Source organism: Breznakia blatticola, from assembly GCF_004365815.1.
Taxonomy (GTDB): Bacteria; Bacillota_I; Bacilli_A; order Erysipelotrichales; family Erysipelotrichaceae; genus Breznakia; species Breznakia blatticola.
Genome location: NZ_SODD01000018.1, coordinates 1 through 41588 on the forward strand (window position 1 = coordinate 1; position 41588 = coordinate 41588).

The 41588-nt window shown below is 34.6% G+C and carries 34 protein-coding genes, 1 pseudogene and 1 other annotated feature; of the genes and pseudogenes, 8 read left to right on the forward strand and 27 right to left on the reverse strand.

Annotation, left to right across the window (positions count from 1 at the left end; genetic code table 11):
• Positions 1-506: 506 nt before the first annotated feature.
• The 11 genes from EDD63_RS06140 to EDD63_RS06190 all read right to left on the reverse strand — a co-directional run bounded on the left by EDD63_RS06140 (position 507) and on the right by EDD63_RS06190 (position 15296).
• Complete coding sequence (locus tag EDD63_RS06140; RefSeq protein ID WP_134169536.1) at positions 507-1193, reverse strand: HAD family hydrolase; 687 nt, start codon at positions 1191-1193, stop codon at positions 507-509.
• A 32-nt stretch (positions 1194-1225) separates the two neighbouring features.
• Positions 1226-3082: an ABC-F family ATP-binding cassette domain-containing protein gene (locus EDD63_RS06145; protein WP_134169538.1), complete on the reverse strand. Its 1857-nt coding sequence runs from the start codon at positions 3080-3082 to the stop codon at positions 1226-1228.
• A gap of 2 nt (positions 3083-3084) precedes the next feature.
• Complete coding sequence (locus EDD63_RS06150; RefSeq protein ID WP_134169540.1) at positions 3085-4392, reverse strand: N-acetylmuramoyl-L-alanine amidase; 1308 nt, start codon at positions 4390-4392, stop codon at positions 3085-3087.
• Positions 4389-5234, reverse strand: a complete 846-nt coding sequence (locus tag EDD63_RS06155; RefSeq protein ID WP_134169542.1) for a LicD family protein — start codon at positions 5232-5234, stop codon at positions 4389-4391. Before EDD63_RS06155 ends, EDD63_RS06150 begins: the two co-directional genes overlap by 4 nt.
• A gap of 146 nt (positions 5235-5380) precedes the next feature.
• The gene (locus EDD63_RS06160; protein WP_134169544.1) at positions 5381-5809 is read right to left on the reverse strand and encodes a hypothetical protein; all 429 of its coding nucleotides are present in this window, start codon (positions 5807-5809) and stop codon (positions 5381-5383) included.
• A gap of 1 nt (position 5810) precedes the next feature.
• Positions 5811-6176, reverse strand: coding sequence for a hypothetical protein (locus tag EDD63_RS06165; RefSeq protein WP_134169545.1), 366 nt, complete (start codon positions 6174-6176; stop codon positions 5811-5813).
• Positions 6177-6269: 93 nt separating this feature from the next.
• Positions 6270-6746, reverse strand: a complete 477-nt coding sequence (locus EDD63_RS06170) for a flavodoxin (RefSeq protein WP_134169547.1) — start codon at positions 6744-6746, stop codon at positions 6270-6272.
• A 99-nt stretch (positions 6747-6845) separates the two neighbouring features.
• Positions 6846-8183, reverse strand: a complete 1338-nt coding sequence (locus EDD63_RS06175; protein WP_134169549.1) for an NCS2 family permease — start codon at positions 8181-8183, stop codon at positions 6846-6848.
• Between the two features lie 128 nt (positions 8184-8311).
• Complete coding sequence (locus EDD63_RS06180; RefSeq protein ID WP_134169551.1) at positions 8312-13411, reverse strand: fibro-slime domain-containing protein; 5100 nt, start codon at positions 13409-13411, stop codon at positions 8312-8314.
• Between the two features lie 139 nt (positions 13412-13550).
• Positions 13551-14027 carry a RidA family protein gene (locus tag EDD63_RS06185; protein WP_134169553.1) on the reverse strand — a complete coding sequence of 159 codons (477 nt, stop codon included), beginning with the start codon at positions 14025-14027 and terminating at the stop codon, positions 13551-13553.
• A 3-nt stretch (positions 14028-14030) separates the two neighbouring features.
• Positions 14031-15296, reverse strand: coding sequence for a hemolysin family protein (locus EDD63_RS06190; RefSeq protein WP_208318304.1), 1266 nt, complete (start codon positions 15294-15296; stop codon positions 14031-14033).
• Between the two features lie 206 nt (positions 15297-15502).
• Here EDD63_RS06190 and EDD63_RS06195 point away from each other — a divergent pair, with 206 nt between their 5' ends.
• On the forward strand, positions 15503-15877 hold the full coding sequence (locus EDD63_RS06195; protein ID WP_134169555.1) for a hypothetical protein: 375 nt from the start codon (positions 15503-15505) through the stop codon (positions 15875-15877).
• A 60-nt stretch (positions 15878-15937) separates the two neighbouring features.
• Here EDD63_RS06195 and EDD63_RS06200 read toward each other — a convergent pair whose 3' ends face one another.
• Complete coding sequence (locus EDD63_RS06200; RefSeq protein ID WP_134169557.1) at positions 15938-17458, reverse strand: MucBP domain-containing protein; 1521 nt, start codon at positions 17456-17458, stop codon at positions 15938-15940.
• Between the two features lie 507 nt (positions 17459-17965).
• Positions 17966-18203: a binding site (T-box leader), on the forward strand.
• A 35-nt stretch (positions 18204-18238) separates the two neighbouring features.
• Between EDD63_RS06200 and asnB the strand changes: the two genes are divergently transcribed.
• Together asnB and gdhA are read left to right on the forward strand one after the other, a co-directional pair.
• Positions 18239-19816, forward strand: coding sequence for an asparagine synthase B (asnB, locus tag EDD63_RS06205; protein ID WP_134169559.1), 1578 nt, complete (start codon positions 18239-18241; stop codon positions 19814-19816).
• A 48-nt stretch (positions 19817-19864) separates the two neighbouring features.
• Positions 19865-21202 carry an NADP-specific glutamate dehydrogenase gene (gene gdhA / locus EDD63_RS06210; protein ID WP_134169561.1) on the forward strand — a complete coding sequence of 446 codons (1338 nt, stop codon included), beginning with the start codon at positions 19865-19867 and terminating at the stop codon, positions 21200-21202.
• Positions 21203-21253: 51 nt separating this feature from the next.
• On the opposite strand, the gene EDD63_RS06215 is transcribed toward gdhA, so the two are convergent.
• Positions 21254-22639 carry a 6-phospho-beta-glucosidase gene (locus tag EDD63_RS06215; protein WP_134169563.1) on the reverse strand — a complete coding sequence of 462 codons (1386 nt, stop codon included), beginning with the start codon at positions 22637-22639 and terminating at the stop codon, positions 21254-21256.
• A 65-nt stretch (positions 22640-22704) separates the two neighbouring features.
• The gene (locus EDD63_RS06220) at positions 22705-24588 is read right to left on the reverse strand and encodes a beta-glucoside-specific PTS transporter subunit IIABC (RefSeq protein ID WP_134169565.1); all 1884 of its coding nucleotides are present in this window, start codon (positions 24586-24588) and stop codon (positions 22705-22707) included.
• 201 nt (positions 24589-24789) lie between these two features.
• Between EDD63_RS06220 and EDD63_RS06225 the strand changes: the two genes are divergently transcribed.
• Positions 24790-25704, forward strand: coding sequence for a LysR family transcriptional regulator (locus tag EDD63_RS06225; RefSeq protein WP_166667564.1), 915 nt, complete (start codon positions 24790-24792; stop codon positions 25702-25704).
• 32 nt (positions 25705-25736) lie between these two features.
• Here EDD63_RS06225 and EDD63_RS06230 read toward each other — a convergent pair whose 3' ends face one another.
• The 8 genes and pseudogenes from EDD63_RS06230 to infC form a co-directional block, all read right to left on the reverse strand.
• Positions 25737-27179: an SLC13 family permease gene (locus EDD63_RS06230; RefSeq protein WP_134169569.1), complete on the reverse strand. Its 1443-nt coding sequence runs from the start codon at positions 27177-27179 to the stop codon at positions 25737-25739.
• A 601-nt stretch (positions 27180-27780) separates the two neighbouring features.
• Complete coding sequence (locus EDD63_RS06235; RefSeq protein WP_134169571.1) at positions 27781-29172, reverse strand: murein hydrolase activator EnvC family protein; 1392 nt, start codon at positions 29170-29172, stop codon at positions 27781-27783.
• Between the two features lie 70 nt (positions 29173-29242).
• Positions 29243-29749 (reverse strand): tRNA (cytidine(34)-2'-O)-methyltransferase, encoded by a 507-nt coding sequence (locus EDD63_RS06240; RefSeq protein WP_134169573.1) that lies wholly within the window; start codon positions 29747-29749, stop codon positions 29243-29245.
• Positions 29746-30324 carry an RdgB/HAM1 family non-canonical purine NTP pyrophosphatase gene (rdgB, locus tag EDD63_RS06245; RefSeq protein WP_134169575.1) on the reverse strand — a complete coding sequence of 193 codons (579 nt, stop codon included), beginning with the start codon at positions 30322-30324 and terminating at the stop codon, positions 29746-29748. Before rdgB ends, EDD63_RS06240 begins: the two co-directional genes overlap by 4 nt.
• Before the next feature lie 215 nt (positions 30325-30539).
• Positions 30540-30839, reverse strand: a complete 300-nt coding sequence (locus EDD63_RS11660) for a MarR family winged helix-turn-helix transcriptional regulator (protein ID WP_279586079.1) — start codon at positions 30837-30839, stop codon at positions 30540-30542.
• A 507-nt stretch (positions 30840-31346) separates the two neighbouring features.
• A pseudogene (gene rplT / locus EDD63_RS11665) lies at positions 31347-31703 on the reverse strand (50S ribosomal protein L20); the annotation flags it as partial.
• Positions 31704-31718: 15 nt separating this feature from the next.
• Entirely contained in the window at positions 31719-31913 is a 195-nt protein-coding gene (gene rpmI, locus EDD63_RS06260; protein WP_067423999.1) for a 50S ribosomal protein L35, read from the reverse strand.
• A 16-nt stretch (positions 31914-31929) separates the two neighbouring features.
• A complete protein-coding gene (gene infC, locus EDD63_RS06265) occupies positions 31930-32478 on the reverse strand; it encodes a translation initiation factor IF-3 (RefSeq protein WP_243833744.1) in 549 nt (182 codons plus the stop codon).
• A gap of 343 nt (positions 32479-32821) precedes the next feature.
• Here infC and EDD63_RS06270 point away from each other — a divergent pair, with 343 nt between their 5' ends.
• Entirely contained in the window at positions 32822-33640 is an 819-nt protein-coding gene (locus tag EDD63_RS06270; RefSeq protein WP_134169582.1) for a phosphotransferase, read from the forward strand.
• A gap of 12 nt (positions 33641-33652) precedes the next feature.
• Here EDD63_RS06270 and EDD63_RS06275 read toward each other — a convergent pair whose 3' ends face one another.
• The 5 genes from EDD63_RS06275 to EDD63_RS06295 all read right to left on the reverse strand — a co-directional run bounded on the left by EDD63_RS06275 (position 33653) and on the right by EDD63_RS06295 (position 39858).
• Positions 33653-34582: a glycerophosphodiester phosphodiesterase family protein gene (locus EDD63_RS06275; protein ID WP_134169584.1), complete on the reverse strand. Its 930-nt coding sequence runs from the start codon at positions 34580-34582 to the stop codon at positions 33653-33655.
• A gap of 70 nt (positions 34583-34652) precedes the next feature.
• The gene (locus EDD63_RS06280) at positions 34653-37727 is read right to left on the reverse strand and encodes a hypothetical protein (RefSeq protein ID WP_134169586.1); all 3075 of its coding nucleotides are present in this window, start codon (positions 37725-37727) and stop codon (positions 34653-34655) included.
• A 239-nt stretch (positions 37728-37966) separates the two neighbouring features.
• The gene (locus tag EDD63_RS06285) at positions 37967-38335 is read right to left on the reverse strand and encodes a GntR family transcriptional regulator (RefSeq protein ID WP_134169589.1); all 369 of its coding nucleotides are present in this window, start codon (positions 38333-38335) and stop codon (positions 37967-37969) included.
• A 9-nt stretch (positions 38336-38344) separates the two neighbouring features.
• Positions 38345-39163, reverse strand: coding sequence for a hypothetical protein (locus tag EDD63_RS06290; protein ID WP_134169591.1), 819 nt, complete (start codon positions 39161-39163; stop codon positions 38345-38347).
• On the reverse strand, positions 39160-39858 hold the full coding sequence (locus EDD63_RS06295; protein WP_134169593.1) for an ABC transporter ATP-binding protein: 699 nt from the start codon (positions 39856-39858) through the stop codon (positions 39160-39162). The genes EDD63_RS06290 and EDD63_RS06295 overlap by 4 nt, the downstream gene beginning before the upstream one ends.
• 67 nt (positions 39859-39925) lie before the next feature.
• Between EDD63_RS06295 and EDD63_RS06300 the strand changes: the two genes are divergently transcribed.
• The 3 genes from EDD63_RS06300 to EDD63_RS06310 are packed head-to-tail and all read left to right on the forward strand — an operon-like array spanning position 39926 to position 41526.
• Positions 39926-40693, forward strand: a complete 768-nt coding sequence (locus EDD63_RS06300) for a biotin--[acetyl-CoA-carboxylase] ligase (RefSeq protein WP_134169595.1) — start codon at positions 39926-39928, stop codon at positions 40691-40693.
• Between the two features lie 10 nt (positions 40694-40703).
• Entirely contained in the window at positions 40704-40952 is a 249-nt protein-coding gene (locus EDD63_RS06305) for a (4Fe-4S)-binding protein (RefSeq protein ID WP_134169597.1), read from the forward strand.
• 1 nt (position 40953) lies between these two features.
• Positions 40954-41526: a VanZ family protein gene (locus EDD63_RS06310; RefSeq protein WP_166667565.1), complete on the forward strand. Its 573-nt coding sequence runs from the start codon at positions 40954-40956 to the stop codon at positions 41524-41526.
• Positions 41527-41588 lie beyond the last annotated feature (62 nt).

Consider the following 41588-nt stretch of genomic DNA (forward strand, 5'->3'; position numbering starts at 1 on the left):
TTACCATCACAAGAAATGCTTTAAAGACACATAAATTATTCAGTACTTATCAGTGATTTATCGAGACTTGGTATGCACTGGTTGAATTAAGCCAATTAGTAAAAGAAAATAAAAAGTAATCTGCTTATCTAAGCAATATAAATACATAATTCTCTCCCTTATATTCATACAGATGAATTAAAAGCAACCAAATTCTCTCGGGTTGCTTTTTTTAATGTTTTCCTATTGTTCAAATTAGTTCATTTACTTTTCACAAACTTTACCTAAGAAAATCATAGATGCCAAGTATGATAAAGATACTTCAAGGAGGTGAACATGACAGAGCAAGAATTACTAGTTACCTACATATTGAAACTAGTAATGACCAACAAAAAATAATATTCTCCCTAAAATATTATAATAAACACAAAGAATAATAAAAAATATTCTCCCTTTTTATATAAAATTAAACACAAATGAATACTAAAAAGCAACTTGATCCCCTCAGGTTGCTTTTTTTGATGATATTACTTTATTTGAAATAATTCTTTAATTTTCATGCACATTTGCTGTTCATCATAAACAAGATAATCTGCTTGAATCGGTGTTTGCTCAACATCTTTCTTCTTTAACCAAATACATGTCCAATCCACTTGTTTTGAACCAACAACATCATTAGGATATGAATCCCCTACATATACATACGTTGGTCCACTTCCTGCTAATTCAAAGATTTTTGCATGTGGTTTCATGATACCAACCTCACCTGAAATAAAAATACGTGTATTATCAAACCATTTCAACAAGTCCAATTGTTGGATTTTCATACGTTGATGTTTTGCATCACCATTGGTAATAATACCGATTTCAATATGGTTTTCAACTAAGCTATCTAATAAATCTTTCATTTGATCGGATAACTCAATTTTTGTTTGATTGCATTGATACGCTTGTTGAAAAGCCAATGCTTTATTTATATCAATTTCTATTCCATAATGTGCTGCCATATGTGTTGCTCGATAAATATGAAGGTCTTGTAAGGATATTACACCTTCTTGCATTTTATCGAAAACCGATTCACTAAAATGTTGAAACGTGTCATACACTTCTTGTACTGGATGTACAAGTAACTGCGGAAATTCTTGTTTTATTGCTTTCGCGAATGGTTGGACACGATCATATAATGTGTCGTCTAAATCAAAGTATAGTTTCATATAAGCTCCTATAATGCAAGAAAGCTAGCACGCTAGCTTTCCATGTATTCACTGTATTCTTCCCAAAGTTCCATCATTTGACTAATTTGGTTGTGTACGTCATCAATTTGTTCATCAAGTTCTTGCATCTTATGTGCATCTTGATAGTATTCAGGATCAAAACGTAGTTCACGTAATGCCTCAAGTTCTTCTTCAGCTTTGGCAATTTTCTTCTCTAAACGCGATACTTCACGCCCATAATTAATATGTTTTGGTTTTTCCTTTTTACCTTTTTCTTCTATTTTAACTTCTTTACTAGCTTCTGCTTTTTGCTTCTCGTTAAATTCTGTCAGATTTAATGGTTGATAAACAGCTACACCATCATCAATTTTTAGAATTCCATTGGCAAGTTTACTAATAAAGTAACGGTCATGACTAACAAATAGCATTGTACCATCGTAGTTAAGAAGTGACTCTTCAAGTGCTTCTTTACCAACAATATCCAAATGGTTGGTTGGCTCATCAAGTAATAAGCAGTTTGGTTTTTGTAGCATTAAATCCACAAAGGATAAACGCACTTTCTCTCCACCACTTAGTACACGTACTTCTTTAAACACTTCTTCTCCATGGAATAGTAAACTTCCTAAAGCGGAATGAATTTCTGTTCGATTTAAATCTGGATATTTATCCCAAATCGTTTCAAGAACACTATCTGTGTTGTTTTTGAATTGCGTAAGCTCTTGATCAAAATACCCAATTTCAATTTGGTGACCAAACATAAAAGAGCCAGACAGAGGTTCTACTGCTCCCATCAGTGTTTTAAGAAATGTTGATTTTCCTTGTCCATTTCCACCGATAATCGCAATGCGTTGTCCACGTAATACTTCAAGATTGATATTACATAATGGAACATCATACCCAATGGTCAAATCATCCACGCTCAATACTTGATTTCCACCTTTGATTCGGCTTTTAAATGTTGCATGGAAACTACGTGTATCACTTTGCATCAAATCTACTTTATCCATTCGATCTAAGTATTTAATCTTAGATTGTGCCATTTTCGCTTTGCTTGCTTTATAACGAAACTTTTCAATCAATTGTTCCACACGCTCAATTTCTTCTTGTTGATTTGCATATGCACGACGATTTTTTTCCATTTCGATTTTCTTGGCTTCTACATAGTGAGAATAGTTCCCTACATATTTATGCATTTTCCCAAGTTCTAATTCATAAACAATATCCACAACACGATCTAAGAATGTACGGTCGTGACTTACCATAACTACGGCTTTTGGATAATATTGAATGTATCCTTCCAACCACTCTATCGTATCGATATCTAGGTGGTTTGTAGGCTCATCAAGCAATAGTATATCTGGTTTTGATAGTAATAACTTCACAAATGCCAAACGTGTTTTTTGGCCTCCTGAAAATTGAGAAACCAGTTTTTGCATGTCATCTAATGCGAAACCAAATTTCGTAAAAATGGTTTTGATTTCACTTTTGTATGTATATCCACCAAGACGTTCATGTTCTTCTTGTAACTTTCCAAATAGCATTAGGGTTTCTTGGCTATGGTCCGTTTCCATTTGTTTACTTACTTCTTCAAGTTGCTTTTCAATTGCATGTAACTCTTCAAAGATTTTTTCAAACTCTGCTTCGACCGTATGATCTTCTGAAAAGAAGGTCGTTTGGGCAAGGTATCCAATTTGAATGTTACGGTCATGGTGAATATCACCACCATCCAAACTTTCCTCACCAGCTATAATTTTTAATAAGGTTGTTTTTCCACAACCATTACGCCCTACAATCGCTACTTTGTCTCTGTCTTTGACTTCAAAAGTAACATTGCTAAATATATCATGGGCTCCAAAGGATTTACTTCCTTTACTTATTTGATATCGCATGATTAATCCTCCAACTGCAAATATGTTGAAATAGAATCAGCTAGCGATGTGATGATCTGTTCTTTCTGTTGTTTCCAGGTATTTGCATCATCTCGATTCGACACAAAACCAAAATAAATATTCAACGCATTCATACCATACGGGTTATTATAGGCAAAAGATGCCGTCCCCTTTTTCGTGTTTTCTGAATACAAGCCTGCTTGTGTAGCTCTTCCTCCGGTTTCTCGTAACCAAAGATCACTGTCATATACCTGGCGATCATCAAGCAATCCGTTAATTAATGCTGCTTGAATCACTCCTACTTCATCGGTTGTTTTCATATAAATGGTACAACCCTTTAAACCGGTTTTTTGATGAAAATCATATCCAATTCGTGCTGCAAACATGTTGCTTGCATGTCCTGAATATAAAATATTAAAACCAGTTGTATCACTACTCACATCCACATCAAATGCCAAACGGAAATAGTATTTCGCTCCAGCATTATACGCTTTTGCAATGCGTCCATCACGTCCATATGTGTCTGTAACATCACTATCATTGCGTAGAATTAATACTTTAAGTCCTTTACTTTCTAGTTTTTCTTTTAGGCTTAAAGCTGCATCATACATCTCTTTTGCCTCTACTAGACCATTTCCTTCATTCCCATTACTGACCACTCCATTTGTAAATGAAGAGTCCAATCCTGCTGGATCAATGGCAACATCATAGGCATCCTTTTTCAATTTCGTTTCGCTTATTTCTAAAAATAAGTAATTCTTTTTTAATTTTACATCATAGTCTTTTAAGATATTTTGATCCGTAAATACTCGCACTTTTTTGTTTTTTCCATTGCGTGTAATCGTTGTAATTGAATCATCTACATCTCCATCAAAAACTACGCGTTTATCTGTAAGATTTTCACTTACATAAATTTCATAGATTCCATCACTTAGGTTTGTCAGTAAGACTTTTCGATCCAAACCTTTATCAAGTACATATGGCGTTTCTTCACCTGTACATAAATTCTTTAGTTTTACTGTCATAGAACTTAATGGATCACTAACTTCTCCAGTATATGCATTTTTAAACAAAGCCAAGCTTTCTCCATAAAATGTATAGTCTGCCACAGTAAAATCATCTTTCATTTCATGATGAATTGTTTCTACTGTTTTCTCTCCACTAAAATCACATATCGTGTAATTTTCGTGCGTTTCTTTTGTATTTCCAAAAGCTAAATGAAATCCCAAGTACGCGATGAAAACAAGCAATACCAAAAGTGGTATCACAACTTTGTAGTTAAGTTTTCTGCGTCTTGGTGCATAACTCATTCTGCTACATCTCCCTTTAAGTTTATATCTGCTATATGTTTTGGTGCTTGCATCTTACCTTTTGGATACTCCATGTACACACCACCAATTTCCACTTCCAATAAAGCATCTGGATTTTTGGGAATCGGTAACATCGTATCCTCAAATGTATGATATTGCACGGGATAGATATCCGCTTTTTTATAGGCTACTGGCTTCCATGGTTTATCAAAGGTCCAACTTAAATCGTACCCAATGGTTTGTGAACCACGTTTTTTTGCTTTTGCGCTATAGCGACGAATAAATTTCCAATATTTTGTTTTCAACCATAGTGGATTTTTCATGATGTTTTCAAAGAATGTCACAACCACCATATATAGCAAACTTTTGATTCGACATAAAAAGTCTACCCAACGGCGTTCATCCACATAATCAACGATAAAGACATCGATAAATAATCCATCTCCATCACTACATTTGTTTTTTAATAAACTATTCACTTCTTTTACATACGTATTTTTACGACGTAATTTCATCGCTGGTATACATACATTATACTCCTTGTGGGTATCAAAACATTGGTAATAATACTTATTTTGATCCATCGTTTTCACCACTTTTAAAAAGCGTTTGTAGTCTTCATACATCATCCCCACATCGGCATCATCATCCCAAGGAATAAACCCGTTGTGACGAACAGCACCTAAACATGAACCTCCTGTTAGGTAGTATGGAATATCGTTTGCTTTACAAATGGCATCCAAATCTTTAAGCATCTCAAGAAGTACAGCATGCACTTGGGCAACTGTTACTTCATTTCCGCTTTTATCTATTTTAATTACATAGTCGTTATCATTTTTCATACAGTTGCTATAATACCATGTTTATGCACTTTTTTGTAGGTCTTAAAGCTAAAGATTTACTGAAGATTGCTTCATATTTGCCCTTATGTACACCATTTCTTTATAAACTGTAAAAAGCATACCTTTAACGGGTATGCCCTTTACAGTTATTGTTCATTTTCATTTACAATGCTTTTACATAACAAATCATCCACGCGATACACAACAAGAGCGTGTATGAGTGTGATGCCAATAAGCAATTGTAACATTTGCATACTTGTTAGCATAAGTATCTCTTCATGCATTGCATGAATGATAAAATGCACAAGTATTCGACTCAGTAATATCCATTCTGTGTACTTTCGATACAGTAAGCTTCTATTTCGAATATATCCACTATAAAAATGTGCCATATAATATACGTTTCCATAAAAAGTAAAATAATATATCAAATTTATAATAGAACTTTGAAAGTTCTCATGAAAACTATATGCTAATAAAAGTCCACTGCATAATGTACATACTGCACCAAGATATGGATATACTGTTTTCCATGCAAATTGTCCTTTCTTCTTATCTTGATCCAATGCATTCATACTAGCGTACCGAAGTAGATAAGTATGGAATAAAGCCCCATGCCCATCCAATACCTACACTTACACCTTTTCCTCGTGATAAGGCAGTTACAGCTGAACTAGCAAATCCGGTTGCCCCTGCAACCAAGAACGTTGCCGCAAAGGCACCTACAGCTACACCTAATGGTCCAAACGCTGAACATTTCGCTGCTACCCAGCCTGCACTTGCTCGAATTCCCCAAGCTAGTGATGAAACATTGTATGGGTTTGAACACACCGCAAATGCGATCATTCGTAAGTTTTTATTATTGATATAAAACCCCTGCCCATCAACAAGTTCATGTGTTTGTTCGTAAGCCACAAATTGTTTTGGTAATACCAATTGCATAATAATTCTCCTTTCTGAAGTCTAACTTCTATATGTATGTATAGACCTCCTTATCTAAGAATCCTAAAAAAAGACAAATCTTTCGACTTGTCCTTATATTTGATTTAGCCAACTTGTTAATTCATCATCTGTTGGTGTATGTGTGAATACTTTTCCTTCTTGAAGTATCGTATGTTTTGATACACTACCTTGCAAGTGTTCTACGGTTTTTCCAAAACCGCTTCCTCCAGATGTCGCAAACAAAACGATTTTCTTATTTGTAAAATCATAACTCTCTAAGAAAGTATTTATGATTGTCGGCGCAATATACCACCATATAGGAAATCCTACATAAATCAGATCATATGTAGATACATCCAGTTCATTACGTATCATTTCAGGACGATATGCGTGATCTTTCATCTCGATACTACTTCGACTGTTAGCATCATTCCAATTTAGATCTTCACTTGTATATACCTTTTTTGGTTTGATTTCAAATATATCTGCTTGTTGTATATCTGCAATTCGATGTGCAAGTTTAGCACTAACTCCGCTTGCCGAAAAATAAGCAACTAATGATTTTTTCATAATACATCCTCCCTATTAACTACATATATTATATCCCTGTTTTATATTTTAAGGTAAGAAAAAAGGCAAATCTTTCGACTTACCTTTCAACAGTTTATTTTAGAACCATTTCATCCAAACATCCATTGAGAAGTATAGGATAAATACAATATCTAATGCTACTACAACTGGACTAATTTTGTTTGAACGTTTTGTTGCTAACATTACGATTGTGTAAATAATGAATCCCCATGCAATACCGTTTGCAATAGAGTATGTAAGAATCATCATGATAACTGTAACGAATCCTGAAGCTGCAAATGCAAAGTCATCCCAATCAATTTCTTTTAATTGTTGTGACATCATAACTCCAACAACTACTAATGCTGGTGTAGTTACTGCACTTGTAACAACTGATAATACAATTGGTGCAAATAAAATAGATACTAAGAATAATACTCCTGTAGTAATTGCTGTTAATCCTGTACGTCCACCTACAGCAACTCCACTTGTACTTTCAACGAAAGATGTTACTGTACTTGTACCAATCATTGAACCAACAACTGTTGCGATTGCATCAGCTAAAAGTGCTTTTTCAACACCTTCCATTTCTCCTTCTTCATTAACTAAACCAATGCGGTTTCCAATACCAACAAGTGTTCCTGCTGTATCGAAGAAATCAACGAATAAGAATGAGAATACAATCACGATCATATTTGGAATGTTAGAGAATAATTGACTAAACCCATCAGCAAATCCACCGATTGTAGTCATTTTGAAATTTAAATCAAATGTACTAGGTAATTGAGGCATTCCTTCAACTCCCATGAAACCAAAGACTAAACCAACAACTGCTGTAATTACAAGTCCAAGGAATACTGCTGCTGGTACATTTCTAGCTACTAAAGCAAATGTAACGATGATTCCAAAGATTGCAAGTAATACTGTAGGCTCTGTTAAGGCACCCATAGCAACACCTGTCGCTTCACTAGCAATGATAATTCCTGCATTTTTTAATCCAACAAATGCGATGAAGAATCCAATACCAGCTGCAATTGCAATTTTAAGTTGTTTTGGAATTGCATTAATAATGACTTTACGTACACCCGTAACTGAAATCAGTAAGAATAATACTCCTGATACGAATACTGCAGCTAATGCACTTTGCCACGTTTCTCCCATCAACATTACTGCTGAATACGTGAAGAATGCATTAACCCCCATTCCTGGAGCAAGCGCAACTGGATAATTTGCAAGTAGTCCCATTAAAACTGAACCAAGTGCTGAGGCAATTGCAGTTGCAAGGAATACAGATTGTGCATCCATTCCTGCATCACCAAGAATTGCAGGGTTTACTGCTAAAATGTAAGCCATTGCCAAGAAAGTCGTAACTCCGGCAATAATCTCCGTTCTTACAGTCGTTTTCTTTTCTGTAAGTTTAAATAATTTTTCTAACATATTTCCTCCCTCAAATTTTGAAATACTCATTTATTATACATTTATTTCACCAACAAAGAAAGCAAAAATGTGAAAACTATGTGAGTAAAGAAAAAGAGGCTTCACTAACGTGAATTACCTCTCAATTTTTATTGTTTTCTTTTGGCAATTTGATAGCCAATCACTAGTACACTCAATAGACAAACTAAGAACAATACTGACGTATTGGTACGATCTCCTGTATCAACATTTGATGCAAGTACGTGATTTGTAGTTGTGTCTTTTGCGTTGTTTTTTGTTTCATTATCAATCGATGCATGTCCATTTGATGAATCATCAACTTCTGGATTTTTAATTTCTGGCTCACTTGGTAATACAGGTGGTTGAACTACAGGTTCTACTACCACTTGAATCGTATTACTTTTTCTTGTGATTTCAATTTCGTCTTCTTTTACTTCAACTTTTTCATCTTGAACCAGTTGATAGATTTGCTTAATTTTCCAGTCTTCTACATCTTGTTGGTCCATAATATCATTCACAGCGAGTTCTTCAACTTGAATCGTTGGATTTTGTCCATCGACTTTTCCATCAATTGATTCAAATGGAGCGTCTTCATCTGACCATATGAATTGCACTTGATATGCAATGTTTGGATCAATAGCAACAATTACATCACCTTGTTCACGGTCAATGATTTCCTCTTCTTCAACTACATCCATTCCTTCAACATCAATCTCACATTCATAAACAAACTGTTCATCTGTTAGTGGTGGACTAACAATATAGAACGTAAATGACGATGCACCATCTTCATTAAACAGTTCACTTTCTAATAAATATGAATAATCAGTTGCTTCATCAAAGTGTAGTTCGTTTCCATTCACATCATATAAAGTTCCAAGCTCACTAGCGCTACGCAATGCATCTTTTAAATGAACTTCACCTTCATATTCACCGATGTTTTCAATATGTACACGAACAACTAGTTGATCACTGTATTGTAATCCAAGTTTACTTTGTTCACGAATAAATGCTTGTTCTCTTACATCATCAGCATCATCATAGATTGCATAATCACTTGTTATTTGAATCTTTGGATTTGCGATAACCACAACTTCTACTGTATCACTTACCTTGTTTTGGTATGCATATCCATCTGTATAATGCACAGTATCAACTTTTTCATAAAGTTTTCCACTTTTTGGTAAACCTTCAACATCGTAGATTGCATATACATATATCGTTTCATTTGGCTTCAGGCTAAATGATTGATCCATTGGTTGCATATTTGCATCATATAGTTCCACTGTTTCTTCATTCATCATACTTGTCATATCAATTATGGCTTCATGAACACTTTCATTGGTTAATTTCGTTTGATAGATAAGTGTATCTTGGTGATGAACCTCAAGGTTTGCTTCATCTACATACGTTTGTTCTTTGTATGAGTATTCTTGATCATATACAGCAACAAGTTGTTCCATTGTAACTTCAGGGATACTCACACTGTACGACTGTGAAGTATTTTGATAGTCTGCATCGACAACCTCTGGATATTCTTCGTTTGCGATGGATGCATGTACACTGTAATTTGTTCCTTGCGTACTTCCTCCAATCATCTCATGATCAAATGTATGTGTAATCGATGTATTTGCTGGCACAACAACCGTATCATCGTAATACACAGATCTATTGTCTTCACTTGCTAGTTTACCAGTTTTGAGCAAACGCTTTGTCACTGATTCCACTAAACTGTTTTGCAGTTGCATTTCTTCACTGACAAGAACGACATGTAATTTTACTTCAGCTGCTTCAGTTCCATTATTTTGTAATGTAATGGTATGACGAACACTATCTCCATATGTAATGTCACGAGATGCATTATCACTTTCATTTAGCAATTCATATACATGTTGTAACTGAATGTATCCAGTTCCAACTTTGAATGTACTTGTAACATCTGTTTCTACATACTCACTTTCAAGCGATGTTTTCAAAGTGTATGTTATATCATTTTTACTTCCTTCAACATTATTTGCTAAATAATATAGCGTTGTTGTTTGTCCAGGTTGTATATGAAGATAATATGCACCATCTTCATATGTGACAAGATCACTCATATCTTTCAAAGATACAAATATTCCATTATCTCTAACATATAAATAACTTGTTACATCTGCACTTGTATCATATTGCTTAAAGATACTGCTTAGTTTGACTTTATCCACATATGTTCCTGTATTTTGAATTTTGGTTGCGAACACTACAGATTGTTTGTGTGGTATACGTAGTTCATCATCTTTTGCAGCACTTACAAATGATAGTGATGAAAAGTTTTCATTTACTTCTTCGTATGAACTAAATGGACCAAACGCAAGCTTTTGTTGGATGCTTGTCTCTGGTGATGAAATTACCGCATACTGGTTCGTCGTTTTATCTTCTATAATAAAATCTTCATGTGCATTTTGAATGTTTGCCACAAATGTATGTTCTAATCCTGCTGGATTTCCATTCACATCATGTTGCACAAAATAGAAAGTTCGTGTCTCTTTAGCAGCAACAGTAATCCCTTCATTTGATACTTCTTCTTTGTTTACATCCATTAAAGTAACTTGCTTATTGTTAAGCTTAGCTACAATATCCATCTGTCCTTCTTTATTTCCACTATTTTCGATAGTGACTTTATAAACTACATCCTGATTCACTAGAACCTCCTCTGGTTCACTAACCAATTCAGTAAATAGTGTTTCTAGATTTTGTACAGACGTTATATCATCTACACTTCGATACGTGCTATCAATCGTTAATTTTGGAATGTCAATTTCAACAACCATTTCATGTGGTGTACAAAGTACAAGTTCATGTAATGAATTAATCATTTCACCGTAGGTTGTGTATGTTGAATGAATCTCTGTTGGCTCTAGTTTTTCACCAATATAGTAATATGTAGCACTTTGTCCTACACCTAAGCTTACCTGACCATCATGCAAAATCACTTCATTTCCATCACCATCAATAAATCTTCCGTAATCAATTTGGATGTTTTCTCCACTTTCATTCGTGAACGCTCTAAATGTTACATTTTTTGCTTCTTCACTTTTGTTTGCAAGTGTAAATTTATATAACACTTGATCACCGTGAGTAACTTGTTTTGCTTCTTCACTAAAGACATGCTCACTTGGCAACATATCTGATTGATACACTTGATAGTCTTGTTCAATTGTAACTTTCGGTATAACAACTGTAGCTTTAGCACTTGATGAAGTTCTATCTCCATCAAGAGAATCTCTACTTGCATTTTGATATGCAGATACTTGACTACTATAAACATTCCCGGTATCACTTCCAATTACTGGAGATTTTCTTTCATAGTAAAACGTTGCAACTTCACCTATTGCTAGATCTAATTTAACCATTCCTGTTGCTTCATCAATTTCAAATTCTGCTTCACTTTCTAAATACTCAGCTATATTTTGTACATCATTATCTGGAGTCAATTCACTAAAATCAAGATACATTTGTTTTGCATCTTTTAATCCTGTATTTACAACTTCATATTTGTAGATAAGAAGTTGTCCATTTTCTGTATATACTTTTTCTGTTTCATATTCCACATCACTCATAACATCTTTTTTTGCAGCTACAGTTGTTTCTGTACCGACTTGTGCCTTAAATGCAAGTGATGAACCTAAAGCTTGTGTACTTTCGACAGAAGTACCACTTAATGAGTTTGCTGCTTTTACACTGAATTTATTGTATAACCCATCAGCTGCCAAGTCCGATTGACTTATATCATATTTATAGCGGAAACGAACTGTATCTGTTGCTCCATTATTTATTGCACCATTACCTGCAATTGGAACATTTTTACTCAACTTAAATCCATTTTTATCATTAGATGCTTCACTTAATCCAATTGATGTCCATGTATCATCAACAATATCTCCATTTGCATCAACATATGCATATTCCAAGTCTCTAAGATTTCCTTTATTAGGAATACTATTAAAACTTTGTGTTTTAAGATCTGTTCCTTCTTCTATATTTAAAAACTCACCTTCATTCTTAAAAGTAGTAGACGAATTGAACCAACTTGCCATGTGCGAGATATTCGTTGCATCTCCACCTTTGTTGATAACATCATTTTCAAAGACTGCAGTTCTTTGACCTTCTTCAAATGCTGTTTTCACATTATTAACTGCCAGTTGATCAAAAGTTAATGTTGTCTCAATTTTAAAACTTGAACCATTGGTATTTCGTTCCGCTTGGAATATCGTTAGATAATATGTCTTGCCAATTTCCATGCCAAGATCTCGTTTAATTTCACTTCTTCCTGTACCTGGATGTGATGAATATGTAGATCCTGTTTTTGGTATATTCCCATTCCAATTGGATACATTTGCTTTTCCAAATGTCACATTACCATCTTGGGCACCATGCGATCCACCTAAGTCAACTACTAACGTACCATTATCCGCTTGATCCCCTACAAAGACCCAGACATCATCATCTCCTTTAAAGTTAAATTCTTCTCCACCAACGTATGTAAACTTTATTTGCGTTTTCGTTGTAAAGTGATAGTTATGTTTGTCAAAGTCTTGTATATAGCAACTTTTGTCTATTTTGTAGTCATCAAACTCACAGACTACTCCACTCTTACCGGATTTGCTTGCATACCTTACTTCTGCTTCATCTTGCCATTCTCTTGCTCGTTGTAAATCTGTATCAGAAAGAACATTATTTACATTTCCTGCTGTTGAAGTAGCCATATCATTTAACGGGAAAAATAATCCATAGTTTTTATTTAAGTATGTATTTTGTTTAATTGGCTCATATACATACTTTCCAGTATTCGCATCAGCTAGTGTTAACTTTAATTTCCCTTGATAATATGCATTATTATTTGTGGTTTCATACCAATCATTGAAATGCGCAACATCATCGTTAAGATATCCTGATGTTGTCGGTACTGGTTTTCCATCGACCAGTTGATTTTGTACCAATCCCGAATTAGCTGCTCCATGAACTTTATCCTTTTGAAACACTATATCATCTTGTTGTTGGTCCCATATCTCGATTGGAACTTCTATACTTGAAGGATATCCACTGCTTTCAAATACGCTTGGTACTCCTTCATTATGGTTTACACCACTGGTGTTTGCCAGTATTGTAATATCGGTTGTGCTGCTTAATGTAAATGTTGAAAACACTAAAACAGCACAAAAAAAGATTCGTAATATTTTTTTCATTTGTCCCTCCACACACTTTTTAACGTTTTCATTATATAATAATATTTCATATATACAAACGAGACAAACGAGTGATTTTGCTTACACTTATACACAAAAAAAGACAAAGCTTTTCGCCTTGTCTAATGTTACTTATGAATTAGCAACCACCGCAACCGCAGCCATCAGAACAGTCATCACCACAACCATCACAACCACCTTGTGCTTGTTGTGCTTGACGTTCGTAAACCAATGTATCAATAACCATGCATTCGATTTCAACTGCAGCACCTTTTGGTAATGCAGCAACTTGGAATGCGCTACGTGCTGGGAATACATCTGTAAAGTAATCTCCATATACATCATTTACTGCACTGAAATCATTAATATCAGCAAGTAAAATTGTTGTTTTTACGATATGGTGCATATCTAAACCTACTTCATTTAGGATTGCACGGATGTTGTCCATTGCTTGTTTTGTTTGTGCAGCAACGCCACCTTCTACTAATTCGTTTGTTTTTGGATCAAGACCTAATTGTCCTGACATATACATAAAGTCACCTAGTTTCACTGCTGGTGAGTATGCACCTACTGGTGCTGGTGCATTTTTTGATTCAATCTTTTGTAAGAATTGCATAATTTATTCCTCGCTTTCTATCGGTGTTAATACCGTTAATTCTATTTTTTCGGCTTTGCCTTCTTTCGTTGCAAGCACTTTTATCTCATAGTTTTCAAAATCGATTTCTTTTCCTTTACGAACACGACCACCAGCAAGTTCAGCTACCCATCCAGTAATCGAACGTGCAGAGGTTTTTGGTAATTCATAATCATCTAGATATTCATCAAAGAAGTGTGCAAGGTTTACCTTACCTTCAACTTCAAATGTATGATGACCAATTTCTACAACATGATCTGGTAATAAATCATATTCATCATAAATCTCACCAACAAGTTCTTCTAAGATATCTTCTAAAGTTACAATACCAACAAAGTTTTCGATTTTTGCACTTTCAGTTACAATTGCCATATGTACACGATTTTTTTGAATCGATTCAAGAATTTGTGGTAACTTCTTTCTTTGCGAAACAAATAAAGGTTCACTCATCATTTCTGGAATACTGATTTTCTTGCGTTCGATCATCGCTTCAAATACATCACGAACACGTAGTACACCAACTACCTTCAACGTTTTATGTGAGATAACAGGGAAACGAGAAAGCTTGTGGTTCATAATCAGTTCTTTTACTTCTTCCACTTTGGCATTGTCATAAATCCAAATTACTTCGTCGCGTGCAACCATGACATCCTTGATTGCTGTATCATCAAATTCAATAACACTTTCAATAAGTTCACGTTCTTCTTGAACTAAAACTCCTTCTTGTTCGATGGTTGATACGATTTCTAGAAGTTCATCTTCTGTTGCTGTAACTTTCTTTTCTTCATCTTCATCCCAACGCAATTGCGCTTTTACCGCAATAAAACTAATGGGTTTGAAAATCGCAATAAGCAACGATAACGGTCGTGCAAATCGCATTGCTACTTTCTCTGGATGACTGCTTGCTAAAATCTTTGGTGTAATCTCACCAAAAACAAGTACCACAATTGTCATAACGATTGTTGCAAACGCAACCCCGCTACTACCAAATAAATCGGTAAATAGCATCGTAGTCAGAGATGTCGCCAATATATTTACAATATTATTTCCAATGAGGATGGATGTGATTGCAGATGTATAGTTCTTATGAACTTTATAGGCTAACTCTGCTTTCTTATTACCCTCTTTGGCCATATTTTTTAAACGAATAACATTAACACTTGAATAAGCAGTTTCACTGCTTGAGAACATTGCAGATAATGCAATGAGCATAATTAAACTAACAATTATAATGATCTGCTGGGGATCCAAAATATACCACTCCTTTTTCTTATATTTACAATTTCATTTATTATAGTACAGTCGACGATAAATCGCAATTCTATATCCCAAAGTTAAATGAAAATATTGTGAGCTTTCTGTTATTTGTTGCTTTCTAAAGAAGTTGGTCAAAAGCGATTGATTTATTTACTAAGAGTCGTATAATATCTTATGGATTACAATTTTGGAGGAGAGTTATGAAGAAGTTTATTGCCTTTATGGTCGTATGTGCACTTGGATTATTCGGGTGTTCATCAACATCGTTACCAGATGGTGTATCTCAAACTTTCTATGACAATGGAAAAGCTGTTGTAGAAATCATGGATGACTATTTTGCAAACGATGTAACTGCTGCAAAAGCTGCAGATAAAGTACAAAAAGTACTTGATAAATTATCAAAAGAAGACGTAAGTGATTCAATCGATAATGAGTCAATCCTAAATGTTATTTCTAAAATTCAATCAAACCTATCATACGTTAGCGAAGCTGACGAAAGTGAAGTTGATAGTGTTAACACAGATTTAGAAATCGCAACAAACGGTTTACGTACTGCACTAGGATTAAACGACTAATAAAAAGGGTTGTGACAGTTTGAGATTATACTCAAAGCTGCTACAACTCTTTTTTTTTGCTTATTTTTTATTTTGCTTAGTCTTTTTATAGAAAATGATACCAATCACTACAACAGATCCAAATGCTAATGCAAGCAATAGTTCTGTAGGTATACTTGTATCTCCAGTTTTTGGAATATCTGAATCAGAATTCGTATTTCCATTAATTGGTGTATCATGCACTACAATATCTTTTGTATATACATAGATAATTGTTTGCGCTTGATCACTAAACGTTCCATTTTGATTTCCTATTACTTCTTTGTAGGTATATCCAGGAATTTGTTTTTGACTTGTAGTATAGCTTTCACCAATGTTTCCTTGCAAGATATCTTCTTTAGCAATTACGTTCCCATCTGTATCTTGATATTTTACAGTTACTGGCATTCCTGCAACCACATCTTTGGTATACACATAAGTTACCGTTTGTGCTTCATCACTAAAACTACCTTGTGGATTTCCAATTACTTCTTTAAATGTATATCCAGCAAATGTTTTTTGCTCGCTTGTATATGTTTCACCAATATTTCCTTCAAGTTGGATATCATCAATAATTGCTTGTCCATCGGTATCCTGATATTTAATGGTAACTGGTTCACCTTCATTTGCTAATCGAATATCTGGATATGTAATCAATGAACCGCTTGAAATAAATGGCGTAGAAAAACTTGCATTCATTCCACCATACATATAACTATATGTACCATCTTGTTTTTGCTTTGTATATTCAGCTAGTGCTTGTTCATATTCTTCTTCACTTATTTCCTCATTGACTTTAAAGTCATATGCATTTGTTGTTTCATTAAATGTAACAATATAAGTTAAAGCATAGTCTCCAACATAGATCATATAGTTTGCATTGTTCCATGTAAATAAATCATATGCATCCGCAGAACCCAAAATGAATAATTGCTCAATTGGAATACTAAATTCATGCATATCTTCCACATAGATTGGTGCTGTAGGCACGATTGGATCATCTTCGGCAGTAGGTGCACCTGACAACTCAATTGTAAATGTATTCGAGTCTTTTAACAACGGAACAATACCCTCATAATTCCCAGAATTAGAAATTGGATATAAATGCAAATACACTGGATTATTAGCGATCGGCTCAAAGTTATATTCATGAGTTCCACCCCAATAATATTGACTAATATATTCAATCGTCACTGTATCTGGTAAGTATTCCAAACCTTTCGTATTGTATACTATTTGATCAGGTGAAGTTCCACCAATTGAAAATCGATCTTCTGAATAATTCTCTAACATTTCTTTTGTAACTACTTCATTTGGATTTTCAGAATCTAAACCAAGATTTTGTTTAGTAATCGTGCGTAGATATGGATCTGGCATCCACTCTTCAAAACTTTCTTCGGTTGCACTTACTTCAACCAAGTTATTTTGTATGTTCAAACGATTTGTTTGATTTGTCGTATCCTTTGCCAAAACGGTTGTAGATACTGTAGTAATCATCATTGCGACAGCTGCAATAAGACCTATAAACTTCCATTTTTTATTATGTATGTTATAAAACATCATAGACTCCTTCCTATCTTTCAATCCCTACCAATAAATGAAAAAATTCCATACGCATTCATATGGTGATTCTAGTATAGTATGATTCTATATACTTGCAATGTATTTGACCGTGATTCTGAAAATTGTGGTCAAATGAGTAGCGTCACGATTGTTATGATATATAATTATAGCGGAATGGAAATTCCATGTGTGATGTTTATAACCAAATGATTGTATTTAGATTTATCTAGTCATCTAGATTCAATCACCCCTACTACTTATACCTTTGCATAAATATGCAACAATTGACTAGATACTTGGACGTTTTCGTTCATTCTCTCTTTGCAAATAACTTTACATATTGTATATAGTTATTTGCCTAGCAACATCATCGTTGCAAAAGGACTATTGATATATATCAATGGTCTTTTTTACACTTAAATCACCTATAATGTAAATTGTTACATATATGAAATGTAACTTTTTCATATTTTTGTTGACATCTGTTTTCATTTTGATAAAATAACACCATCAACATTGATTAGGACGAGTACCTTATGAAACTGTGAATAGAGAGTCAAGGATAGTGGAAGCTTGATGATAAGTCATAAGAGAAAAACACCTAGGAGTTGCTAATGCGATATGTAGTGTTAGCCGATTGCTTCACGTTAAAGAAGCTTAATAATGATAGTTATTAAAAGTGATCATACAACGGCGTATGGTAACATAGGGTGGTACCGCGGAACTACAGTCTTTCGTCCCTTGTGGGAGAAGACTGTTTTTTATTAGGAGGTACTACTTATGTGCGGAATATTATTCGCAAGTGATCTACATGTATCACAAAAAGCATTTCGAAAAGGATTTGAAAAAATCGCGTATCGCGGACCGGATATGTCAAGAATAGAAACAACAGAACTTGGTGTATTTGGGTTTCATCGTCTAGCCATTGTTGGTTTGGATGCAAATGGTATGCAGCCATTTTCACACAACGGAATTACCGTTATGTGCAATGGTGAATTATATGGATACCAAGAAATGAAAAAAGCATTTCCTGCGTATACATTTACCAGTTCAAGTGATTGTGAGTTATTGATTCCTCTATATGAAACATATGGGGTTGAACTATTCCAAATGCTTGATGCAGAATTTGCCTGCGTGATTACCGATGAAAACACAAACAGTATTATTGCTGCTCGTGATCCATTTGGGATTCGTGGTATGTTTTATGGCTATGACAAGACCAGCAAGAAAATCGCCTTTGCTAGTGAAGCAAAAGCATTGATGGATATGTGTGATACGATTTATCCATTCCCACCTGGTCATTACTATAAGGATGGTGTCTTCACAAGATACTACGATGTAAGTCAAGCAAGTCGGTATATTGATACAGATACCAAAACGATATGCAAACAAATCCATGATGACCTTGTTCAAGCAGTCCACAAACGCATGGTTGCTGATGCACCAGTTGGCTATTTACTAAGCGGTGGACTGGATTCGAGTTTGGTTTGTAGTATCGCAGCTAAACAATCTAGTAAACCCATTACAACATTCTCTATTGGAATGGCTAGTGATGCAATCGATCTTAAATATGCAAAACAAGTTGCTACATATTTAAAAAGCGACCATCATGAAGTGGTCATCGACAAGCAAGATGTCATTGATGCTCTTCCAGAAGTCATTCGCATTTTAGAAACTTGGGACATTACAACAATACGAGCATCCATTGGTATGTATCTATTGTGTAAATGGATTCATGAAAATAGCGATATAAAAGTTTTGTTTACTGGAGAAATCGCTGATGAACTGCTAGGATATAAATATACCGACTATGCACCTAACGCAATTGAGTTTCAAAAAGAAGCACAAAAGCGTGTGCGTGAATTATATATGTATGATGTCTTACGTGCAGACCGTTGTATAACAAGCAATTCACTTGAAGGAAGAGTTCCTTTTGGTGATTTGAAATTCGCGGATACAATTATGTCAATTGCACCAGAGAAAAAAGTAAATACTTACAACATGGGTAAATATTTATTACGAAACGCATTTGTTGATGGATATCTTCCTGAACGTATCCTCTTTCGTGACAAAGCTGCATTTTCTGATGCAGTCGGTCATTCATTAGTTGATATAATCAAGGAATATACAGAATCATTGTATACAGATGAAGAAATGGAACGCAGATGTTCTTTATATACACACTGCCCTCCATATACAAAAGAAAGTTTATATTACCGCGAAGTGTTTGATACACACTACAAAGGACACGACATTATGATTAAGGACTATTGGCTACCTAACCAACATTGGGAAGGATGTGCCACAAAAGAACCAAGTGCACGTGTACTGTCTAACTACGGAAAAAGTGGTGAATAATCACCGTGATTTCATATACGATACTAGTAAATTAAGGGGGAAACAAGCATGTTAAACAAATTACAGTATGTCTTGGATATGGTTGAAAAACGTAATCCAAATGAACCAGAATTTCTACAAGCAGTAGAAGAAGTATTAGAGTCATTAGAAGTTGTCGCAGAAAGAAACCCAGAGTTCTTAGATGCAGGAATCTTTGAACGTATTGTTGAACCAGAACGCCAAATATTCTTCCGTGTACCTTGGGTAGATGATGAAGGTAAAGTTCAAGTTAACCGTGGATTTAGAATCCAATTCAACAGTGCGATTGGACCATACAAAGGTGGACTTCGTTTTCACCCATCTGTAAATGCAAGTATTATTAAATTCTTAGGATTCGAACAAATCTTCAAAAACGCGCTGACAACATTACCTATGGGTGGTGGAAAAGGTGGATCTGATTTTGATCCAAAAGGAAAATCAGATGCAGAAGTGATGCGTTTCTGTCAAAGTTTCATGAGTGAATTAAACCGTCACATTGGACAATTTACTGATGTTCCAGCAGGTGATATTGGAGTTGGTGCTCGTGAGGTTGGATTCATGTATGGACAATACAAAAAAATCCGCAATGAAAGCGTTGGTGTATTAACTGGTAAAGGGTTAGACTTTGGTGGTTCCCTTGCTAGAACGGAAGCTACTGGATATGGACTTTGCTATATCACAGATGCGATGTTAAAAGATCACAACACAAGTTTCGAAGGTAAAACAACTGTTATTTCAGGTTCTGGTAACGTAGCAATTTATGCAACAGAAAAAGCTATGCAACTAGGTGCAAAAGTTGTTGCCCTTAGTGATTCAGCTGGATATGTTTACGATCCAAATGGAATTAACTTAGATATCGTTAAAGAAATCAAAGAAGTTCGTCGTGCAAGAATTATCGAATATACAAAAGTTGTACCAACTGCCACATATACAGAAGGTTGTGCTGGTATTTGGAGCATCCCATGTGATATTGCAATGCCTTGTGCTACGCAAAACGAACTTGATGAAACTGCTGCACTAACATTAGTTAAAAACGGTGTACAAGCAGTTACTGAAGGTGCAAACATGCCATGTACTCCTGAAGCAGTACATGTGCTACAAGCAAACAACATTCTTTACGTCCCTGGTAAAGCAAGTAATGCTGGTGGGGTTGCTGTCTCTGGATTAGAAATGAGTCAAAACTCATTACGCATGTCTTGGACATTCGATGATGTTGATGAGAAATTAAAAGACATCATGGAAACCATCTACAAAAACATTTCAACAACTGCAAGACAGTACGGTGTTGAAGGTGACTATGTCGCTGGAGCAAACATCGCTGGATTCTTAAAAGTTGCTCGTGCTATGTTAGCACAAGGAGTTATCTAATATACAAAAAGGATTTTACAATCATTATTTGATCGTAAAATCCTTTTTCTTTTATTTACTTATCGGTGTATGTTGTACCCCGTTTTTTTCTAATTCAGCAATTTTGTCTGCGAATTGTGGTAAGTGTTTTTTATGTGCAACTAATAGTTCATTCATTACCATGTCTGCTTTTTCTCCAGACTCGATTAATGGATTAATTGTGAATGCTTGTTTCAATGTTTCATAGTTTCCTGTGATTGCTGCTTCAATCGTACATTCTTCCATTGCTTTCATAATTTGTAGCATTCCTCTTTGTGCACTCTTGAAACTTCCCCACACAATTGGTTCTGCTCCATGACTTGTAATATAGCTTGATACCTCTGCAATACTATCGTATGGTAAATCCGCAATCGCTCCTTTGTTTTGTGTACTTACAACCATAACTTTACGTTTGTCGTTCACAATGGATGCAATTACTTCACATGCTGCATCACTATAGAAGGTTCCTCCACGTTCACTTAGTTCTTTTGGTTTGTAATCTAAGTTTGGATCTTTGTATAGTTCAAACAAACGATCTTCGGTTGCTTTTACTAGTTGAGCACGTGTGTTGTTTTCTTTGTATTCTTCTAATTCTAAATCTAGCATCGTTTGTGTTAAATAGTAATAACGGTGGTACATACATGGTAATAATCCTTCATGTTTTACCAAGTCGTAATCAAAAGGCATTTGTGGAATGTTTTTTACACCTTCTGGCATATCTTCAGGAGCGATATCTTTTCCATATTGTTGGTCAATGATTTTATCTGTGATTTCTTGTCCTTGTTTATTCCAAACACGGTGCCAGTGGAAGTGGTTCAATCCTGCAAACTTGAAGTATAATTCATCACTGAATGGTTCTAATCCTTCAAATGCATTTGCGATGTTTTGATGAACGATAGGCACATTACATAATCCAATCGTTCTTGTCCATCCAAAATGTTTGATAGCAGCTTCTGTAACCATTCCTGATGGATTGGTAAAGTTTACTAACCAAGCATTCGGACATAATTCTTTCATATCCTCAATAATTGATTTAATGATTGGAATGGTACGTAAAGCTTTGAACATTCCTCCAGCTCCATTTGTCTCTTGACCCATCATTCCGTATTTTAATGGAATGGTTTCATCTTTGATTCTTGCATCAAGTAATCCTACACGAAATTGTGTTGTTACGAAATCTGCATCTTTTAATGCAGCTCTACGATCCAAAGTTAAATGTACTTCCCAATCAAGGTTAGCAGCTTTGATCATACGTTTTGCCATCGCTCCAACGATTTCTAGCTTTTCTTTTCCTTCTTCGATATCCACAAGCCAGATTTCTTTAATATCTAACTCATCTTTACGTTTAATAAATCCTTCAAATAATTCTGGTGTGTAGCTACTACCTCCACCAATTGTTGCAATTTTAAGTCTTCCCATAGTTCCTCCTCATTCATATTTTCAAAAGATAAGGAAACAGCATGCGCTATTTCCCTGTTTTCGTATTACACAAGTGCGTCAAATAATAGCTCTTGTTTTGCGACTTTATCTGCTTTTACTAAGTTTATATTTTTATATGCATTTGTATTTGTAATAACAATTGGTGAAACAAGTGTATACCCTGCTTCTTCGATTGCTTTCATATCAAACTCTAATAAAAGATCTCCTTGTTTTACTGCATCTCCTTGTTTTACAAATGCTTCAAAGTGTTTTCCATCTAATTCTACAGTGTCAATTCCAACGTGAATTAATAATTCCATTCCATTATCTGAAACGATACCAATGGCATGTTTTGTTGGGAATAATGTTGCAATTGTTCCATCGAATGGTGCATATACTTTTCCTTCTTCAGGCATAATGACAACTCCATTACCTAGCGATTCAAATGCTGGATCACTAATTTCATTTAATTGAAGAACACTACCGGCAATAGGGCTAATAACTTTTTCATTTTTTACGCTCTTTGTTTCTGGTTCTTGTGCGACAACTGTATCATCTTTCCAGAAGAAGAATGTTAAGACAAATCCGATAATCATCGATACAGCGATTGCTAATAGTACCACATACATGTACCATGGTGATCCAGTTGTTGGGTTAATGAAACGAACAACTCCAAAGATTCCCATTCCACCCATGTTGTATGCTTCTACATTCATTACTGCAATGATGACACCACCAATACTTGCAGCAATCATAGAGTAAATAAATGGTTTTTTCTTAGGTAAAGTAATCCCGTAAATTGCTGGTTCTGTAATTCCACAAATACCTGAAATAACTGCTGGAATACATAAGTCTTTCAATTTCTTATCTTTTAATTTGAAGTACATTGCAGCAACAACCGCAGTTTGTGCAAAACTAGCAGCAAACATACTAACGATAATTGTTGTTACTCCTGTATCTCCTAATTGAATTAGTGCTAATGGAATTAGTGCCCAGTGTAATCCAAAGATAACTAGTACTTGCCATACAAATCCAATAACTGCTCCATAAATAATTGGTGAGAATGCTAACAAGTTCATAAATGCATCACCAAGTGCATTTGTTAATAAGACGATGATTGGACCAATAACTAATAATCCAATTGGTAATGAAACAAGTAATGTAAAGAATGGCACAAAGAAGTTTTGAATGATTTCTGGAATGAATCGTTTTCCTAAGTTTTGTACTTTACTTGCTAATGCAACAACAACAATTACAGGCACAACACTACTTGTGTAGTTATTTGCCATAAATGGAATTCCTACAAAGTCTAAGAAATAATCATTTTGAAACATTGATCCTGTAAATAATTGACCAATAGGTTCTCCTGCTTTTAATGTGTTTGCTTGAATTGCAGGATAACATAAGGTTGCCCCAATAATCATACCGACAATTGGATGTAAACCAAATTTCTTACTTGCACTATATCCAATAATAATTGGCATGAAATAGAATAATGAATCCCCAATTGCATTTAAGATAATATACGTTCCACTTGTATTTGTGTATAATTCAAAAAACAATAATAATGAGTTTAATCCTTTGATCATCCCTACTGCACATAATGGTGCAATAATTGGTTGGAAACAACCACTGATGATATCGATTAGTTTATTGAAAATCCCTTTTGTTTCGGTTTGTGTGTCTGTACTGTCTCCATCTAGACCTGCAAACCTTACAACATCTGCATATACATTTCCTACATGGTTACCAATAACTACTTGATATTGACCACCACTTTTGATCAAACGAACAACCCCATCCATGTTCTCAAATGCTTGATCATTTGCTTTACTTTCATCTTTCAACTTAAAACGAAGACGCGTAATACAGTGCGTTAATGCATTGATATTTTCTGCACCTCCGACTTCTTTTACAATCCTTTTGGCTAATACTTCATACTTTCCCATTTTTGACCTCCTCAATGAATCAGAATCTGTATTTAATTATGTAATATAATTATACACCACTACTTTTGTAAACGCTTACTTGAAGCACGACATTTTTGTCTACTTACTTCTTGCCTTCATTTTACTTTCAATCATTTGATATGTATAATAGTTATAAATAAGTTTTTAATAGATTTTATCTATGATAGGAGTATGTACCATATGAACTTAAATCAATTCCAATATGTAGCAAAATTAGCAGAAACAAAAAACTATACAAAAGCTGCAGAATTATTGTATATTACACAACCTACCCTTTCCCAACAAATTAAGAAATTAGAAGATGAGTTAGGTGTAAAATTATTCAATCGTAAGAAAAAACAAGAAGTCACACTAACAAAAGCAGGTGTTGAATTTCTTTACTATGCAAATAAAATACAAATTGAATTGTCTCGAATGAAAGTTGCACTAGGCACACACAAAGCAGATTATGAAGGAAAACTGCATATTGGATTAGTCAATGCTTTTGGACATGGCGAACTCTATCGACACATGATGAAATATTCGGAAAGTTCACCTAATGTGAAAGTTGATTTTCATATTGATAATAGTCCTGAACTTATTCGCAAAATGGTAAAAGGGGATTTAGATATTATCTTTATTACAACCAATTTCTTTGATCGTATTGTTACTGATGATTTGGCACTGGCTTCTATTTATTCAAGTAATATAGCTGTTGCTGTAAATAAAGATCACACCCTGGCAAACTTAAAAGAAATACATCCTTCCGATTTGCACTTACAAAATGTCTTATTGGTTTCGAATAAGTCCAGTGTATACAATCAAATTACTACATCATTTAAAGATGCGAATGCCAAACCAAATATCATTGGTGAAAGTTCACAAGAGGATGTCATCAAAGATGTTGCTGCTTCTGGTATGGGAATTGGTTTTCTAACCGACTCCTATAATGATGAATTACAAGACAGTGCAATCAAACTGATTCCATATGTGCCTACGATTGAACGTACAGTTAATATATGCACACTTAAAGAATCATTAAAATCAAAGCTCATTGCAGATTTTTATCAATACACCATTGATGCCTTTGAAATTAACAAAGCACTAGAAGACTAAAAAAGTTAGCTCAATATTCCGAGCTAACTTTTTTATACGATTACATGTAATGCTAATGGATAGGCAACCGTAATAGTCACAAGCACAGCAACAATACAAACAAACACCCCTAGCCGTAGCAGATCTTTCTTTATAACCCATCCCGAGCCATGTGCTTCAGCAACATATGGCATCGATGAAGGAAAGGTAAAGCCTAATGATGATGCAAATGCCGTGATTGCAACAATCGCCGAAAGATGTACAGAGTTATTTGTACTTAGCATTTGAATAGCAACCGATGTTGTTAGTTGTGCTGTAAGTAAGTGTGCTGTAAAGTTTGATTGAATGCTTCCCCATATGACAAAAATAGCCACAATGATTAATGGAGAAACAACGGATAAATCAGGCAAAACACTTTCTCGTAAGAATACGGGAATTCCAATATTATCATTTACAAGAGCTACAGCTAAACAATTTGCCGATGCAGACATAAATAAGGTATTCCATGAAATGCCATTTGCCATTCCTTGCTGCAAGTTAAGAAGTGGCTTATCATCAATACGCACAACACATAAAATAACCGTTCCAAACATTGGTGGTAACGCTGTTCCTAATTTACTTAGTTGTCCACCTATTTCCGGGAAAAATGGACTGATCATACTTGGTAGGACCCATAACAACACAACGCTAAAAAATACAGTAATGATAATTTTCTCACGAACTGAGAATGTTGTGCTTGTATTTTCAAATAATTCATCTTTATTTAATTCTGGAATCTCGATTGTTTTTGGCTTGTAGATGATATTTAATGCAATCAGCATGACAATAAAGATCAATATACCTGTTGGAATTGCAAACATCATATATCCCACATAGTTAATCACATGACCTGTAAGTGTTTCATAAATTGATAAAGCAGCTACAGGAAATGCATGTGATATTGGTGTCATACCTGAAGCTAAACTCACACTACCCACAACCCCGATAAGTAGCATTGATGAAAATGCATCACCTTTTTTTAAACCAAGCATCTTGTAGATGTTTTTCACTAATGGATACATGGTAAAGAAAAGTACCGATGGTGAAATAAAACAACCAAGTACCAGTACCGATAAAAACAAAGTGGTAGATAAACTAACTGCACCCTTTCTTGCAAGTTTTAGTGATAAAAACCACTTCGATACTCTTGGTATAAAACTGGTTTGGGTAAGTGCATATGTACACAAAAAGGTAAACATCAAAAATACAAATGATGAGGAACCAAAGGATGTGGCTAGTGCTCCTTTTAAACCGACGGAAGGTAATAAACCGATACATGCGATACATAACAAACTTGGCCAATCAAAACCAATAAATAACCACAATACCAAAATACAAACAAAGATCCCAATTGTGAAGTTTGCTTCTTGTGATAACGAACCAATTAATGGTACATTTGCTGATACAAACAACCCAATAAATGCTAATATACTAACTACTAATTTTCTATTTTTCATATTCCACCACTTTTCTTATGTAGTTATATTTTATGGATAAGCAGCACATTTGTATAATAGTTATATATTTGTTTATTATAGACATCATCAATAATAAATACAGTTATCATATTCACCTTGAATAGAAACGAAAAAGAGTCAATCTATCGACCGACTCTTTTTCTATGTTTTCTTTCCTTGTTGCTTCAGTTATATGAAGCATATCCTGTTCTTCGTTTTACACCCTATTTCTATTAACTCTTGTTAATAAAAATAACCTATTCCTTGTATAACAAACATCTAAGTGCAACTAGCGAATTATATCCTTTTGCATAGACTATCGTTTACATTGCCAACTAATCGTATATTTTTTCTTTTTATTGGTCAAATCCTTTGACCATAAACATAGCTGAAATATATATAAGTAATAAAACAAATGTACAACTTTCTCTTGGGCATATATATTGCACGACACACGAAGAACACTATAATAATGATTGTGATACATCATGTAAACGTGTATCACTATACATGCTAATATTATTCAACGTATTAGCACACAATTCATGATTCTTTATACCTATAGTAAAAGGCTTCCGATTTTGGAAGCCTTTTATTTACCTTATAAGCCAAACACTTCTTCTGGACGCAACTTACAAGCTTGGCTGCCACAGTTTGCTGGTATATCCCAACCTGTACCATATTGCCAATCCTTTGTTGCATTCCATGCATTAATTGCTTGGTTTTTATTAATTGATAGTTTTAATACTTCAAGATGTAAGTGAGCACCCGAAGTATTTCCCGAGTTACCAACATATGCGATAACTTCACCTTGTTTTACACTACTCTTACCAATCACTGGCATACTTTGACTACAGTGATAGAAATTCATTGAGTATACTTCTCCATTTACTTCCATCAGTAGTTTTACCGTATTTCCACCACCGAGTGGTGTACCTTCCCAGTTTCCTAAATATCCACCATTACTGCTAACTGGATTATTTGCATATAAAACAATTGCATCTGCTGGAGCATAGATTGGAGTTCCTATTGGTGCAGCAAAATCGACACCTAAATGTAATCCCCACCCATTAGGATACGACCATGTTCCTGCAGAAATATATCCTGCTTGGACTGGACGGATCAATGATGCACTTTCCATTGGTGGAAGTGGTACTTCTGGTTCACTACCATCTTCGGGTAAAGTTCCAAAATCTAAAGATGGCATATTGGCTTCACTTGTATTTGCTGCTGCCATTGTGCGGTTTTTTTCTGCAGTTAAGTTCGCTTGTACTTTTTGGTATTCTTGCATAATCGCTTTATTACCTTCTTCAAGACTTGCTACTCTTTCTTTATTATAAATCAGTGATTCTTTTTGCAATTCAAGTGTATCTTGTAATCGCGCATACTCAACTTTTGCAGTTTCTAATTTCTGTATTTCATCTTTTAATTGCTCAATTAACTTTTGATCACTTTCTGTTAATGTTTGAATACTTTGTACACGTTGTAGTAAATCTACAAACGATCCTGCACCCATAATAAAGTCAAAATATTGATTGGTATTGATATCCACTTGTAAATCCAACATTCGATCCATAATGTGTTCTTTACGTTTACTAATATTACTCTCGTTTTTTTCGATATCTTGTTGTGCAAGCACAATGTTTTGTTCCATCGCAACAATTGATGATTCCGCTTGAGAAAGTTGGCTATTTAAAGAAGCAATTTGCTCACTGTATTCTTTGGATAGATTTGTTAGACGATCAATATCGCTTTTCAAACTATCAATCTTACTTTGAATGGAATCTGCTTCTTTTAAGTATGATTCTTTTTGTGTTTGCATATATGCTAAAAATTCACGGCATGTTTCTTGCAATGAAGGGTCTGTAATATATTGAGAACATGTTTGTTGCCACTGTGGTTCATTTCCTTCAAACTCACTTTTTCTAGGCATTGTTGTAATAACTTGAATACCTAAAGTAGCTACAATTGTAATAACTAGTAATTTTTTCATGTGCAATCTCCTGTAACCATTATATACGAAACATTATAAACTTGCACTTCTTATAAGAAAAGAGAATCTCTTAGTTTTCTAAGAAATCCTCTCCTTTGATTACTTCATGTTTTACTAATCCAGGATAATCCAGTTGACGGTTTACTTCATATGCCATAATTGCAACACAGTTACTTAAATTCATACTACGTGCACTTGCAACCATTGGTAAACGAGTGCAACGATCCAAATGATCTTTTAAGATCTCTTTTGGAATTCCTGTGCTTTCTTTTCCAAATACAAGATAGATATCTGTATCCTTTGGAAATGCAAATTCATTTGGTGCATGTTTTGCATAACGTGATACATAATACATCTCACCTTCACTTTTTGCATCTAAGAATGCTTGCCAGTTTGGATAAATCGTATATTCTAAATCTTTACGATAATCCAAACCAGAACGACGTAAATGTTTTTCATCCATCGAGAACCCAAGTGGTTCAATTAAGTGTAGTTTGCAATTCATCGCGACACAAGTTCGCATGATGTTTCCTGTATTTTGTGGTATTTCTGGTTCGTATAAAACAATATGTATCATTTTAAGTCCTCCAATAATTTAGCAAGTGCAATTCCACGATGTGAAACTGTATTTTTACGTTCGGAATCTACGTTTGCTAGTGTTGTTTGAAATGGTGGATAGTAGAAAATTGGATCATAACCAAAGCCATTGGTTCCCTTGCTTTCTGTGTATATTTCTCCATGCACTTCTCCACGATATTCTTTATGTGTTCCATCCGCTTTTACGTGACTAATCACACAAACAAATTGTGCACCACGATCATCTGACTTTGCGACTTCATCAATAATCGTTTGGTTTTTAAGATCATATGATGTATCCTCACCTAAATAGCGAGCGGAATAAACACCTGGTGCTCCATTCATTGCATTTACACATAAACCGGAATCATCACTGATAACATCCACATGTAAGACATCATAAACACTCTTTGCTTTTTTATATGCATTGGCTTCAAATGTATCCCCATCTTCAATAATTTCAATTTCTTGGTCAAGATCACGAAGTGATTTTACATCATAACCAAGTGGTTCTAACATTTCTTTAAACTCTTTCACTTTATTAAGATTGCTTGTTGCAATAAATAGTTCTTTCATACGATACCTCCACTCCCCATATATTTTATGCTACAAATAGCATTTGAACAAGTAACATCTACAATACTTTTAATTTAATTAACACCCGGCTAATCACGTAATTGAAAGACAACTATCATTTAAAGAAAACGAGCTCCGAATAAGGAACTCATTACATCTTTATCATAGCCTTAACATTTGTATCTTTCCAAAAGAAAAGGATGTACGAGTACACCCTAAATCTTTGCTTTTATACGATATTCATTACGGAAGTATGCTAAGATACCTTCCAATGTTTCGTTAAGTGCGATATTCTCATCTAAGCCTAAATCCCCAATTGCTTTATCGATCATGTTTGCATGGAATGCTTCATGAACATCAAGTATTGGCATTGCTTTATCCGTAAGACGTAAACGAACAATACGTTTGTCTTTGTCGTCACGATAGCGCTCAACATACCCTTTTTTAATCAATTTGGCTACGTTTGTTGTTAAGGTTCCTTGCGTTACCATTAACCGCCCAGCAATATGTGACATCGAATTGTCGCTGGCTTATTGAATATTTTCCAGAATGTGAACATCATTCATAGAAAGGTTCACTCCAGAATCTTTTAAATTACGTTCTTCAATATACAGTATGTAATTAAATAATCCAACTAACAATTCATTCAAGGTGTGCCTTGTATTCAGTTTTTGTTGGCCCATAATAGTTGTACTGTACTATTCTGCTTCCTTGTCAGCAGCTTTTTTTGTAGTTGTTTTCTTTGCAGCTGGTTTTTTAGCGGCAGTTTCTTTTTTTGCAGCAGTTTCTTTCTTAGCAGCTGTAGTTTTCTTTGCAGCTGGTTTCTTTTCTGCTGTTTCTTTTTTAGCAGCTGTAGTCTTTTTTGCAGCTGGCTTTTTAGCAGCTGGTTTCTTTTCTGCTTTAGCTTCATCATCTTTTTTAGCTACTGCTTTTTTTGCAGGTGCTTTTTTTGCAGGTGCTTTTTTAGCTGGTGCAGCTTTTTCTTCAGCTTTTGCTGCTACTGGTGTAGCTGCAACTGGACCTTTTTCTAAAGCTTTTTTAGCTTCTTCACAGATAGCTGTAAATCCTTTTTCATCATGGATAGCCATTTCTGAAAGCATTTTACGGTTTACTGTAATGTTAGCCCATTTTAAACCACAAGTTAATTTTGAGTAAGATAACCCATTCATTCTTGCAGCAGCGTTGATACGAGAAATCCAAAGTTTTCTCATGTCACGTTTTAATTGACGACGGTCTCTGTAAGCATATTTAAGACTGTGCATTACTTGTTCATTAGCTGTTTTGTATAGGATGTGTTTTGATCCAAAATACCCTTTCGCTAATTTAATGACTTTTTTTCTTCTAGCGCGTGTTGTTGTTCCACCTTTTACTCTTGGCATATCAAATTCCTCCTACTATTTTTGTAACATTAGCTTGATGCGTTTGTAATCGCTCTCGCTAACTAATCCTGGTTTCGCTAATTGTCTTCTTTGTTTTTTTGTTTTCCCGTGGAAACGGTGTGATGTATAAGCATGTCCTCTTTTTAATTTTCCAGAACCTGTTTTCTTTACACGTTTTGCTAATCCACTGTGTGATTTCATTTTTGGCATAAAACTTTTCCTCCTACTATTTTTTATTACCCATTGGAGCTAACACTAAAGACATTGTGTTACCTTCAAGAATTGGTTTCTTTTCAACTTTTGCAATATCTTGCATTTCTTCAACGAATTGATTCATCGCTTTTTTACCGACATCGATACGAGTCATCATACGACCTCTAAAGCGCATATCAACCTTAACTTTGTGTCCTTGCTCAATAAATTTACGAGCATGACGAACCTTAGTATCAAAATCATGTTTGTCGATATTTGGTGGCAAACGTAATGATTTTAATTCGACAACGTGTTGCTTACGTTTAGCTTCCTTCGATTTCTTTTGCATGTCAAAGCGATAACGACCATAATCTAAGATTTTACATACTGGTGGGTTTCCTTTTGGAGCCACACATAATAAATCAAGATTTTGCGAGTATGCTTTTTCTAAAGCATCATTACGCGACATAACTCCCAATTGTTCACCATCTGCATCGATGACTAGCACTTCTTTAAAGCGAATTTTCTCATTAACTAAATCCGTGTTAACGTTGTTTGGTACGACCTTTCTAATAATAGACACCTCCTCGTGATCAAACACAAATAAAAAGTGAGCATACGTTGCCCACTTGCTTAACTTAATACGTTTTTTGTATTATGTAGCGCATACCTCAGTCTTTGTGACAGCAGGTGAGAAGTGGACTTCTACTTTCTACTAACTTTTATTACTAGACAATGATACCACAACTCGTGGGATTGTCAATGAATAAATGATTTATTTGCTTAGCTGAATGATATCACATACGCTAACTTCTATACATACAAATCGTTTTCCATTTGTTTTCATGTTGTAGTGTTTGTCACATGAAGTATAATAGTAGTAAGGTAGCAATGATCTAGACATATCATTGCACAGTGTGAGATGTATGAAAGAACTATATAAATTATTAGAAAAACTATTTCCAACAAAGGAAATACATATTGAAGTTTTAGATAAAGGGATTAGCAATCAAAACTATTTAGTACACGTGGAGCATTCAACTTATGTAATGCGTGTTCCATTTCCAGATCAAGGGCATGTTTTCTCACGTTTACATGAAGCTGAAATTAACGATTGTGTCCGTGACCTTGATGTCCCTTGTATTTACTTTGATCCAAAAACAGGAATTAAACTTACAAACTATATTCCAGATTTAGCTGAATATGAAGAATGTACAGACGAAAACAAAATTGAAAGAGCCGCTTTATTAGTAAAAGCATTGCATCAAAAGCCAGCTCCAGATTTTGATTTTGATCCAATTGCAACACTAAAAACATATCAAAAGATGCTACAAACCCCAATCTACGATTTAACCGACTATCAATACATTGTCGATAAGGTAAAGAATATCAAGCATACTAAAGTGCTTTGTCACAATGATTTAGTTTCTGGAAATCTATTATTTGGAAATGATCGTGATTATCTGATTGATTATGAATATGCTGCTGCAAATGATGCATTATTTGATGTAATGAGTTTTTTATCGGAAAACAACATTACAGATCCAACATTACGTCAGCGATTCTATGATGTGTACTTCGATGAAATGAATGAAGACATTATGCATAGTTTATCGATATGGGAAAATTTCCACAATCTCTTATGGTGTACATGGGCAATGATGTTGTACGAAAAACGTCATGAATCCATCTATAAAGAAATCGCAAAAATGAAATATGATGCCTTAGTTGCATCGCATACTTAAAAAGATTCACCATCACGGTTGAATCTTTTCTTTATATTGATAGTCGATGTATTTCTTCAGTTGCAAATCCTTTTCATTTAGATGATCACTTACAAAGCCATAGGCTCCTAATTCTTCTTTCTCATAGATAAGTGAAAGTTGATTGGTTGTATATAAATACACTTTCAATCCTTGATTATTAAATGGAAGAAGATCTTCACTTGTTTGCACCCAAGTGTGTTTCATTAACACGGTTTCTATATTGTGTTCAACACAAAAACTTGCAACACGTTCAAAGTCTTTGTTTTTCTCTTTATATAACGAATACATATAATGTTTGAATGGATGTATATTTTTTATTGCAAGATATTGCTCCTCATTATAAAACTGGATAATCATACGATCTAGCACATCCATTTTATCTAATTTACTTGCTTGATTTACCATAGCAGCAATCATCATATCGAAAGAAATTTCATCTGTATACTTCGTATCAACAACAAACATCGCATCAACATGTGTATCCATATAATTCAACAGATCAGTTAAATCACTTGTTGGATATTTATAATACTTATAATTTCGTTTAAATGCTTCATAAGTTGGTATTTCTTCTTCAAAAGCAAGATAGTGGTTCCCACTTTCTTCCCAGTCATGATGCAAAACAAGCACACCATCACTTGTCATATTTAAATCCACTTCAAATAAACGAGAACCATGTACATAATTCTCTTGCAAAGCTGTGATTGTATTTGTTCCTGCTTTTCCATCAATTCCACCTAATGCATGCTTAATAATCCGTTGGTTTTCATGCCATACCGGATGAAATGGTTCCACTGCTTTTTCCTTTGTGGTCATTGTTGTTGTGGCATTTGGTATATACGCAACCACTGCTACAAGCAACCCCATACTCAACATCCCTGCAAGAAATGCAAAAATGAGTGTTCTTCCTTTATATTTCATATCTTCATTTTGGAATAGATACACTTGAATTGCAAGAAAAAAGACGATTTCTCGTCTTTAAACATTTCTTTTAATTTTCTTGTTTACGTCTTGCTCTACTTGCGAAAAGTATCACTGTACTTGCTGAAGCAAGAAGTAATAATAATATTTGACTTTGACTAACATCTCCAGTTGTTGGTCCATCATCTTGTGTAGGTGTTTCTACAGTTGGATTTTCTGGTTTTTCTGTTGGTGGTACAACTGCTTTTTCGAAGATGATTGCAGCTTCATTTGATTCCACAACACTTGCGTCATTTACGCCAACTGCAAATGTATTATAAGCAATACGGTCTGCTAGTTCTTCAGTACCAGTTAAAGCAAGTGTATTAGCAGTTAAAGGTACTTCAAATTGTAAACATGATTCTTTAATTGATGCACTATCTTCTTTTTGAACAATCATGAAAGATTGAATTTGTGTTTTATCTGCAACATCATCATAACTTACCCACTGTGCATCTGTGATGTTATTTGGTTGTTCTAGGTTTTGTAGATGATCTGCTACATTTGCATCTAAAATTCCATCTACTTTTGGTTCACTTGATGTACTGTATAATACATCAAAACTATCTTCGTATCCTTTTGGTAAAACCACTGGTCCACTTAATGTAACATTGAATTTTGATAAACGTTGTTCATCATTTAAAACCATTGTGTCATTTAGCGTTGGTAGTACATCAATTGCAATTAGATTCTTAATTGGATTTCCTTTTACATTTTCTACATCTAATGCAAGATTTACATTTTTATTTGTTGTGCTCACAAAACCAGTTTGCGCAAATGCATCTTGTCCGACAAGTGCTGATGCGATAAATTCATAGGCATTACGATACATATACGTATTGTGTGTGCTATATTCCATTTCCGCAGTATTTCCATCATGATCAAAGTCTTCCGTATCACTAATTTTACTAGTGATGGAACCATCACTATTTGTTGTAGAGGCTACTTCGAAGTCTTCATTTAAATATCCAAACATTTCCACATCAAATTTGTATCCTGCATTTTCATCGATAGTAACTGGAACACTCATACGCATGTAGTGATTCATCGTAAGTACATCTTGTGCATACTCAAGTTTAATTAATGTTTTATCTTGATTTTTATAGTTAGAATCTACAACGGTAATACTTCCACCTTGTGCAAGTGAAGTATCTGTAATTTGAACATCATTATCAATTAGTGCATAATCTGTGAATTTACCTTTCATTGGATACAATGAAGCTACATCATTCACAACATCAAACGTTAATGTATTATCTCCAGCAGCAACAATTCCATTATTTTCTTCTTTCAAGTATGCATTTGCTTTCACATAACGTGCAATACCTTCTGGTTCTTTAATAATTTGTGCTGTTTTTGAAGTTAATCCACTTTGCCATGCATCACTTATTTGATCGTATTGACAAGTTGCTTGTAAATCTTCAGGCACATATGAAGTAATTCCACTTGATAAGGTATCCTTTGCATTCCAACCGGAATAGGAAATACCTCCAGTGCTTTCAACACTACCGATGTATCCTTCATCAACTGTTGTATACATTGCCATGTCTGTTGTGGTTAAACCAGCTGGAAGTTTTTGCCAGTTATTTTGTGTGTATTGTAAAGTGTCGACAAATTCTTCATTTTGTCCATCATCTTGACGCGCCCAAGCATGCATCCATAGTGTTTCAACTTTCTTGTTTGGGTCAATACCTAATTGTTCACTTGTATAAAAAGTTGATGGTTCTAAACGTTTTACCAAACGCGTCCATTCACTTTCCCCAACATAACGTACACTCATCGAGAAGTTTACTTCATCTTCCATTGGGTATAATTTTCCTTCTCCATATGTACTAGATGGTCTAAAGTAATAATCTCCACTGTAGAATTTTGAAATATTTAAATGTTGATCAGGATTCATAAATACATCATATGAGTTCATTCCTGTATTTGGACTTGTTGCTGTATTGGCAGTAAAATACATTCCCCAACCAAGCAATGCAGTATCTGTTGTTGAAATGTTTTCGTTATCTTTCATTCCCATACCACCAATGCTATCGATTGGTCCTCTGAATGTAGATAAATATCCTGATCCTTGTTCGTATTCAGGTAAATCCGTAGAGTCATCTGGCACAACCATTACTGTTGCATCTGTTTCAAATTTCACTGTTGATGAATCTGCATACGTAATATTGGCAATAGCATTCGTATTCAATTGTGTAAAATATTCCACATCATCAGCTACTTGTAATACTAAGTTAAAGTTTTTAACAAAGTAATATTCATCATTTGCATTTCCATCGATTGGAATTAACCACGAAATACGTTGTCCATCAATGGTTGGTGTAACTGCAGATGTATCACTTACATAACTTAAACCTTCAGGCATTTCATAAGTTACTTCCACTTGTGATGATGCAAGTGGTTCAAGACTTCCTGCATCAAAACGATTGACAGAAACTCCTAGTCCATAAACACCTTGTTCACCTGGATGTAAACTACTTGTTTCCTTTAATAAATCATCCTTCATAATTCCAAGGAATTTATGAGAGATTGAACCATTATATTGTGATAATAAAGTTGCTTGTGCTGTTGCATTTGCAAGTTCACTTTCTGCATCAAATGCTTGCGCACTACTTGTAAGAACAACATCATTTAATGATGCTCCATTACGTGTAGCAACTTTAATAATTGTGCTTGATTCAAATCCTCCTTCAAGACTACCAAATGCATATGTTAGTGTTTTTGCATTTGGATCATACGTTGGAATCACACCTCGTAAGCTTAATTCTGCAACATCTTGATTAAACAAAACATCACTTTGATCAATTGCTTCTGGTAAATTAACAATCAACGTTACATCGTTATACACTTGCCCTTGCCCATGTAAACTAAAGTATAGTTGATAATTTGCACTCGTTCCTACTTCTACAGTTGAAGCAAGTGCATTTAATGTCAAGCTTGCTTCCTTATTTACTGATAGAGTATCTTCGACTTGAGAATTCTCATCCGTAATGTTTTGGTCGTTTGTTGTTTCTTCATCTGCTTTTGATGAAGATGTAAATCCAGTTAATATAAGCATTAATGACATGCACATAACAACCAACATTTTCATAGATTTTTTCATATACTATTTCTCCATTCTGACTACTAATCGTCGCTTAGATACCCTTTAATTGCACACATGAATGTCTTTGCGTTTTTTTGATGGTTCCCTCCTTTGATTGTTTGATTATGTAACATAATAATTGCATAATCAAAATTGCCATCCTTACTATATTCCTATTGTGGATAGAATGCATTTCATTTGACCAGAGAATTCATATATGTTAATGCACAAAAAAAAGACCTTCCTTGAAGATCCTTTCATTCATTTTGATTTTGGTTTAATTCTTGCGTCACCGCATCAAGTATTTGTTCATCATCATATCCGATGTCATGCATATCTCCAATAAACAAACGGACCATACTTGTCGCTTGTTCTTGTTCAAGTTTTTCAATTAATGCTTGATCTTCTGAGATAAAACGACCTGCGGTTCTTTCACTTCTTAGTAAACCTTCACGTTCAAGTTCACTTAATGCACGTTGTACCGTATTTGGGTTTACCCCATATTCTACAGCTAGATCACGTACAGACTTCACTCTTGAACCAAGTGGATAATCTCCAGATACAATATGCTTTTTAAACTCATCCATGATTTGAATATAGATTGGTACATTTGGGTTAAATTCCATCTAACCACCTCAATCCAGTTCTATCTTACGTTGTAATAAATACTTACACACGAAGAAGTAAATTGCACCCCATGCAGTTGCAATCGCAAGTTGCATAGCTGTATCTTTTAATAAAATATCATTATATAAATCCATAGTTTCTACTGTTGAAGAAGTCGTAACACTCATTCCAAATAGGGAAACTTGATGAATCAAATCACTTTGGAAAATATACGTAACTCCCATTTGCACAATTGACACAACAATATATGCTATAATTGCAGCTAAGATTCGATGCCCTTTGATGTATTTTGTATGCACAAAGGTAATAATCATATATGCACATAATACGGTTTGCAATACACCTACCATAAATTCAAAGATTCCAAGTAGCAGGATTCCCATATCAAAGTGTGTCCCAAAGACATTTTCCCAAGTTAAGGGAATATCAATCATAACCACTGAAGAAACAAAGATAACTAACACAGTAAGTCCAAACCAAAGGGATGCTACTAGTGTTTTTGAAATCAGTAATTTCGATGTGCTTACTGGTAGTGTAAGTGTTAAATACCCTTGGCTTTTAAACATACTTGTATTAAAGTTACGTAAAATCTGTAACCCAACAAAGATCACACTACCAAACACTAACAGTCCATATATCATCAATAAGACAATAGCTGCAATGACCGGTATACTTAATGAGCCATCTTCACTGATTACAGCACCCTCATTCATAATTTGTGAAAAACTACCAAAACGTACAAGTACGGCAACAACAAGCATCGCAATAAATAATATAATGTATTGTTCATACCCACGACGAATTTCATATTTTAATAATTTCATCATTTTCCGTATACCTCTTTGAACATTTCTTCAATTGACTTTCGTTGGTGAATTCGAATATCATCAACTTCTTGGTCAAGTGCAACTGCACCTTCCTTTAAAAAGATCACACGGTTGAAAATTCGTTCCACATCACTAATCAAGTGCGTTGAGACAATTAAGGTTTGATTTTCATCATAATTCTCTAAGATTGTATCCAAGATCACATCTCTTGCAACCGGGTCTACTCCCCCAATTGGTTCATCAAGCATAATGATTTTTGCCCTTCTAGACATAACCAAACTCAATAAGAATTTTTCCTTCATTCCTTTGGACATTTGACGAAAATACAAATGCGAATCGATATCGAATTTACTCAATAACTGAATACAGCGATTGTAATCAAAATCCTTATACAAATCCACAAACATATTTAATACATCGATTCCTCTTTGTCCTTTTTCAAAATACGGTTCATCTGGTAAAAATGAAATAACTTCTTTTGAATGTACACCTAATGGCTGTCCATCGACAAGTATTTTCCCATCATAATCTGCAATCAATGTATTCAAAATTTTCATTAATGTAGTCTTTCCACTACCGTTAGGTCCCAGTATTCCAATAATCTCCCCAGGTTGTATGGAAAACGAAACATCATCCAACCCGACGCGTTTTCCATAACGTTTACTCACATTCTCTACTTTTATTAGACTTTCCATAAAATCTCCTTGTATTAACATGTTAATACAACTGCGCGATTAAGTCAATATATGCTATACTTGATTTATGAAAATTGACGCAAAAAAACTTAAAAATAACCTCGATTCTTTCTATACGATTGTTGAATCCTATCAAAGTATAAGTTCAACCAATGATTTACTAAAAGAAGTGGCTTCTTCATTTCCTGAAGGAACGATCTTTTTAGCCAACGAACAAAGCAAAGGAAAAGGCCGTAATGGACGTGATTTTTTATCTCAAGCAGATAAAGGTTTATACATGAGTGTCCTGTTGAAACCACAATTTGATATCAAAACTAGTTTAACTATTACTGCATGTGCTGCCGTATCAGTTGCCAAAGCCATCGAAACCTTGTATCATAAACAAATCCAAATTAAATGGATCAATGATATTACCTACAAGCAAAAGAAACTTGGTGGTATTTTAGTAGAAAGTGGCTTACAAGCAAATCAAAGCCAAGTGGATTATTTTGTTGTTGGTATTGGTATCAATGTCTATAAACAAGACTTTCCAGAGCCACTAAATGAAATTGCTTCTACGTTAGAAGCACACATTAAGAATGTTGACCGTTTTGCGCTTGCTGTAGCTATTTTAAACAACTTCGCAACACTTTATGCATCATTAGCTCAAAACACTTGGTACGAACCGTATTTGCGCTTTTCAAGTGTGTATCATGCATCTATTAAAGTACTTGCAAACCCGCCATATGATGCGTATGTAGAAAATATTGATCCATATGGACAATTGCATGTAATAAAGGAAGATCAAACAAGAGAAATCATCAACTCAGGTGAAATTAGTATTCGTTTGAAATAAAGGAGTAACCATGACAAAAGAACAATTACTAGAAATGGGCTATCGTGAATATCGCGGAGAGCACATCAATGTATATTTTAAGAAAGATTTATGCACCCACTCAGCAGTATGTGTAAATGGGGATCGTGACTTATTTAATGTTTGTCGCAAACCGTGGATATTACCAGATGCATGTGCAAGTGTCGATAAGGTAAAACGCATCGTGGATGCATGTCCATCTAAAGCACTGCTTTATATCGAAAAAGAGAGTGTTAAATAAGATGTATATAAAAAAGCAACACATCCGCATACTACGTATTGTTGGTATCATATCACTGCTTATATGGATGTATGTCATTTATTCATTTAGTTCAGATAGTGGAAATACATCTAGTGCCTTAAGTGGCAATGTCGTAAAGATGTTTTATCAAATCATCGAAATATTCACCGGAAAAGATTTGTATCAGATGCTATCAGCTACGCATCTAGATATGGTTCAACATGTATTTAGAAAACTTGCACACATGTTTATCTTTTTTGTCTTAAGTGTAAATGCAATGTGTATTATGTTTACATTTCCACTTAAGATGTATATACGTATCTTTATTGCCTTAACATTTAGTTTTGCATATGCATGTTTTGATGAATTCCACCAACTCTTTGTGGCTGGACGCGCTGGACAATTTCGCGATGTTCTCATTGATACAAGCGGTGCACTTATCGGTATTATCTTTTCATTATTACTATATTGTGTCATCTTTACCATCTATGAAAAACACATGGCTAAAAAATATGGTGCAATTGATGTATCCAATCAAAAGGAGTATTATCAGCAACATGGGGTTTTAGATTAGCTATTCAAAAACAAGGGGATGTTTTCTCCTATAGATAAACACCTGCAATATAGAAGTTCGGG

Bases quoted from the DNA above. Each gene is read 5' to 3' on its own strand.
- EDD63_RS06230 (WP_134169569.1), bottom strand. From the start codon at position 27,179: ATGAAAAATAGAAAATTAGTAGTTAGTATATTAGCATTTATTGGGTTG.
- EDD63_RS06185 (WP_134169553.1), bottom strand. From the start codon at position 14,027: ATGCAATTCTTACAAAAGATTGAATCAAAAAATGCACCAGCACCAGTA.
- EDD63_RS06310 (WP_166667565.1), top strand. From the start codon at position 40,954: ATGTATATAAAAAAGCAACACATCCGCATACTACGTATTGTTGGTATC.
- EDD63_RS06215 (WP_134169563.1), bottom strand. From the start codon at position 22,639: ATGGGAAGACTTAAAATTGCAACAATTGGTGGAGGTAGTAGCTACACA.
- EDD63_RS06240 (WP_134169573.1), bottom strand. From the start codon at position 29,749: ATGATACATATTGTTTTATACGAACCAGAAATACCACAAAATACAGGA.
- EDD63_RS06160 (WP_134169544.1), bottom strand. From the start codon at position 5,809: ATGAATGCATTGGATCAAGATAAGAAGAAAGGACAATTTGCATGGAAA.
- gdhA (WP_134169561.1), top strand. From the start codon at position 19,865: ATGTTAAACAAATTACAGTATGTCTTGGATATGGTTGAAAAACGTAAT.
- EDD63_RS06200 (WP_134169557.1), bottom strand. From the start codon at position 17,458: ATGATGTTTTATAACATACATAATAAAAAATGGAAGTTTATAGGTCTT.
- EDD63_RS06290 (WP_134169591.1), bottom strand. From the start codon at position 39,163: ATGATGAAATTATTAAAATATGAAATTCGTCGTGGGTATGAACAATAC.
- EDD63_RS06275 (WP_134169584.1), bottom strand. From the start codon at position 34,582: ATGAAATATAAAGGAAGAACACTCATTTTTGCATTTCTTGCAGGGATG.
- EDD63_RS06300 (WP_134169595.1), top strand. From the start codon at position 39,926: ATGAAAATTGACGCAAAAAAACTTAAAAATAACCTCGATTCTTTCTAT.
- EDD63_RS06295 (WP_134169593.1), bottom strand. From the start codon at position 39,858: ATGGAAAGTCTAATAAAAGTAGAGAATGTGAGTAAACGTTATGGAAAA.
- EDD63_RS06150 (WP_134169540.1), bottom strand. From the start codon at position 4,392: ATGAGTTATGCACCAAGACGCAGAAAACTTAACTACAAAGTTGTGATA.
- EDD63_RS06170 (WP_134169547.1), bottom strand. From the start codon at position 6,746: ATGAAAAAATCATTAGTTGCTTATTTTTCGGCAAGCGGAGTTAGTGCT.
- EDD63_RS06270 (WP_134169582.1), top strand. From the start codon at position 32,822: ATGAAAGAACTATATAAATTATTAGAAAAACTATTTCCAACAAAGGAA.
- EDD63_RS06145 (WP_134169538.1), bottom strand. From the start codon at position 3,082: ATGCGATATCAAATAAGTAAAGGAAGTAAATCCTTTGGAGCCCATGAT.
- rpmI (WP_067423999.1), bottom strand. From the start codon at position 31,913: ATGCCAAAAATGAAATCACACAGTGGATTAGCAAAACGTGTAAAGAAA.
- EDD63_RS06235 (WP_134169571.1), bottom strand. From the start codon at position 29,172: ATGAAAAAATTACTAGTTATTACAATTGTAGCTACTTTAGGTATTCAA.
- EDD63_RS06155 (WP_134169542.1), bottom strand. From the start codon at position 5,234: ATGAAAAATGATAACGACTATGTAATTAAAATAGATAAAAGCGGAAAT.
- EDD63_RS06305 (WP_134169597.1), top strand. From the start codon at position 40,704: ATGACAAAAGAACAATTACTAGAAATGGGCTATCGTGAATATCGCGGA.
- EDD63_RS06180 (WP_134169551.1), bottom strand. From the start codon at position 13,411: ATGAAAAAAATATTACGAATCTTTTTTTGTGCTGTTTTAGTGTTTTCA.
- EDD63_RS06140 (WP_134169536.1), bottom strand. From the start codon at position 1,193: ATGAAACTATACTTTGATTTAGACGACACATTATATGATCGTGTCCAA.
- asnB (WP_134169559.1), top strand. From the start codon at position 18,239: ATGTGCGGAATATTATTCGCAAGTGATCTACATGTATCACAAAAAGCA.
- EDD63_RS06285 (WP_134169589.1), bottom strand. From the start codon at position 38,335: ATGGAATTTAACCCAAATGTACCAATCTATATTCAAATCATGGATGAG.
- EDD63_RS06280 (WP_134169586.1), bottom strand. From the start codon at position 37,727: ATGAAAAAATCTATGAAAATGTTGGTTGTTATGTGCATGTCATTAATG.
- EDD63_RS06195 (WP_134169555.1), top strand. From the start codon at position 15,503: ATGAAGAAGTTTATTGCCTTTATGGTCGTATGTGCACTTGGATTATTC.
- rdgB (WP_134169575.1), bottom strand. From the start codon at position 30,324: ATGAAAGAACTATTTATTGCAACAAGCAATCTTAATAAAGTGAAAGAG.
- EDD63_RS06165 (WP_134169545.1), bottom strand. From the start codon at position 6,176: ATGCAATTGGTATTACCAAAACAATTTGTGGCTTACGAACAAACACAT.
- EDD63_RS06175 (WP_134169549.1), bottom strand. From the start codon at position 8,183: ATGTTAGAAAAATTATTTAAACTTACAGAAAAGAAAACGACTGTAAGA.
- EDD63_RS06220 (WP_134169565.1), bottom strand. From the start codon at position 24,588: ATGGGAAAGTATGAAGTATTAGCCAAAAGGATTGTAAAAGAAGTCGGA.
- EDD63_RS06225 (WP_166667564.1), top strand. From the start codon at position 24,790: ATGAACTTAAATCAATTCCAATATGTAGCAAAATTAGCAGAAACAAAA.
- EDD63_RS11660 (WP_279586079.1), bottom strand. From the start codon at position 30,839: ATGTCACATATTGCTGGGCGGTTAATGGTAACGCAAGGAACCTTAACA.